General features: G+C 65.3%; 58 protein-coding genes, 3 tRNA genes and 2 pseudogenes. 26 read left to right on the top strand and 37 right to left on the bottom strand.

All coding sequences use genetic code 11. The features are described 5' to 3' along the window. Positions 1 to 114 precede the first annotated feature (114 nt). The 5 genes from rplA to DF286_RS00315 all read right to left on the bottom strand — a co-directional run bounded on the left by rplA (position 115) and on the right by DF286_RS00315 (position 5619). Positions 115 to 813 carry a 50S ribosomal protein L1 gene (rplA, locus tag DF286_RS00335; RefSeq protein WP_109269625.1) on the bottom strand — a complete coding sequence of 233 codons (699 nt, stop codon included), beginning with the start codon at positions 811 to 813 and terminating at the stop codon, positions 115 to 117. Between the two features lie 3 nt (positions 814 to 816). Continuing rightward, on the bottom strand, positions 817 to 1248 hold the full coding sequence (gene rplK, locus DF286_RS00330; protein WP_109269624.1) for a 50S ribosomal protein L11: 432 nt from the start codon (positions 1246 to 1248) through the stop codon (positions 817 to 819). A 307-nt stretch (positions 1249 to 1555) separates the two neighbouring features. Then, positions 1556 to 1819 (bottom strand): DksA/TraR family C4-type zinc finger protein, encoded by a 264-nt coding sequence (locus DF286_RS00325; protein WP_109269623.1) that lies wholly within the window; start codon positions 1817 to 1819, stop codon positions 1556 to 1558. A 93-nt stretch (positions 1820 to 1912) separates the two neighbouring features. Continuing rightward, positions 1913 to 2794, bottom strand: a complete 882-nt coding sequence (locus tag DF286_RS00320; protein ID WP_207789981.1) for a restriction endonuclease — start codon at positions 2792 to 2794, stop codon at positions 1913 to 1915. Further along, a complete protein-coding gene (locus DF286_RS00315) occupies positions 2791 to 5619 on the bottom strand; it encodes a DNA methyltransferase (protein WP_207789980.1) in 2829 nt (942 codons plus the stop codon). The genes DF286_RS00320 and DF286_RS00315 overlap by 4 nt, the downstream gene beginning before the upstream one ends. A 130-nt stretch (positions 5620 to 5749) precedes the next feature. Between DF286_RS00315 and DF286_RS00310 the strand changes: the two genes are divergently transcribed. After that, positions 5750 to 6760 (top strand): hypothetical protein, encoded by a 1011-nt coding sequence (locus DF286_RS00310; RefSeq protein WP_109269622.1) that lies wholly within the window; start codon positions 5750 to 5752, stop codon positions 6758 to 6760. 329 nt (positions 6761 to 7089) lie between these two features. Here the strand turns inward: DF286_RS00310 and nusG are convergent, their stop codons facing one another. The 4 genes from nusG to DF286_RS00290 all read right to left on the bottom strand — a co-directional run bounded on the left by nusG (position 7090) and on the right by DF286_RS00290 (position 9961). Continuing rightward, positions 7090 to 7629, bottom strand: a complete 540-nt coding sequence (gene nusG / locus DF286_RS00305; RefSeq protein ID WP_109269621.1) for a transcription termination/antitermination protein NusG — start codon at positions 7627 to 7629, stop codon at positions 7090 to 7092. Positions 7630 to 7694: 65 nt separating this feature from the next. After that, on the bottom strand, positions 7695 to 7892 hold the full coding sequence (gene secE, locus DF286_RS00300) for a preprotein translocase subunit SecE (protein WP_109269620.1): 198 nt from the start codon (positions 7890 to 7892) through the stop codon (positions 7695 to 7697). Positions 7893 to 8061: 169 nt separating this feature from the next. Further along, a tRNA-Trp gene (locus DF286_RS00295) sits at positions 8062 to 8137 on the bottom strand. Between the two features lie 48 nt (positions 8138 to 8185). Next, positions 8186 to 9961 carry a fatty acyl-AMP ligase gene (locus DF286_RS00290; protein ID WP_243444667.1) on the bottom strand — a complete coding sequence of 592 codons (1776 nt, stop codon included), beginning with the start codon at positions 9959 to 9961 and terminating at the stop codon, positions 8186 to 8188. 95 nt (positions 9962 to 10056) lie between these two features. On the opposite strand from DF286_RS00290, the gene DF286_RS00285 reads away from it, so the two are divergent. From DF286_RS00285 to DF286_RS15525, 6 genes and pseudogenes are all read left to right on the top strand, one after another. After that, entirely contained in the window at positions 10057 to 10611 is a 555-nt protein-coding gene (locus tag DF286_RS00285) for a regulatory protein RecX (protein WP_109269618.1), read from the top strand. 57 nt (positions 10612 to 10668) lie between these two features. Next, complete coding sequence (locus DF286_RS00280) at positions 10669 to 11283, top strand: cold-shock protein (RefSeq protein ID WP_279379297.1); 615 nt, start codon at positions 10669 to 10671, stop codon at positions 11281 to 11283. Beyond that, entirely contained in the window at positions 11283 to 11777 is a 495-nt protein-coding gene (locus tag DF286_RS00275; protein WP_243444666.1) for a DUF192 domain-containing protein, read from the top strand. The genes DF286_RS00280 and DF286_RS00275 overlap by 1 nt, the downstream gene beginning before the upstream one ends. A gap of 41 nt (positions 11778 to 11818) precedes the next feature. Then, positions 11819 to 12199 (top strand): NADH:ubiquinone oxidoreductase subunit NDUFA12, encoded by a 381-nt coding sequence (locus tag DF286_RS00270; protein ID WP_109269616.1) that lies wholly within the window; start codon positions 11819 to 11821, stop codon positions 12197 to 12199. A 3-nt stretch (positions 12200 to 12202) separates the two neighbouring features. Continuing rightward, entirely contained in the window at positions 12203 to 12727 is a 525-nt protein-coding gene (gene mlaD, locus DF286_RS00265) for an outer membrane lipid asymmetry maintenance protein MlaD (RefSeq protein WP_109269615.1), read from the top strand. Then, positions 12724 to 13110 (top strand): annotated as a pseudogene (locus tag DF286_RS15525) (DUF2155 domain-containing protein); the annotation flags it as partial. The gene mlaD and the pseudogene DF286_RS15525, both read left to right, overlap by 4 nt. 35 nt (positions 13111 to 13145) lie before the next feature. On the opposite strand, the gene aat reads toward DF286_RS15525, so the two are convergent. Then, positions 13146 to 13910, bottom strand: coding sequence for a leucyl/phenylalanyl-tRNA--protein transferase (aat, locus tag DF286_RS00255; protein WP_109269614.1), 765 nt, complete (start codon positions 13908 to 13910; stop codon positions 13146 to 13148). 51 nt (positions 13911 to 13961) lie between these two features. Next, the gene (arsC, locus tag DF286_RS00250) at positions 13962 to 14309 is read right to left on the bottom strand and encodes an arsenate reductase (glutaredoxin) (protein ID WP_109269613.1); all 348 of its coding nucleotides are present in this window, start codon (positions 14307 to 14309) and stop codon (positions 13962 to 13964) included. Positions 14310 to 14448: 139 nt separating this feature from the next. Here arsC and DF286_RS00245 point away from each other — a divergent pair, with 139 nt between their 5' ends. Then, entirely contained in the window at positions 14449 to 15135 is a 687-nt protein-coding gene (locus tag DF286_RS00245; protein ID WP_109269612.1) for a L,D-transpeptidase family protein, read from the top strand. Between the two features lie 141 nt (positions 15136 to 15276). On the opposite strand, the gene accC is transcribed toward DF286_RS00245, so the two are convergent. Genes accC through aroQ form a run of 3 tightly spaced genes read right to left on the bottom strand, consistent with a single transcriptional unit; the run spans position 15277 to position 17590 of the window. Next, on the bottom strand, positions 15277 to 16626 hold the full coding sequence (accC, locus tag DF286_RS00240) for an acetyl-CoA carboxylase biotin carboxylase subunit (RefSeq protein WP_109269611.1): 1350 nt from the start codon (positions 16624 to 16626) through the stop codon (positions 15277 to 15279). Positions 16627 to 16634: 8 nt separating this feature from the next. Beyond that, entirely contained in the window at positions 16635 to 17117 is a 483-nt protein-coding gene (accB, locus tag DF286_RS00235) for an acetyl-CoA carboxylase biotin carboxyl carrier protein (RefSeq protein WP_109269610.1), read from the bottom strand. Between the two features lie 32 nt (positions 17118 to 17149). Next, positions 17150 to 17590 (bottom strand): type II 3-dehydroquinate dehydratase, encoded by a 441-nt coding sequence (aroQ, locus tag DF286_RS00230; protein ID WP_109269609.1) that lies wholly within the window; start codon positions 17588 to 17590, stop codon positions 17150 to 17152. 47 nt (positions 17591 to 17637) lie between these two features. On the opposite strand from aroQ, the pseudogene thiS reads away from it, so the two are divergent. Together thiS and DF286_RS00220 are read left to right on the top strand one after the other, a co-directional pair. Then, positions 17638 to 17853: pseudogene (gene thiS, locus DF286_RS00225) on the top strand (sulfur carrier protein ThiS); the annotation flags it as partial. 100 nt (positions 17854 to 17953) lie between these two features. Next, entirely contained in the window at positions 17954 to 19936 is a 1983-nt protein-coding gene (locus tag DF286_RS00220; RefSeq protein WP_109269607.1) for a protein-L-isoaspartate(D-aspartate) O-methyltransferase, read from the top strand. A gap of 3 nt (positions 19937 to 19939) precedes the next feature. Here the strand turns inward: DF286_RS00220 and DF286_RS00215 are convergent, their stop codons facing one another. The 8 genes from DF286_RS00215 to DF286_RS00180 form a co-directional block, all read right to left on the bottom strand. Continuing rightward, complete coding sequence (locus DF286_RS00215) at positions 19940 to 20869, bottom strand: tetratricopeptide repeat protein (protein ID WP_158274578.1); 930 nt, start codon at positions 20867 to 20869, stop codon at positions 19940 to 19942. Positions 20870 to 20900: 31 nt separating this feature from the next. Continuing rightward, the gene (locus tag DF286_RS00210; protein WP_109269605.1) at positions 20901 to 22559 is read right to left on the bottom strand and encodes a thiamine pyrophosphate-binding protein; all 1659 of its coding nucleotides are present in this window, start codon (positions 22557 to 22559) and stop codon (positions 20901 to 20903) included. Positions 22560 to 22610: 51 nt separating this feature from the next. Beyond that, positions 22611 to 23612: a quinolinate synthase NadA gene (nadA, locus tag DF286_RS00205; protein WP_109269604.1), complete on the bottom strand. Its 1002-nt coding sequence runs from the start codon at positions 23610 to 23612 to the stop codon at positions 22611 to 22613. A gap of 25 nt (positions 23613 to 23637) precedes the next feature. Next, entirely contained in the window at positions 23638 to 24327 is a 690-nt protein-coding gene (locus DF286_RS00200; RefSeq protein WP_243444665.1) for a DUF4230 domain-containing protein, read from the bottom strand. Then, entirely contained in the window at positions 24324 to 25190 is an 867-nt protein-coding gene (locus DF286_RS00195; RefSeq protein ID WP_109269602.1) for an MBL fold metallo-hydrolase, read from the bottom strand. Before DF286_RS00195 ends, DF286_RS00200 begins: the two co-directional genes overlap by 4 nt. Positions 25191 to 25230: 40 nt before the next feature. Further along, complete coding sequence (locus DF286_RS00190; protein WP_109269601.1) at positions 25231 to 26934, bottom strand: M56 family metallopeptidase; 1704 nt, start codon at positions 26932 to 26934, stop codon at positions 25231 to 25233. Continuing rightward, positions 26931 to 27299 (bottom strand): BlaI/MecI/CopY family transcriptional regulator, encoded by a 369-nt coding sequence (locus DF286_RS00185; RefSeq protein ID WP_109269600.1) that lies wholly within the window; start codon positions 27297 to 27299, stop codon positions 26931 to 26933. The genes DF286_RS00190 and DF286_RS00185 overlap by 4 nt, the downstream gene beginning before the upstream one ends. Positions 27300 to 27605: 306 nt before the next feature. After that, positions 27606 to 28385, bottom strand: coding sequence for a helix-turn-helix domain-containing protein (locus tag DF286_RS00180; protein ID WP_109269599.1), 780 nt, complete (start codon positions 28383 to 28385; stop codon positions 27606 to 27608). 128 nt (positions 28386 to 28513) lie between these two features. Here DF286_RS00180 and DF286_RS00175 point away from each other — a divergent pair, with 128 nt between their 5' ends. Next, positions 28514 to 28912 (top strand): hypothetical protein, encoded by a 399-nt coding sequence (locus DF286_RS00175; RefSeq protein ID WP_109269598.1) that lies wholly within the window; start codon positions 28514 to 28516, stop codon positions 28910 to 28912. An 87-nt stretch (positions 28913 to 28999) separates the two neighbouring features. Here DF286_RS00175 and grxD read toward each other — a convergent pair whose 3' ends face one another. The 8 genes from grxD to DF286_RS00135 all read right to left on the bottom strand — a co-directional run bounded on the left by grxD (position 29000) and on the right by DF286_RS00135 (position 33807). Next, a complete protein-coding gene (grxD, locus tag DF286_RS00170) occupies positions 29000 to 29329 on the bottom strand; it encodes a Grx4 family monothiol glutaredoxin (protein WP_109269597.1) in 330 nt (109 codons plus the stop codon). Between the two features lie 10 nt (positions 29330 to 29339). Further along, the gene (locus tag DF286_RS00165; RefSeq protein WP_109269596.1) at positions 29340 to 29573 is read right to left on the bottom strand and encodes a BolA family protein; all 234 of its coding nucleotides are present in this window, start codon (positions 29571 to 29573) and stop codon (positions 29340 to 29342) included. A gap of 4 nt (positions 29574 to 29577) precedes the next feature. After that, entirely contained in the window at positions 29578 to 29904 is a 327-nt protein-coding gene (locus tag DF286_RS00160; protein ID WP_109269595.1) for a DUF1476 domain-containing protein, read from the bottom strand. Between the two features lie 124 nt (positions 29905 to 30028). Beyond that, on the bottom strand, positions 30029 to 31027 hold the full coding sequence (locus DF286_RS00155) for an NADPH:quinone oxidoreductase family protein (RefSeq protein WP_170303911.1): 999 nt from the start codon (positions 31025 to 31027) through the stop codon (positions 30029 to 30031). Between the two features lie 88 nt (positions 31028 to 31115). Continuing rightward, positions 31116 to 31934: an N-acyl homoserine lactonase family protein gene (locus DF286_RS00150; RefSeq protein WP_243444664.1), complete on the bottom strand. Its 819-nt coding sequence runs from the start codon at positions 31932 to 31934 to the stop codon at positions 31116 to 31118. 41 nt (positions 31935 to 31975) lie between these two features. After that, positions 31976 to 32611: a CoA transferase subunit B gene (locus DF286_RS00145; protein ID WP_109269594.1), complete on the bottom strand. Its 636-nt coding sequence runs from the start codon at positions 32609 to 32611 to the stop codon at positions 31976 to 31978. Continuing rightward, on the bottom strand, positions 32611 to 33318 hold the full coding sequence (locus tag DF286_RS00140; protein ID WP_109269593.1) for a CoA transferase subunit A: 708 nt from the start codon (positions 33316 to 33318) through the stop codon (positions 32611 to 32613). Before DF286_RS00140 ends, DF286_RS00145 begins: the two co-directional genes overlap by 1 nt. Before the next feature lie 186 nt (positions 33319 to 33504). Next, the gene (locus DF286_RS00135; RefSeq protein WP_109269592.1) at positions 33505 to 33807 is read right to left on the bottom strand and encodes an SCP2 sterol-binding domain-containing protein; all 303 of its coding nucleotides are present in this window, start codon (positions 33805 to 33807) and stop codon (positions 33505 to 33507) included. A 158-nt stretch (positions 33808 to 33965) separates the two neighbouring features. Between DF286_RS00135 and DF286_RS00130 the strand changes: the two genes are divergently transcribed. The 3 genes from DF286_RS00130 (at position 33966) to DF286_RS00120 (ending at position 37009) form a co-directional block, all read left to right on the top strand. Beyond that, positions 33966 to 36077 (top strand): prolyl oligopeptidase family serine peptidase, encoded by a 2112-nt coding sequence (locus DF286_RS00130; RefSeq protein WP_109269591.1) that lies wholly within the window; start codon positions 33966 to 33968, stop codon positions 36075 to 36077. Positions 36078 to 36152: 75 nt separating this feature from the next. Then, on the top strand, positions 36153 to 36458 hold the full coding sequence (locus DF286_RS00125; RefSeq protein ID WP_109269590.1) for an ArsR/SmtB family transcription factor: 306 nt from the start codon (positions 36153 to 36155) through the stop codon (positions 36456 to 36458). Then, on the top strand, positions 36455 to 37009 hold the full coding sequence (locus DF286_RS00120) for an SRPBCC family protein (protein ID WP_109269589.1): 555 nt from the start codon (positions 36455 to 36457) through the stop codon (positions 37007 to 37009). The genes DF286_RS00125 and DF286_RS00120 overlap by 4 nt, the downstream gene beginning before the upstream one ends. Before the next feature lie 33 nt (positions 37010 to 37042). Here the strand turns inward: DF286_RS00120 and DF286_RS00115 are convergent, their stop codons facing one another. Both DF286_RS00115 and DF286_RS00110 read right to left on the bottom strand, forming a co-directional pair. After that, positions 37043 to 37483: a DUF4112 domain-containing protein gene (locus tag DF286_RS00115; protein ID WP_243444663.1), complete on the bottom strand. Its 441-nt coding sequence runs from the start codon at positions 37481 to 37483 to the stop codon at positions 37043 to 37045. A gap of 36 nt (positions 37484 to 37519) precedes the next feature. Next, positions 37520 to 38983 carry an ABC transporter substrate-binding protein gene (locus DF286_RS00110; RefSeq protein ID WP_109269588.1) on the bottom strand — a complete coding sequence of 488 codons (1464 nt, stop codon included), beginning with the start codon at positions 38981 to 38983 and terminating at the stop codon, positions 37520 to 37522. A gap of 140 nt (positions 38984 to 39123) precedes the next feature. Here DF286_RS00110 and DF286_RS00105 point away from each other — a divergent pair, with 140 nt between their 5' ends. Then, on the top strand, positions 39124 to 39435 hold the full coding sequence (locus tag DF286_RS00105; protein ID WP_146193536.1) for a hypothetical protein: 312 nt from the start codon (positions 39124 to 39126) through the stop codon (positions 39433 to 39435). A gap of 4 nt (positions 39436 to 39439) precedes the next feature. Here DF286_RS00105 and DF286_RS00100 read toward each other — a convergent pair. The 3 genes from DF286_RS00100 to rpsA all read right to left on the bottom strand — a co-directional run bounded on the left by DF286_RS00100 (position 39440) and on the right by rpsA (position 41775). Further along, positions 39440 to 39526 (bottom strand) — tRNA-Leu (locus DF286_RS00100). A 60-nt stretch (positions 39527 to 39586) separates the two neighbouring features. Continuing rightward, positions 39587 to 39865, bottom strand: a complete 279-nt coding sequence (locus tag DF286_RS00095) for an integration host factor subunit beta (protein WP_109271890.1) — start codon at positions 39863 to 39865, stop codon at positions 39587 to 39589. A 206-nt stretch (positions 39866 to 40071) separates the two neighbouring features. Then, entirely contained in the window at positions 40072 to 41775 is a 1704-nt protein-coding gene (rpsA, locus tag DF286_RS00090; RefSeq protein ID WP_109269586.1) for a 30S ribosomal protein S1, read from the bottom strand. Positions 41776 to 42290: 515 nt separating this feature from the next. Between rpsA and DF286_RS00085 the strand changes: the two genes are divergently transcribed. The 7 genes from DF286_RS00085 to DF286_RS00055 all read left to right on the top strand — a co-directional run bounded on the left by DF286_RS00085 (position 42291) and on the right by DF286_RS00055 (position 47851). After that, a complete protein-coding gene (locus tag DF286_RS00085) occupies positions 42291 to 42809 on the top strand; it encodes a DUF2975 domain-containing protein (protein ID WP_158274577.1) in 519 nt (172 codons plus the stop codon). Position 42810: 1 nt separating this feature from the next. Next, the gene (locus tag DF286_RS00080) at positions 42811 to 43056 is read left to right on the top strand and encodes a helix-turn-helix domain-containing protein (protein ID WP_109269584.1); all 246 of its coding nucleotides are present in this window, start codon (positions 42811 to 42813) and stop codon (positions 43054 to 43056) included. A gap of 15 nt (positions 43057 to 43071) precedes the next feature. Next, the gene (locus DF286_RS00075) at positions 43072 to 43512 is read left to right on the top strand and encodes a hypothetical protein (protein ID WP_109269583.1); all 441 of its coding nucleotides are present in this window, start codon (positions 43072 to 43074) and stop codon (positions 43510 to 43512) included. Between the two features lie 988 nt (positions 43513 to 44500). Next, positions 44501 to 44893 carry a hypothetical protein gene (locus tag DF286_RS00070; protein ID WP_109269582.1) on the top strand — a complete coding sequence of 131 codons (393 nt, stop codon included), beginning with the start codon at positions 44501 to 44503 and terminating at the stop codon, positions 44891 to 44893. Beyond that, positions 44893 to 45165 carry a hypothetical protein gene (locus tag DF286_RS00065; protein WP_109269581.1) on the top strand — a complete coding sequence of 91 codons (273 nt, stop codon included), beginning with the start codon at positions 44893 to 44895 and terminating at the stop codon, positions 45163 to 45165. The genes DF286_RS00070 and DF286_RS00065 overlap by 1 nt, the downstream gene beginning before the upstream one ends. A gap of 350 nt (positions 45166 to 45515) precedes the next feature. Further along, a complete protein-coding gene (locus DF286_RS15005; protein ID WP_158274576.1) occupies positions 45516 to 46184 on the top strand; it encodes a hypothetical protein in 669 nt (222 codons plus the stop codon). A 329-nt stretch (positions 46185 to 46513) separates the two neighbouring features. Then, positions 46514 to 47851, top strand: coding sequence for a DNA-packaging protein (locus DF286_RS00055; protein ID WP_109269580.1), 1338 nt, complete (start codon positions 46514 to 46516; stop codon positions 47849 to 47851). Here DF286_RS00055 and cmk read toward each other — a convergent pair. Both cmk and aroA read right to left on the bottom strand, forming a co-directional pair. Next, on the bottom strand, positions 47848 to 48468 hold the full coding sequence (gene cmk / locus DF286_RS00050) for a (d)CMP kinase (protein ID WP_109269579.1): 621 nt from the start codon (positions 48466 to 48468) through the stop codon (positions 47848 to 47850). The two genes, DF286_RS00055 and cmk, sit on opposite strands and share 4 nt — an antisense overlap. Continuing rightward, positions 48465 to 49805, bottom strand: coding sequence for a 3-phosphoshikimate 1-carboxyvinyltransferase (aroA, locus tag DF286_RS00045; protein WP_109271889.1), 1341 nt, complete (start codon positions 49803 to 49805; stop codon positions 48465 to 48467). The genes cmk and aroA overlap by 4 nt, the downstream gene beginning before the upstream one ends. A gap of 110 nt (positions 49806 to 49915) precedes the next feature. Here aroA and DF286_RS00040 point away from each other — a divergent pair, with 110 nt between their 5' ends. The 4 genes from DF286_RS00040 to DF286_RS00005 all read left to right on the top strand — a co-directional run bounded on the left by DF286_RS00040 (position 49916) and on the right by DF286_RS00005 (position 54260). Further along, a complete protein-coding gene (locus tag DF286_RS00040) occupies positions 49916 to 50242 on the top strand; it encodes a TIGR02300 family protein (RefSeq protein ID WP_109269578.1) in 327 nt (108 codons plus the stop codon). A gap of 78 nt (positions 50243 to 50320) precedes the next feature. Next, a tRNA-Ala gene (locus DF286_RS00035) sits at positions 50321 to 50396 on the top strand. Positions 50397 to 51358: 962 nt separating this feature from the next. Then, positions 51359 to 51574, top strand: coding sequence for a hypothetical protein (locus tag DF286_RS00025; RefSeq protein WP_109269576.1), 216 nt, complete (start codon positions 51359 to 51361; stop codon positions 51572 to 51574). A gap of 2254 nt (positions 51575 to 53828) precedes the next feature. Beyond that, a complete protein-coding gene (locus DF286_RS00005; RefSeq protein ID WP_109269573.1) occupies positions 53829 to 54260 on the top strand; it encodes a DUF6188 family protein in 432 nt (143 codons plus the stop codon). Positions 54261 to 54406 lie beyond the last annotated feature (146 nt).

The raw sequence follows: 54406 nt of genomic DNA, 5'->3' as shown, positions 1-54406 counted from the left end.
CAGGGTTGCAGCGCCGCCAAAAGGAAAGGCCGGAGCGTCGGCCCCGGCCTCCTCGTCCACCGGCGCAAGCCGGTGTCCAGACGTGGGTCCCGGATTTCGCCGGGACACCGCATGTTACGCCGCCGCGACTTCCGCCACGTCGACCTTGATGCCCGGCCCCATCGAGGAGCTGAGCGCCACCTTCTTCACATATTTGCCCTTGGCGCCGGCCGGCTTCGCCTTGACGATCGCGTCGACGAACGCGTCGAAATTCTTGCGAAGGTCGGCTTCGGAGAAGCTCGCCTTGCCGATGCCGGAATGGATGATGCCGGCCTTCTCGACGCGGAACTCGACCTGGCCGCCCTTGGCCGCCTTGACGGCTTCGGTGACGTTCGGGGTGACGGTGCCGAGCTTCGGGTTCGGCATCAGGCCCTTGGGGCCGAGCACCTTGCCGAGGCGGCCGACGATGCCCATCATGTCCGGCGTCGCGATGACGCGGTCGAAGTCGATGGTGCCGCCCTGGATGGTCTCCATCAGGTCTTCCGCGCCGACCACGTCCGCGCCCGCCTTCTTGGCTTCCTCGGCCTTGTCGCCGCGCGCGAACACGGCGACGCGAACGTCCTTGCCGGTGCCGGCGGGCAGGGTGACGACGCCGCGGACCATCTGGTCGGCGTGGCGCGGGTCGACGCCGAGGTTCAGCGCGATCTCGACCGTCTCGTCGAACTTGGCCGTGGCGTTGGCCTTGATGACGCCGATCGCTTCGTCGACGCCGTGCAGCTTCTCGCGGTCGATCGTCTCGGCGAGCGTCTTCTGCTTCTTCGTGAGCTTAGCCATCGTTTAGCCCTCCACCACTTCGAGGCCCATCGAGAGGGCGCTGCCTTCGATGATCTTGGTCGCGGAGTCGAGATCGTTCGCGTTCAGATCCTTCATCTTAGTCTCGGCGATCTCGCGCAGCTGCGAGCGCTTGATCGTGCCGGCCGAAGCCTTGCCGGGCTCCTTGGAGCCGGACTTGAGCTTCGCGGCCTTCTTCAGGAGGAAGGTCGCCGGCGGCGTCTTCGTCTCGAACGAGAAGCTGCGGTCCGCATAGACGGTGATGATGGTCGGGATCGGCATCGCCTTTTCCATGTCGCCGGTGGCGGCATTGAAGGCCTTGCAGAATTCCATGATGTTGACGCCGCGCTGACCCAGGGCCGGGCCGATCGGCGGCGAAGGATTGGCGGCGCCCGCGGGCACCTGGAGCTTGATATAGCCCGTAATCTTCTTAGCCATTGTCTCTCACTCTGTAGGTCGGACCGAAGGGGTACTTTGGCCCGGGTTCAAGTTTAGCGGTCCAGACGGCCTGCGGAGCTCAACGAGCAAGACAGGCCTCCCGCACTTCCGTTCCCCGTTGAGGGAGCCCATCAAAGTACTACTTTGATGGGACCTGATCGCCGGGGTCCCGATTCCATGCTCATGCTTGGAAGCGCGCGCCTTTAGCGTAAGCCGCCGCGCAGCGCAAACGCTTCCCGCCCCCGTCATTGCGAGGAGCTTGCGACGAAGCAATCCAGCCCCCGCGCAACAGGGTCCGGCGAGCACCCTAGCGAAGCTGGCTGTCCTTGCTCCCGCGCCGATTGATGCCGGCGCTCACCCGCCGCCCGTCCCGTTCCGCCTGGCAGGACACGCAGGTCCGCGCTCCCGGCAGCGCCCGCCGCCGCGCTTCGGGGATGGCCTCGCCGCACACCTCGCAATATTCCGATCCGCCGCCAGCCGCCAGCGCGGCGCGCGCGGCGAGCACGGCGTCGGTGACGCTGTCGTCGATCTGCTCCTGCACCGCCCCATCCCGCGTCCACCCGCCGGCCATGGCCAACTCCTTCAAACCTTCGCGTTCTAAAGGGAATATAGGAGGGGAGGGCGCGCGGTTCCAATCGGGTGGGGAGTGGACACATTTACTCCGTCAGATTTCGTCGAAGAAGTCCTCCTCCACCGTCACTCGCTCGGTGATCACCTGCTCGACACGAACGCCCAACTTGAGTGACTTCAGGAGATCGGTCAGTGCTTCGCCGTCGATCAGATCGATCGCTGGGGCACCGTCCCGCGTGGCTTCGCGGCGCGCGTCGGGCGTGAAGGTGCCGGTGGTGATGATGAGACCCTTGTCCGCGCGTCCTTGCATCGCTCCTCGAAAGTCGCGCACGGTGCCGGCCGAAACGGAGCCCTTGTAGCGCTTGCACTGAAACAGGACCTGAAAGGAGATCAGGTTCACCCGCAACACGCCGTGTCCGTCGATCCCGCCATCCCCGGACTTGCCGGTCACTTCAACGCGCGTGAATCCGCTCTCGCGCAGGATACGTTGGGCAAGTCGCTCAAAGGCGGCGGGTTCGATCGATTGGACCTTCGCCAGCAGCTGATCGGCCCAGACATCCTCCTGTTCCGTCTCCTCCTCGACGTTGTCGATCGATGCTTCGCCCGCGCGCGCCTGTTTGCGTCTTGCCACCACCGAGGCGTGATGGGGTGCGCTCAGCTTCTTGACATGCGCCTTGAGCTGCGCCGGCGTCATGCCCGTCGCTTCGCGCCCCTGATCGGTGAGCACCCAGATGCCTTTTCCGGCTCTCTTGAGGAGACCGGCGATCTTCAGGTAGCTGCGCGCCCAGGACATCCGATCCGGCGCGATCAGCGCTCCGCTTTTCGGATAAGCGGCTTCCATCTGTTCCGGCGTCAGCCCCATGTCGGAGACGAGGCGATCTTGGATTTCCTCGATCGAAGCAGAGCCGCCGAGCGCGTGGAGCGCCTTCAGCGTCGGCAGCATGAAATCGTCATATTTGGGGAGGGATGTCGTCACGCGCGCTTCTCCGCAGCCTGCTCTTTGCGCCTTTTCAGGCGTTCGACCCGCTTCACCTGCTTCACGCCTTCGTGCCGGAGCGGGTCCACGAGGGCTTCGTAAAGCCCGAACAGATGCTCCACCCGGTCGCGGTCGCTGTCGAAAGGCTTGCGGCGGTAGAGTCGGTCCACCGCCGCATCGAGCGCGGCATGGGCCTTTCTGAGATTGGCGGGCATGGTGTCGGGATCGTAGAGGTCGGCGAGCGAACTGGTCGGCCATTCTGCCCTCGCGGCGAGCACTGCTTGGGCGAGCTTCTCGACCTCAACCTTTTGCGCATCGGCTGTTTCGGGCCAAGGGTAGGTGTTGTATACAATGCCGACGGAGTACATGTAATCGGATTTCATTCGTCCAGTAATTGCCCGCATCCATGCCATATGCATTCGGCTCGTAAGGACGCCGAATTCCCAAAGATCGGCATTGGGGAGAATACGCAGCTTCTGGTTTGCGATTACATCCGGACCAAGCCATCCGATCGGGACATATTCGCGCCGTTCAGAACTCGTGTTCGGAATAACTAGGTAGTCCGCGCCTAACCGTTCATCGACGCCAAGCTTCGTCGGAAAGGTGGCCATCGCGACCGTCGAAGCCCTCCGGCTTGCGGCACGGTATTCCCGAAGCTGCCGCATCCTTTCTGTGACCTGAGGCAGACGCCTCAGTAATGCAGGATCCGCATCGGCGAGGTAGAGGATCGAGCGCGTAAAACCGTTGATATACTCCTCGCCGCCTAGGAACTCTCGGAAGAGCGGTGCCGCCTCCGGTTCTGTCTCAAGAAATGCCCGCTTCTCAGCGTGCGTGAACGTCAGGATTCCGTTATCGATCATCTGGACGCCGGTCCTGAGCCTTGGTGAACCACTGAGCGGCCGCGCCTCTTCCTTGACCACCAGATGACGGTTGGCCACATTCTCCGCACCGAACAGATAGGCGGTGAGTGCCGGATGGCGGCTCTCGTCCGGTTCCCCGTTGATGTCGTCGTAGCTGAACAGCCTTTTCTCCCGCCGTTCGTGATCACGATGAGAAAGGCCGACGATCACGACATGGACGTGCGCCTTGCCACGGGCATCCGATCCCCACGCGAAGGTGCGGTGGGCGAAGTCGATCTCTAGGCCGTACCGGTCGAACAAAATCGGCCAGAGCTGCGCCACCTGCTCACCCTGGGTGATCGAATTGGTGGCGACAAAGCCGATCCGGGTCGGCCCCTTGGCGATGTAGGCACCGGCCTTGAGGAACCAAGCCGCCACATAATCCAATGTCCCGCCCGATTTACCGAGCGCCGCCAGCTCCCGCACCTGCGCCCGCTGCTCCGGCGACTGATATTTCGCGCCGACAAACGGCGGATTGCCCATCACCGCGAAACATTGCTGGTGTGGAAGGACATCGTCCCAATCGATCGCTAGCGCATCGCCGTGAACGATATTGGCGCTGTCCTTGAGCGGAATGTCGGCGAACACCTTTCCGAACGTCCGGCCCAGCTCGATGTTGGCGAGATGCTCGGTCATCCACATCGCGACTTCGGCGATGTGGGCGGGAAACTCCTCCAGCTCGATGCCGTGGAATTGGTCGACGCTGATGATGCTCAAGGCTTCGACCTCCAGCATCATCGGGCTGTTGGGGTCGTAAATCTGCTCCAGCGCCTCCTGCTCCATCCGGCGCAGCTCGCGATAGGTGACGACGAGGAAGTTGCCGCACCCGCAGGCCGGGTCGAAGAAGTTGAGGCTGCCGAGCTTCTCCTGAAAGGCGAGCAACGCCGCCCGCCTGCCGCCGTCGCGCCGAGCCTTCAAACGGTCCAGCTCCTCTCGAAGATCGTCGAGGAACAAGGGCCCGATCAGCTTCATGATATTGGGCTCGGTCGTGTAGTGCGCGCCCTTTTTCCGCCTTTCGTCCTTGTCCATCACCGACTGGAACAGCGAGCCGAAGATCGCCGGACTGACCTTTCCCCAGTCGAACTTCGCGGCAGTTAGCAGGTCGTCCCGCATTTGCGCGTCGAAGACGGGGGTGCGCAGCCTCCCTTTGAAGAGGTCGCCGTTGACGTAGGGAAACTTGGCGAATTCGGGGTCGTCGCCTTCTAGCCGCTCGCTGACCGGCGTATCTAGCATTTCGAACAGGTGCATCAGCACGCGGCCGACATTGCCGCCGTCCTCGTCGGTGCGCTCCTCGATCAAATAGAGGAAGTCGTCCTTGCTCTCGAATATGCCGGTATCGTCGGCGAAGAGGCAGAAGAGAAGCCGGACCATCAGCCGCTCCAGCTCGACTCCCTTGTAGCCCTTTGCCTCCAGCGCATCGTGCAGCGTGCCGAGCAACTCGGCGGCCTTGATGTTGACGGCCGTCTGCTTCCCATAATGGCGCCGCTCAACACCCAGCATGAAGGCGAAGGCCTCGACGTTCTTGTGCAGCTCCGGGAGCGTGAAGGCGACCTCCCGGCGTGTTTCCAGTTCGAGCAGGCGGAAGCGCTGGAAATCGCAGGTGAGGACGAAACGGGGCACTTCGCGATCGCGCAGGCCGAGGACGTAATCGAGCGCCTGGCCTTCCGCCTTGAACAGGTCGCGGCCGGCGCTTTTCTGCTCGACGAGCAGCACGCTGGGCCAGAAGAGATCGATGAAGCCGCGCTTGTTGGCGTCGATCATCTGGATCTTACGCTCGAAGATGGCGACCTTCTTGCGGTCGATGCCGAAGATCTGGAAGAATTCATTGTAGAAGGTCTGGGTCTCGCCCTTTTCGTAATGGGCGTCCTTCCAGCGCCGCGAAAACTCGCGCGCCCTTATCCTTATTTCGTTCCAACCGAGACGCATTGACTACTCCCCCATCGCCACCTTGGCGGCTGAACGAGCTCTAGTGAAGAGCAAAGCTGAATGGGACGATCGGATTAGCAGGGCGCGGCGCCCTCATGGGCTTGCAAAATAGGATTTCGTCTGCGTTACAATGGGGATGCCCGTCCCGAGCTCAGCCGAAGGGGCTCGCCCCTTCACCCGTCGCCAGGCGCTCCAGAACGCGTGTTTCCTCGAAGTCCTCGCCCAGACCGGCAATGCGCGACTGGCCGCGCGGCAGCTTGGCTATAATCGCTCCACTTTCACCAAGCGCCGCGCCAGGGACGCCGCATTCGCCCAGCGCTGGGAGGCCGCGCTCGCCGCCGCCCATGCCCGTTTCCACCTCGCCGGAGGGACAAGGCCGCCTGACCCCATTCTCCCCTCCCGTTCACGGGAGGGGCCGGGGGAGGGCCTGTCCCTTAAGACAGAGGGCGGCGAACCCACCATCGTCCGCACCCGATCCGGCCGCCTGCAGCTCCGCCTGGCGCCGCCCGGCCGGATGACCAAGGCGGCCGAGCAGGCCTTCCTCCGGGCGCTTGCCGCCAGCGCCAACGTCCGGCTGGCCGCCGCCGCGGCGGGGTTCGCCCATTCGAGCTTCTACGCCCGGGCCCGGGAAAGCCGCGCCTTCGCGCGCGAGATGCGGCTGGCGCTCCAGATGGGCTACGACCGGCTCGAAGCAGCGTTGCTGGCGGCCGGGCTGCCGGACAGCCATGAAGATGACGATTGGCGGGAAAGCGAGCCCCTGCCCATCCCGCCGATGACCCCGCACCAGGCGCTGCAGCTCCTCTTCCTTCACGAAAAGAGCGTGCGCCAGATGTGGGAGAAGCCGCACCGGCGGCGGCGGCGCGGCGAATCGGACGAGACGTTGCGGCTGCGCCTGATGACCATGTGGACGGCGGAGAGGAGGCGCGGCGCCGAGGACGCGGCGGTGCGGCGGGCGGCGCGCTACGAGGAGAGCGGCGACTGGCGCTTCGAGGACGAGCCGCCCGCGCCCCAGCTGCCGCCGCTGCACCTCGTCACCGGCTGGAGCCGCGCCGACCCCAACAAGCCGCCCCACGACCCCAAACGCGCCCTGTTCGGCGGCTGGCGCCTCGAACACATGCGGCGGAAGCTGGCGCGGAAATAGGGGGGAGGGCGCTGAGCGTCTGCCCCGGTCCTGCTGTAACCTTGCACGTCACCCCGGCGAAAGCCGGGGCCCAAGAACACGGGTTTTGTCGTCAGGATGAGGCGTCGACGCCCTACATATTCACCGCGGTGTTCCTGGATCCCGGCTCCCGCCGGGATGACGCCGAAATGTCTCGCTCGGCCGTTCTGCGCGTCCCTAAACGTCACCCCGGCGGACGCCGGGGCCCAAGAACACAGAGTTCGCCGTGAGGACGAGGCGTCGCCGCCCCAACTATTCACCGTGGTGTTCCCGGATCCCGGCTTCCGCCGGGACACGAGTTGCTCAAATGCCTATTTGACCAGCTCTACCTGTTCGAATTCCAGCTCGACCGGGGTGGCGCGGCCGAAGATGGAGACGCCGACCTTGACGCGGCCGCGGTCGAAATCCAGCTCCTCGACGATGCCGTTGAAGCTCGCGAACGGGCCTTCCAGCACCTTCACATTGTCGCCGATCTCATAGTCGACATTGATCTTCTGCTTCGGCGCGGCGGCGGCGGCTTCGTCCTTGGTGTGGAGGATGCGCGCGGCCTCGGCTTCGCTGATCGGCTGCGGCTTGCCCGAGGAGCCCAGGAAGCCCGTCACCTTCGGCGTGTTCTTCACCAGGTGATAGACCTGGTCGTTCATGTCGAGCTTGGCGAGCACGTAGCCCGGGAAGAATTTGCGGTCGCTCGTCACCTTCTTGCCGCGGCGGACCTCGGTCACCTTCTCGGTGGGGACCTCGACGGCCTCGACAAGCTGCTCGAGGCCGAGCCGCGTCGCTTCCGCCATGATGGCGTCGCGCACCTTGTTCTCGAAGCCCGAATAAGCGTGGATGATATACCAGCGAGACATCGTCTATCCTGTTTCCTTGGTCTCTCCCTCGCCCGTCCGCGGAGGAGGGCCGGGGGGAGGCCTGTCTAGCTCAAGAGGCCGAGCAGCGCCTGCACGATCGCGCTGAAGGCCGAATCGACGCCGAAGAAGAAGAGGGCGAGCAAGGCCGTCATGATCAGCACCATGATGGCGGTGGTGACCGTCTCCTTGCGCGAGGGCCAGACGACCTTGGCGGTCTCCGTCTTGACCTGCTTTAGAAATTCACCGGGACTGACTTTCGCCACGCGCTCCGCCCTCTTTCAAACATCATAAAGGAGGCCATGCCGCCCTTCCGTTTCCGGCGCCGGCCTGACCTTCACATAGTCCCTCGGCTCGAATTTCCCAGCTTTTTCGTCGGGAGCCCGACACGCCTTCCTGGAGAAGGGCGGCCGGGCTTCCGATACGCGGCGGGAATGGCAGGAGTGGAGGGATTCGAACCCCCGGCCCTCGGTTTTGGAGACCGATGCTCTACCAGCTGAGCTACACTCCTAGAGCCGGAGACCCGCCCCTTAACCGCGCGCAAGGGGGAGCGCAAGGGTCAGGCGGCGATGTCGTAGGGCTGGATTTCGCCGGAGAGGTAGAGGTTGCGCGCCTTGGCGCGGGAGAGCTTGCCCGAGCTGGTGCGCGGCAGGGTACGCGGCGGCACCAGCTCGACCACGCAGTGCATGCCGGTGATCGCCCGGACTCGCTCGCGGATTTCGTCCCGCAGGCGCTCGCGCTCCTCGGCGTCCGAGGTACGACACTGGACGAGCACCGCCGGTGTCTCCTCGCCGCCCGGCGTGGTGATCGAGAAGGCGGCGATGTCGCCCGCCTTGAAGCCCGGCAGCTGCTCCACCGCCCACTCAATGTCCTGCGGCCAGTGATTCTTGCCGTTGATGATGATCATGTCCTTGGCGCGGCCGACGATGTAGACATAGCCATCGGACATGTAGCCCATGTCGCCGGTGTCGAGCCAACCGTCGGCGTCGAGGCAGGCGCGGGTCGCTTCCTCGTCGCGGAAATAGCTGTGCATGATCGAGGGGCCGCAGGCGTAGACCCGGCCGATCGCCTTTTCGGGCAGGCGCTGGCCTTCCTCGTCGCGGATCGCGACTTCCATGTCGCGGACGGGCTTGCCGCAATTGACGATGGCGCGATAGCGCTGCGGCCGGTCGCGATGGGCGACGCCGCCAGACAGCTGCGTCTCCTCGACCAGCTCGACGACGATCCCCTCGCCGGGCGGCATGATCGAGACCGCCAGCGTCGCCTCGGCGAGGCCGTAGCTGGGGAGGAAGCTCGTCGCCTTGAAGCCGGCGCCGGCGAAGGCATCGACGAAGGCCTGCATTACGTCCGGGCGGATCATGTCGGCGCCGTTCCCGGCCACCCGCCAGCGCGACAGGTCGAAACGCTCGGAAACCTTGCTCTGGCTGCCGATGCGCCGGGCGCAGATGTCGTAGCCGAAGGTCGGCGAATAGCTGAGCGTCGTGCCCTCGTTGCGGCTGATAAGATCGAGCCAGGCGAGCGGGCGGCGAGCGAAATCCTCGGTCTTCAGATAGTCGGTCGAGACCTGGTTGGCGACGGGCGAGAGCAGGCAGCCGACCAGGCCCATGTCGTGGTACCAGGGGAGCCAGGACACGCAGCGGTCGGTGTCGACCACCTCCATGCCGTGGCTGTGTGCCGCGAGATTGTTGAGCAACGCGCGGTGCGTGACCGCGACGCCATGCGGGAAGCGCGTCGAGCCGCTCGAATATTGGAGATAGGCGATGTCGTCGGTGGCGGCGGAGGGCAGGGGCGCCTGCGGCGCCTCGAGCTTCGCAAACGCTTGCCAGTCGCAGGCCTGGACGGCCACCGCGGCGGCCGCGGCATCCGCCATCCCGGTGAGCTCGGCCGGATAGAGCAGCAGGGTGGGATCTGAGCTTTTGAGCTGCACCGACAACTGGTCGATATAGGAGTCCTTGCCGCCGAAGGAGGTCGGCAACGGCAGCGGCACGGGCCAGGCACCGGCATAGACGGCGCCGAAGAAGAGAGAGGCGAATTCCGGCCCGGTTTCGGCGATGAGCGCCACCCGGTCGCCCGGTTTCACGCCCCGCGCCACCAGCCGGTAGGCGGCGACGATGGCGTCCTCGCGCAACTCGCGGAACGTGAAGGCGCGGGCAAGCCGGCCCCTCGGATCGTGGAAGTTGAGGCCGCGTACGCCTTTGGCGGCATAATCCAGCGCCTCGCCCAGCGTCTCGAAGTCGGCAAGGCGGCGCGGCAGGGCGTCCGCGGTGGGAGTGGGCGACAGGGCAGCTTCTTCCAGCGTGCGCGGCCGCGTCCGGCCTTCGGCTTGGTGGAGCACTACGGGCAAAATCCTTAAACTGTGAGCACCCGCCTGGGGAGCTCTATTCGGCTCCCGCTGTACGGCATAAGGCGCGTTCATATTCTGGCTCGACTATGGCACAATCAAGGCGCGTGGAACCCCAAAGACAGAAAAAGCCCCGTCCTCCCCTTGACGAGGAAGCCCTGGAACGGATCGCCCTCTTCTATGTCGGGCGTTACGCCACGACGAGGGCCAGGCTCGCGACGTATCTCGGCCGCAAGGTGCGCGAGCGGGGCTGGGCCGGCGAAGGAGCCCCTCCGATCGACCGCCTCGTCGCTCGCCTGTCGGGCCTCGGTTATGTCGACGACCGCGCGTTCGCGGCGGCGCGGGCCGCTTCGCTGCACCAGCGAGGGTATGGCGAGCGACGAATCGCCGGGGCGCTGCAGGCGGCGGGAATCGAGGAGGCGGACGCGGCGCCGGCGAGGGAGCAGGCGCGGTCCGGCGCGCTGGAGGCTGCGCTACGTTTCGCCCGACGCAAGCGGATCGGCCCATATGCCGACGAGACGCCGGACCGACGGATGCGGGACAAGGCATTTGCGGCCATGGCGCGGGCGGGACACTCCATGGAGGTCATTCGTCGGGTGCTGGATGCAACCCCCGGTGAAATCCCAGATTGTGACAATGGCTAGAATTCGATCGGCGACAGTTCAAACGCAGCAAAAGCCGTGATACTCATAGCTAAAATCATGGTAGACTGTGCTTTAATGACTTCACGCCGTGAAATGCTTGCAAATGATGAGGCTTCGGCTGCCGATGCATCGCGCCCCAATAGCGTGGCCGATGATGGTGAGGCGCTAGTCAAGCTGACTGGGACCATGAAATGGTTCGATGCCACCCGCGGTTTCGGTTTCATGGTGAGCGAGCAGGCCAAGGGCGATGTTCTGGTGCATTTCAGCGTCCTCAAGGAGCATGACCGTCGCAGCCTTCCCGAGGGCGCTGTGATCGAATGCCTGGTTGCCGAGCAGGAGCGCGGGCTCCAGGCGCGAAAGATATTGTCTATCGACCTCAGCCACGCCGTTGCGCCGGACGTCGGCCGCGCCAAGGCCAGCGGCGACCGGATCGACCCGTCGACCCTGCTCGGGGACGCGGGCGCATTCGAGCCGGTGCGGGTCAAATGGTTCAATCGCTTGAAGGGGTATGGCTTTCTCGTGCGCGAAAGCGATGATTCGCAGGACATTTTCGTCCACATGGAGACCGTTCGCCGAGGCGGATTGTGCGATCTGACGCCGGACGAGCTCCTTCGCGCGCGTGTCGCGACAGGGAAAAAGGGGCCGCTCGCGGTCGAAGTGGAGCCGCGTTGATGTCGACCCGAAGGATGGCCGCCACGGCCCTGGTTCTGATTCTGCTCGGCTGCCGCGGCGAGCCTCCCTCCGCCGCCGAGATCGCCGCAGCGAAGCAGGAACGCCCCGCGCTCGACCAGATCGAGCTCCAGATTCAGACTGACGCCGCCACGCATCCGTTCACCGTCGAAGTGGCGCGGACGCCGGACGAGCAAGCGCGGGGACTGATGTTCCGCGAAAGCCTCGCGCCGAACGTCGGCATGCTCTTTCCCTTCCCCGAGCCGCGACCGGCAAGCTTCTGGATGAAGAATACGCTCATACCGCTCGACATGATCTTCGTCCGCCCCGACGGAACGATTGCCCGGATCGCGGTCAACACGACGCCGCTTTCGCTCGCCCCGGTCGGAGTGGGCGAGCCGGTCGCCGCCGTGCTGGAGATCGCCGGCGGGCGCTCGGTCGAGCTCGGGATTGACGAAGGCGACCGGGTGAGCTGGCCGGGCGGCCCTTCTTTCTAGGCGCTTGCGTATCATCCCCCAACGAGGCTAGGCGAGCGGCCATGGGTTTCTGGTCCAAGATATTCACCTGGTGGGACGGCGCGACCATCGGCACAGCGCTGTTCAGCCGCCGCCACGGCGAGCGCGTCGGAACCGATTCGCTCGGCAACGTCTATTTTCGGGCGAAGAAGGGCAATAAGCGTTGGGTGATCTACAACGGTCCTAACGATGCGAGCCGCATTCCGCCCGAATGGTATAGCTGGCTGCATCATCAGATCGACGGCCTGCCCGATGAGGCGCTGCCCCCGATCCGCAAGTTCGAGAAGCCGTCGACGCCGAACCTCACCGGCACGGCCCACGCCTATCTGCCCTCCGGCGCCTTGGAGCGAGGCGGGCAGCGAGCGGCGGCGAGCGGCGATTATCAGGCCTGGACGCCCGAATAGGTCATGAAGGGCCTGCTCCGGGACAACCTCGTCGAGGCCGCGGTCGGCCTGCTGGTCGTCCTGCTCGCAGGATGGTTCGTTGCCTTCGCCTGGCAGAGGACCGGCGGCGGCATCCGCGATTCGATCCAGGTCACCGCGCTGTTCCCGGCGGCGAACGGCGTGTCCGTGGGCACCGATGTTCGGATCGCCGGGCTCAAGGTCGGCAGCGTGGCCAGCCAGCGGCTGGACCCCGAAACCTACCAGGCCGAGGTGATCCTGGCGATCGACGAGGATTTCAAAGTCCCCTCCGACAGCACCGCTGCGATCACCATGGAGGGGCTGCTCGGCGGCACCTATATCACCCTCCTGCCGGGCGGATCCCCGACGCCGCTCAAAAATGGGGACGTGATTTTCGACACCCAGGGTTCGGTGGACATGATGGGTCTCATCGGCTCCTTCATCAATCGCTCCGGCGGCCGGAACTCCGCGCCGCCGCAGGACGAGGAGAATTCGGGGCTGGGCACGATGGAAGAGCTGGGGGCACAATGAGGCGCGCGTTTCCAATCGCTGCGCTCGCGCTGCTCGCGGCCTGCGGCCGGGGCGTTCCCGAGCGTGAGAAGGCGCCGGAAGGGGAGCCGGAACCGCAGACCGTCGACATTCCGCAGACGGTCACCGAAGTGGCGCCCGGCACGACGCCCATGGCCGAGCGGGTGGCGGTGCTCGGCTTTCTCAACAAGCGCAACGGCCTCTCGCGGGACCTGACGCTGAAGCCGGGGCAGGCCATCCGGGTCGACGATGTCATCGTTCGGCTGCGGGCCTGCGAGACGACGGCGCCGTGGGAGATACAGCAGCTGACGGGCGCTTTCGTCCAGGTAGACGTGCGCAATATCCAGGGGGAGTTCCAGCGAGTCTTCTCCGGCTGGCTCTACAAGGAATCGCCCTCGCTGAACGTCGTCGAGCACCCGGTTTACGACGTCTGGCCCAAAAGTTGCGCGATGACACATCCGGCCGCCGCCGCATCGACCGAGCGCGCAGGATCCGCCGCGAGCAGTCGGTCGAGCGCGCCGAATTCCGCTCCGGCCGCACCGGCAGAGGCACCGCCGGCCCCTGCAGGAGCGGAACCGGAGGCAGAGACCCGGCCGCCTGCGCCGCCGCCGCCGGAAGAGCCCGCGGACAATGCCGCGGAGAGCATCGAGACATAGCGTTTCTGGTCGACCTCGATCGCGCCGAGGCGGCCCAGATGCTCCGTCATGAACTGACAGTCGAGCAGCCGGAATCCACCGACGATCAGGCGCGCTACCAGCCAGGCCAGCGCGACCTTAGACGCATCGGGCCGAAGCGAGAACATGCTCTCGCCGAAGAAGGCGCCGCCGAGGCGCACACCGTAGAGTCCGCCGACTAGCTCCTCATCCTGCCAGCATTCGATCGAATGGGCGTGACCGAGTCGGTGCAGCAGATTGTAGCTCTGCTCGATCTGGCGGTTGATCCAGGTTTCCTCACGCTGCGCGCAATTGTGCACGACGGCGGCGAACACCTTGTCGTGCGTAACGGTGAAGCTGCCCGACCGGATCGTCTTGCGGAGCGAGCGCGACATGCGGAAGCCGTCGAGCGGAATGATCGCGCGGCGGCGCGGCTCCACCCAGAAAACCTCGTCGGCGTCGCGGCTGTCCGCCATCGGAAACACGCCGATGGAATAGGCGCGCAGCAGCAGGTCCGGGTCTAGAACCGCCATGCTTCCTGATTGATCCTCAGCGGATCGCGGGTCAAGCCGGCTCGGCGAGTTTCAGAGTATCTCGCGCACCTTGTCCTGGGGGCGGCAGAGACGAACGCCCTTTTCCGTCTCCACGATCGGTCTCTCGATGAGGATCGGGTTCTCGACCATGGCATCCAGAATCGCGTTGTCGCTGACATGGCCGCCGGCGAGGTCGAGATCCTTGGCCAGTTGCTCCTTGGCGCGCAGGCCTTCGCGCGGGCTGATACCGGCGCGGTCGTAGAGGCGGCGAAGCTCCTCCTTGGCGAGCGGCTGCTTCAGATATTCTATCACGGTGACGTCGGCGCCCGATTCATTGAGGATTTCGAGTGTCTTGCGAGACGTTCCGCACTTCGGATTGTGATAGATGGTCGCTTTCATTCTTCTTTCCTGGTTGGGCCGCTTCTCCGTTGAGGAAGCCGGCCATGAGCGTCCCGAACGGATACAACGTAAATGAGCCGGTAGCCATAAAGACGGGCTTGCGGAATAGTCCCGCGCGAAGGCGAACGGGACAGGCAGAATGACTCAGGGCAAAGCGGCGCGGCTCTACCGGAAGGGATTGGCGATTCTTCTCTGCCTCGCCGCCGGCGCCTGTTCGCAAAATGAGCCGCCGGTAGCGGCGAAAGCGACGGCTGAGCTTTCCGATTCAGCGATCGGTCCGGCCACTCCGATCGAGGCCTCGATCCCTTCGGCGCCCCTGGCCGAGACTGCGGGTCCGTCCGTCCAGTTGGCCGCTGCCCCATCGGCGAGCGCGTTCACCGTCAACACGGTGCTCAGCCTCGATCGTCCGCTGCAGCCCAACGACTATGTCTGGGACGAGGAGGGCGTGCCGGAGGGGCCGATCGGCATCGTCATCGACCTCACCGCGCAGCGCCTCTACGTCTATCGCGCCGGCGTCGAGATCGGGCGGTCGGTCATCATCTACGGCGCGGACGACAAGCCGACGCCGACGGGAACCTTCCCCATCCTGGAGAAGGACATCGACCATGTGTCGAACCTCTATGCCGGGGCGCCGATGCCCTACATGCTGCGGCTCACCTGGGACGGCATCGCCATCCACGGCAGCGGCGAGATCGGCTATGAATGGGCGACCCATGGCTGCATCGGGCTGCCGGATGAATTTGCCGCCATCCTGTTCGAAGCGGCGGGCCTGGGCGATCAGGTGCTCGTCACCCACGAGTGGATGAGCGAGCATTACACGATCTAGGTCGCGTCACACGAGATCGTCATTGCGAGCGCAGCGAAGCAATCCAGTGGGGCGCTAGCCTGGATTGCTTCGTCGCTTCGCTCCTCGCAATGACGTGAACCGGGCCAAGCGCGAAGGGCCTGGTCGCTGTCCCCGGGCGCCCTATGCGCCGTCGCGGCTCAGCCATTCCTCCAACCATTTGATCGTATAGTCGCCCGACTGGAATTCGGGATCCTCGATCAGCTTCTGGTGGAGGGGGATGGTCGTCGTGATGCCGTCGATGACGAACTCCTCCAGCGCGCGGCGGAGGCGCTTGATAGCGCCTTCGCGGCTGGTGCCGTAGACGATCAGCTTTGCGATCATGCTGTCATAATAGGGCGGCACCCGGTAGCCGGCGTAGAGACCGCTGTCGACGCGGACATTCATGCCGCCGGGCGCGTGATAGCCTTTGACGAGGCCCGGGGAGGGGGCGAAGGTCCTCGGGTCCTCGGCGTTGATCCGGCATTCGATGGCGTGGCCGCGAAAGACCACGTCCTGCTGGCGCAGGGTGAGCGGATTGCCCTCCGCGATGCGGATCTGCTCGCGGACGAGGTCGAGACCGGTGATCATCTCGGTCACCGGATGCTCGACCTGGAGGCGGGTGTTCATCTCGATGAAGTAGAATTCGCCATTCTCGTAGAGGAACTCGATCGTGCCGGCGCCGCGATAGCCCATCTCGGCCATGGCCTTGGCGACGATGCCGCCCATGCGGTCGCGCTCCTCGGCGCTGATGACGGGCGAGGGCGCTTCCTCCAGCACCTTCTGGTGGCGGCGCTGGAGCGAGCAGTCGCGCTCGCCCAGATGGATGGCGTTGCCGTTGCCGTCGCCGAAGATCTGGAACTCGATGTGGCGCGGATCGCCGAGATACTTTTCCATGTACACGGTATCGTCGCCGAACGCGTTCTTCGCCTCCGACCGCGCCTGGCTCATCAGGGTCTCGAGCTGGTCCTCCGACGGCACGACCTTCATGCCGCGTCCGCCGCCGCCAGAAGCGGCCTTGATCAGCACCGGATAGCCGATGTCGCGAGCGAGGCTCTTCGCTTCCTCGACGCTCTCGATCGCGCCGGCGGAGCCCGGCACCAGCGGCAGGCCGAGCGCACCGGCGGTGCGCTTGGCCTCCACCTTGTCGCCCATGGTGCGGATATGCTCGGGCTTGGGGCCGATCCAGATGATGTTGTGGAGCTCGACGATCTCGGCGAAGCGCGCATTCTCGGAGAGGAAGCCGTAGCCGGGATGGATCGCGTCCGCGTGGCTGATCTCGGCGGCCGAGATGATGTTCGGGACGTTGAGATAGGATTCGCCGGCCGGCGGCGGGCCGATGCAGACGGCCTCGTCGGCAAGACGAACGTGCATCGCATCGGCGTCTGCGGTGGAGTGCACCGCCACCGTCTTGATGCCCATTTCGTGGCAGGCGCGGTGGATGCGCAGCGCGATCTCGCCGCGGTTGGCGATCAGGACCTTCTTGATGGCCATGGCCGCCCTTACTCGATGATCACGAGCGGCTGATCGAATTCGACCGGCTGCGCGTCCTGGACCAGCACTTCCTTGATGGTGCCGGCGCGCGGCGCCGCGATCGGGTTCATCACTTTCATCGCTTCGACGATGAGGAGCGTATCGCCGGCACTCACCTTCTGGCCCGCCGAGACGAAGGGCTTCCCGCCCGGCTCACCGGCAAGATAGGCGGTCCCCACCATCGGCGACTTGACGGCGCCGGCATGGGCGGCGGCGAGGGACTCCTCGGCCACGGAAGCCTGGACCTGAGGGGCCGGCGCGGCGGCCAAGGGCGCGGCATGGGCCATGGGCGCGGCGGCCACCGTCATCATCTGCCTCTTGACGACAATCTTGCGGTCGCCGTCCTCGACCTCGATTTCGGAGAGATCGTTCTCGTTCAGCATTTCGGCCAGGCGGCGGACGAGATCGGTGTCGACCCGCATCGTTCCCTGGGGGTTGGTCTTATCGGTCATTGGACTCTTGGTTCCCTGTTTTGGGCGCTCTGTCAGAGACGGGCGGCGGCGTCCAGCGCGAGCTGGTAGCCGAGCGCTCCGAAGCCGGCGATGGTGCCCCTTGCGACGGGCGCGATGAAGCTGCGGCGGCGGAAAGATTCCCGCGCCGACGGATTGGACAAATGCACCTCGATCACCGGCACCGTAATGGCCTTGATCGCGTCGTGCAGTGCGACCGAGGTATGGGTGAAGGCGCCGGCGTTGAGGATCACCGTTTTGGCATCTTCCGCCTGCGCCTCGTGCAGCCAGTCTATCAGATGGCCTTCATGGTTGGACTGGCGCAGGTCGACGGCGAGGCCGAGCTCGCGCGCCCGGTCCTCGAGACGGCCGGCGATGTCGTCCAGCGTATCGGAGCCATAGATTTCGGGCTCCCGCGTCCCCAGCAGATTGAGGTTGGGGCCATTGAGGACAAAGACGGTCGGTGGTTTCGCCATGGCGGCTTCCTATATGGCCCGAAAGGCGATTGCGCAAAGGGAGCGAGATGCACGACGACGGTACCGTATCGATCAAGGTCAATGGCGACCATCGCCGGGTGGTCGCGGGAATGACGATCGCCGAGCTGGCGTCGGAGCTTGGGCTGGAGCCCACCAAGGTGGCCGTCGAGCGCAACCTGGAAATCGTGCCGCGCTCGACTCTCGCCGATGTCCGCGTCGAAGATGGCGACGATTTCGAGATCGTGACGTTCGTCGGCGGCGGTTGATTTCTCCTCCCCCGCGCGCAGAGCTCGTGGAGAGATAGGAAAACGGAACGTCCGCCGGCCGTGCCGGTTTGACTCTCGAAGCTTCCGGGAGGCCGACATGGTCGATGCACCTGTCATGGATGCCGCCGCCGCGCGCGAGCGGATGGTCGAGCGGCAGATTGCTGCACGAGGCATAACGGACCGCCGCCTGCTCGATGCGATGCGGACCGTGCCGCGCGAGGCGTTCGTGCCGGCGCATCTGCGCGAGTTCGCCTTCGAGGATTCGCCGCTGCCGATCGAAGCCGAGCAGACGATCTCGCAGCCTTATATCGTCGCCCTGATGATCGAGGCGGCGGGGCTCAAGGCGGGCGATCGCGTGCTCGAGATCGGCGCCGGCTCCGGCTATGCCGCCGCGGTGATGGGGCAGGTGGCGGACCAGGTGTTCGCCATCGAGCGCCACGCGCAGCTGGCCGAATTGGCCGCGGCGCGGATGAAGCGGCTCGGCTACGACAATGTCACCATCATCCATGGCGACGGCACCAAGGGTCTGCCGCGGGAGGCGCCCTTCGATGCGATCATCGCGGCCGCGAGCGGGCCGGACGTGCCGAAGGAGCTGCGCAACCAGCTCTCCGACGGCGGGCGACTGGTCATGCCGGTCGGCGAGCCGCATTCGATCCAGAAGCTGGTAAAGGTCACCCGGCTCGGTGATGACGATTTTCGAGCGGAAGACCTCGGCGGAGTGCGCTTTGTGCCGCTCATCGGCGCCCATGGCTTCCGGGACGAGGAAGGCGGGCGGCAGGCGCTCCGGTCGCTGCCAGAACTCATCGGAGCCGCGGCCGAGCCGTTGCCGGCGATCGACGATCCTGCCTTCGGCGCGCTCTTCGATACCTATGCCGGAGCCCGGGTCGTGCTGCTCGGCGAAGCCAGTCACGGCACATCCGAATTCTACCGCGCCCGCGCCGCCATCACGAAACGGCTGATCGAGGAGCATGGCTTTACCATCGTTGCCGTCGAGGCGGATTGGCCGGATGCGGCGGCCGTCGACCGTTATGTGCGGCATCGCCCGATACGCGAGGGCGAGGAGGCGGCCTTCCAGCGCTTCCCGACCTGGATGTGGCGCAACACGGATGTGGACGCTTTCATCCGCTGGCTGCGGCGGCACAATGAAGGTCGGGCGCCGGACGAGATGACCGGTTTCTATGGGCTCGATCTCTACAATCTTGGCGGCTCGATGCGCGCCGTCATCGATTATCTGGACGATGTCGACCCCGAAGCCGCGGCGGTGGCGCGGGAGCGGTACGGTTGCCTGATGCCCTATGCCAAGAACCCGCAGGGTTATGGCCGGATGGCCATCACGCGCGGCTTCGCCGAATGCGAGCGGCCGGTCGTCGAGATGCTGCGCGAGCTTTTGCAGAGGAAGCTCGAATATGCCGCGGAGGATGGCGACGAGTTCCTCGACGCGACCGCCAATGCCCGGCTGATCAAGAATGCCGAGGAATATTATCGCGTGATGTATCATGGGGCGGCCGAGAGCTGGAACCTGCGCGACACCCATATGTTCGAAACGCTCTGCCAGCTGCTCGATGCCAAGGGGCCTGAGTCGAAGGCGATCGTCTGGGCGCACAACAGCCATATCGGCGATGCCAGCCACACCGAAATGGGGCAGGTGCGCGAGGAGCTGAATATCGGCCAGCTCTGCCGCGAACGCTTCGGTCGGGAGGCGATGCTGATCGGCTTCGGGACCCATAGCGGCACCGTCGCCGCCGCGAGCGACTGGGATGCCCCGATGGAGGTGAAGGCAGTGCGGCCGTCGCTATCCGGTAGCTACGAGCGTGTCTCGCACGACAGCAATGTGAAGCAGTTCCTGCTCGATCTGCGCGGCGCCGAGGAGGGGCTGCGCGAGATGCTGGAGGAGCCGCGGCTGGAGCGATTCATCGGCGTCATCTATCGGCCGGAAACCGAGCGCTGGAGCCATTATTCGCAGGCGATCCTGCCGGGTCAGTTCGACGCCTGGGTGTGGTTCGACGAGACGACCGCGGTGACTCCGCTGCCGGGCAAGATCGAGGCGGCCGAAGAAGAAACCTATCCGTTCGGACTCTAGATCTTAACGGCCTTCCGGGGCCTCCTGGCTGTCGATTTTTGGCGGTTCGGGCGCCGCAGCCTCGAGGCCGAGGAGCTTCAGTGCGGCAGCCTCGCCGGACAACGCCTTCTGGGTCACCTCGGACGGCTCGGTCTTCCAGGTCTGGACGATCTCGACCGCTTGCTTCAGCTGTTCCTCGCTGAGCTCCGCCTGCATCTTGTCGCGCCATTCCTGCAGGCGCTTGGACGGCGCGTCGCCTGAGCTGCCCTGGAGCAACGCGACATAGGCGAACTGCCTGACGGGGTCCTTCGCCACCTTGCCTTCCCCGCTGTAGAGGGAGGCGAGCGCCTGGAGCGAGGGGAGATAGCCCTGCTTGGCGGAGGCGAGCAGATAGTCGAGCGCCTTGTCGGTCTCGCCCCGCTCGTAGAATTGCTGGGCGACGTCATGTTGAGCCAGCGCATGGCCGGCATCGGCGGCCGCGAGCTTGTGCTTCAGGGCCAGTTCGGCATCGGCCTCGACTGCATTCCCGCCATCACCCGCATAATAGGAACCCAGCATGTAGGCGCCGAGGGGATTGCCCGCCTCGGCGGACTGCTTGAACAGCTCGAAGGCTTTTGGGAGATCCTTCTTCGCACCGTTGGCGCCGAGATGATAGGCCATGCCGAGATGGTAAGCGGCCTCGGCATCGCCTTCTGCCGCCAGGGACGCAAGCTTGGCGATGAGGTCGTTCCCAGCTTCTCCTTCGCCGTTCGGGTCCGCGGCTTCTTCGCCCTCGATCGTCTGTTCTTGCTCGTCCGGCTGCGGATCGGCGGCAGGCTCTTCCGTCCTCTGTTCACCCGTTTCGCCGGCCGCAGCAGCGTCGAGCTCCGCCACCAGATCGTCGGAGAGCTGGGCGGCGAGAGACGGGCTCGAGATCAGAAGAGCTAGAGGGATCAGGCTTTTCGCGCGGTGCATGAGCAAGCTTTCTTCTAACGATCGGCCTATCCTACCGGCTGCGCGCCCGCTCGCGTAAGGCGGTAATCGTGGTGTTCGCCGTGATATTCTCCACATCCGTCTTGAGATGGAGGAGCTTAACGCCGGACCGTTCTTGCGCGCGCGCCAGCGCCTGTGCGAAATCTTCGGTACGCTCCACCGTTTCTGCCCAGGCGCCATAGGCCCGGGCCAGCGCGGCGAAATCGGGGTTCACCAGCTCGGTGCCGGACAGGCGCGCGGGATATTCCCGCTCCTGGTGCATGCGGATGGTGCCGTAGCTGGCATTGTCGATCACCAGGATCAGCATGTCCGCGCCATAGCGGACGGCGGTAGCCAATTCCTGGCCGTTCATCATGAAATCGCCATCGCCGGCGACGACGACCACCTGCCGATCACGGAGGCGCAGCGCCGCCGCGACGCCGGCGGGCATGCCGTAGCCCATCGAGCCGTTGGTGGGGGCGAGCTGGCTCGGCTGCTCGGCATAGCGCCAGTAGCGGTGCCACCACCCGGAGAAGTTGCCGGCGCCGTTGCAGATGATGCTGTCGGCGGGAAGCGCCTCGCGCATCTGCATGACGGCCTGGCCGAGATCGAGCGCGATGTCGCGCGGCTGCGCCGTACTCCAGTCGAGCCATTCGCGATGCGCCTCCTCGCCGGCAGTCGGGCGGGGGGAGGGCGGCTCCAGCGTTTCGAGGGCGAGGCCCACGGTCATGTCGACGCACATCGCCTGATCGGTGCGGTAGACGCGGCCGAGTTCGTTCGGATCGGGATGGATGTGGATTAGCGTCTGGCCCGGATGGTCCGGAGTGACGAGGGTGTAGCCGTCGGTCGTCGCCTCCCCGAGGCGGGCGCCGACGACGAGGATCAGGTCGGCGGCCTTGACCCGCTCCACCAGCTTGGGGTTGGGGCCGTAGCCGAGATTGCCGGCATAGACGGCGCAGTCGTTCGACACTGAATCCTGGCGCCGGAAGGCGACGGCTACGGGAAGGCCCCAAGCCTCGGCGAAGCGGGCAAAGGCGGCGCCGCCATCGCGCGTCCAGCCGGCGCCGCCGACGATCGCGACAGGCCGCTTGGCCGCCCGCAGCTTCTCGCCAATGGCGGCGATTTCCTGGGGGCAGGGGACCTGGATCGGCCGCTCGACGCGGGGACGGTCGATTGCCTCCACCTCATCGCGGAGCATGTCTTCAGGAAGCGCCAGCACGACTGGGCCGGGTCGGCCCGAGATCGCCACGGAATAGGCTCGCGCGACATATTCCGGGATACGCGCGGCGTCATCGATCCGCGCGGCCCATTTGGAGAGCGGCGCGAACATCGTCTGGAAGTCGACTTCCTGGAAACCCTCGCGGTCACGGTCGCCGCGCGCGACATCGCCGACGAAGAGGATCATCGGCGTCGAATCCTGCATCGCGACATGGACGCCGACCGAGGCATTGGTGGCGCCCGGCCCGCGCGTCACGAAAGCGATGCCGGGGCGACCGGTCATCTTGCCGTCGGCCTCGGCCATATAGGTGACGCCGCCTTCCTGGCGGCAGACGACGAGGTCGATCTGAGGCGTATCATGCAGCGCGTCGAGCGCGGCGAGATAGCTTTCGCCGGGGACGCAGAAGATGCGGTCACATCCCTGCGCCAGGAGATTGTCGACGAGGATGCGGCCACCGGTGCGGATATTGGTCATAGTCGGCCGCTAGCCGCTTCCCGGTGAGATTCCAATCCCGCCGCTCGCCGCCTAGGCGCTGGCGAAGATCGGACGGCCGACGTCGCCTTGCCCCACGGTCCGTCCGGCCATGTCGAGCATGCGATCGAGCGACTTCTTGGCGGCGAGGCGGAGCTCCTCGTCCATTTCGATCCTCGGCTGGAGGTCGCGAAGGGCGACGTAAAGCTTCTCCATCGTGTTGAGCGCCATGTAGGGGCACATGTTGCAGTTGCAGTTGCCGTCCGCGCCCGGCGCGCCAATGAAGGTCTTGTGCGGCGCGGCCTTCTCCATCTGGTGGATGATGTGCGGCTCGGTCGCGACGATCAGCGTCTCGTCGGGCGAACGCAGCGCATAATCGAGGATGCTCGAGGTGGAGCCGACATGGTCGGCATGGTCGAGGATATGCGGCGGGCATTCGGGATGTGCGAGCACCGGCGCGCCCGGATGCTGCGCCTTGAGCTTGAGTAGCTCCGTTTCCGAAAACGCCTCGTGCACGATGCAGACGCCCGGCCAGAGGAGCATGTCGCGTCCGCTCTTGCGCGAGAGATAGCCGCCGAGATGGCGGTCGGGGCCGAAGATGATCTTCTGGTCCTTCGGGATCTGGTCGAGGATGATCTGCGCGGACGAGCTGGTGACGATGATGTCGGAGAGTGCCTTCACCGCCGCCGAGCAGTTGATGTAGGTGAGGGCGATATGGTCCGGATGGGCCTCGCGGAACGCCTTGAACTGATCGGGCGGGCAGCTGTCTTCCAGGCTGCAGCCGGCGTCCATGTCGGGCAGTACGACGATCTTCTGCGGCGACAATATCTTCGCCGTCTCGGCCATGAAGCGCACGCCGCAAAAGGCGATGACGTCGGCGTCCGTCGCCTCGGCCTTGCGGCTGAGATCCAGGCTGTCACCGACGAAATCGGCTAGGTCCTGTATCTCGGGCTTCTGATAATAATGGGCCAGGATGACGGCGTTGCGCTCCTTGCGCAGCCGATCGATCTCCGTGCGGAGGTCCAGACCCTTCAAGCTCATATTGGGTGCGTTCATGCTCTTCCCGTTCCATGGGAGCGGCCTACCGCTCCTTTTGCCTTTCGCTTAGCACATCCTCTACCCGCCGCGACCTGTCCATCCAGGACGGATCCCGGCTTCCCCCTTCGTCGGCGAACCGCGTCACGACCGTCGCCTCGATCCCCGCCGCCCGCAGCGGCAAGGCGAAGCTCCGCTCCACCGCCGCCTTGGCCGCATCGCGGGCCATGCGCATCGCCACCGGCGCCTTGGCCTGCTCCAGCAAGCTCTGCTGCCCTCGGCGACGGTTGGCCATGTCGAGAGTCTTTTCGGCATCGGTGAGCGCCATCAGCACGCCGCCGCCGGAATATTCCTGCACCTGGCTTAGATCGATTTCCGGACCTGAAATTTCAATGGGCGGAAGGGTGACGGTGAGGGTGGAATTCGCGGCGTTCCAGTCGAGGTCTTGCTCGTCGATCGCTGCGAGATCGAGCTCGTAGCGCACCGTTCCGGGCATGATCAGCGTCTTTTGCGCCTGGAGGCCGAAGCGGCTCTGCGTCGATGTGACGACCGTGACGAAGCGCGCGACGAAGGGGGTGAGGCGGGCCTGTTCGCGTACCGATTGGAGGCTGGCGACGGCGATGCTCTCCGGATCGGTCCCGGGATCGAACCAGTCCGAGACCCGCGCCACGCCCACGAAGAGCGCGCCGACGACGAGGCCGATCAGCAGCGCGGCGACAATGGCTGTTCGCTTCACGCGGCGAGGCTCCAATGCTCGTCGTCATGCCGCACGATCCCGCGCGCCTCGAGGTCGATGAGGTGGGCGAGCACCGAGCGGCCCGCGGCCGGGTGGAGGCGCGGGTCCAGTCCCTTGTACATCTGCTCGACCATGGCCGATATGCGTCCTTCCCCCGCCTTCAGCCGACGCAATATCTGCCCCTCGCGCTGGCGGCGATGGCCGATGAGGCCGCGGACCAGCCGCTGCGGGCGCTCAACGGCGGGCCCGTGAGCGGGATAATAGATGACGTCCTCCCGGGCGAGCAGCTTTTCGAGGCTCTGCATATAGGCGGCCATGTCGCCGTCGGGGGGCGAGACGACCGTGGTCGACCAGCCCATCACATGATCGCCGGTGAACAGCGCCCCCGTTTCGTTGAGGGCGAGGCAGAGGTGATTGGACGTATGGCCGGGCGTCTCCACCGCCTCCAGGGTCCAGCCGTCGCCGCTCAAGGTCTCGCCGTCGGCCAGCACCCGATCGGGCGCATAGTCGAAATCGAAGGCGGCGTCGGCGCGCGGACCCTCGTCGGACAAGGCGAGCGGGGCGCAGCCGACGATGGGGGCGCCGGTGGCGGCCTTCAGGGGGCGGCTGGCGGGGCTGTGATCGCGATGGGTGTGCGTGCAGACGATCGCCGCGATCCTCTCGTCTCCCAGGGCCGAGAGCAGGGCGTCCAGATGCTCGTCCATGTCGGGGCCGGGATCGATGACGGCGACGTCGCCCCGGCCCACAATATAGGTTTGCGTCCCGCTATAGGTGAAAGGCGAGGGATTGGGCGCGAGCAGGCGCCGCACAAGCGGATCCAGCGTTTCGACAATACCGGTCGGCCACTCTTCCATGGGCGGCATGTGGCATCGCGGCGCCCGAAAGGGAAGGAGGCCGAGCGGATCAATGCCGCTCGCTCTTCTCCCGCCACGTCTCCGCCTCGTGCAACGCGCGCCGGCGCTCGTGTTCGGCCTCGCGTAGCGCCTGCCGCCGCTCCCGCTGAGCCTCGAGCAGTGCGTCCTGCCGCTCGCGATGCGCTTCGCGGAGCGCTTCCTGCCGCTCCCGGTGCGCCTCACGCAGCTCGTTCCGGGCCTCCGCGAGGGACCGGGCGATCTCGGCGCGGTCGATTTGGGCGGAGGCGATTTCCGCGCGCGCTTCGGCGATCGACGCCTCGATCTCGGCCCGGTCGGCGGCGCTGAGCTGGACATGCGGCACGTCGACCGCGACCGAGGCCATCGCCGGCGCCATCGCGGCGGCCCGGATCTTGTCGATGTCGATCGCCGCGAGGCCTGCCCGCGCTTCGGCCAGGGCTCCGTGTACATGGCCCAGGTCGACCGCCCTCACGGCTGTCTCGGCTTCGGCCACGGCTCTCGCGATCTCGGCCTCGTCGATGGCGGCCACGGCCGCTTCCGCCGCCCGTGTCGCTTCACCATCGATGGCGGCCACCACGGCGGGATCGTTCATCACCGTCTCGACCCGGGTGCGGGCCCGCTCGGTCACGCGGCCGACGATCGCCCGCGCCTCGGGATCGTCGACGACCTTGCCGTTCTCGCACACCAGCGCGCCATCACGTCCGCGGAGGGAAATGCCGTGCGAACCAGTCGCAGCCTCGCCGCATTTCTCGCGGATCGCCGCTTCCTCGGCCGGGGTGATGAGAGCGCCATCTCGCTCCATCGCCTGGACGACCACTTCGCCGACATCGTCGTCGCGCTGGGCGAAGCCGGGGCTGCTGAGCGCCAGCCCGCCCGCGGCGAGAATGCCGACGGCAGCGACGCCGCCCAGAGTGCGGGCTCGGGTCGCCCGATGGGATTTCATCAATTTCAATCTCCGCTTCAAAAATTCGGCGTGGTTCAGCGGGCAGGCTGCGACCAGGCCGGGGCGGCTCGCGGCTTTGACGAGGGCGCTTGCATAATCATGGCGCCGATCGGGGGCCTTACGGGCGATCGCGGCGTCGCAGGCGAGTTCCTGGTCGGCGCGGAAGGCGCGGAAAGCGAAATGAGCGATAGGGTTGAACCAGTTGAGCGCGAGCACGCCGAGCGCGAGCATGTTCCACCACAGATCGCCGCGGCGATGGTGGATCAGCTCATGCTCCAGCGCGAGCTGTTGCTCGGCGGCGCTGTAGCGCCAGTTGAAGAGGGGCGGCACGACGATGCGCTTGTCGAACACGCCGATTGCTACAGGCCCGTCCACCGCTTCGCTCTCGATCACGCGGATGCCGCCGAACTCCTCGGGATCGCCCTTGCGCGGGGTCGAGCCGATGCTGAGCAGGAAGGCGCTGTAGGCGGACTGGTGCCAGATCAGGAAAGCGGCCGCGCCGCCGATCCATAGCGCGAGCAATATGGATACCCACTGCCCAGGCCCGGCGTCGACCGGCAGCGGCGCGGCCGCGGCCCTCTCCACCGCAGGGAGAACCACGGTGATTGAGGGAACGGAAACCGGCGTCGTGAGCGACGGCATCTGCGGCATGACCAGCCTCAGCGCCGGCAGCAGCCACAGCGCATAGGCCCAGGTGGCGCCGAAGAGATGCGCCACCGGCCGGCGCACGGCGAGGACGAGCAGCATCAGCAGCGTGCTGCCGATCACCGCATCGAAAGCCCAGGCGATCATGACTTCAGCTCCTTCAAGAGAGCTTCGATCTCGGCAATGTCTTCGGGACTGAGGCTGTCCCGCTCGGCGAGATGGGCGATAAGCGGACTGACGCTGCCGCCGAACATGCGGTCGAGCAGCCGGCGCGACTCGCGGGTGACGAAATCGTCGCGCTCGACGACCGGCCGGTAGAGATAGCGCCGCCCTTCCTCTTCATGGACGAGCACGCCCTTGGCGAGGAGACGGGAGAGGAGGGTCTTGACGGTGCGGATGCTCCAGCCGCGTTCCGGATCGATCCGGTCGGCGACTTCCTGGGCGCCCAGCGGCGACTCGTGCCAGAGCACTTCCATCACCGCATGCTCCGCCTCCGAAATGCGCTCGCTCATCGGTGCCTCCCTTGATTACATTTGTAGTCTCACATGATTACAGATGTAGTCAATACGCAAAGCAACGAAATGCGAACTGTGTTATATATTTAATACGGCAGAAGCTGAACGACCGATTAAGCAGCCCCTGTCGGCTCAGTTTACAATCGCCGAAAAAATTAATGCGGCTTCACCATCGGAAGCCCGCGTTTCCGCGCCTTGGACGGTTTGGCACGCGGCGTGTATCCTTGTCCGCGTCCACATTGTTCCGTCGAACAAGGGGCGGACAGGCGCTTTTTCCGGTCGCGCCGTCCGCCCCGCTCAATTTCAGCTCCGGCTTCCAAGCAGTTCCGCCGTCCGCGCATTGGCGGGCAGGAACGTCTCTATGGCGAGTTCTGCCAGGGTGATGTCGATCGGCGTTCCGAACATCGACGTGATGCTGAGGAAGGAAAGCTCCCCCGCCTCGCTCTTGAGGACGAACGGCACGGCTACGCCGCCCAGCCCGCCCGTGCCGTGGGCGGCGCCGCCCGGATAGGCGCGCAGCTCTTCCAGCAGCCTGGCGAGACCGGCGTCGGCGCTGGCGTCGATCTGCGCCTCCAGCCGATGGAAGATATGGCCCCGCCACTCGGGGAGGTTGGCGATGCGGGGCGCCACGCCTTCGGGATGAAGGCTGACTCGAAGCACATTGACCGGCGGCTCCAGAAGATGCGGCGCTACGCCCGCGAGCAGCGGAGCGAGCCCGGCATTGGCGCTGACTAGCTGCCAGTGCCGGTCGACCGCGAGCGCGGGAAAGGGTTCGTGCGCTTTCAGCACCAGTTCGACCGCGTGTCGCGCATCGGCCAGCGCCGGATCGTCGAGCGAGCGTTCTGGCAAAGCGGGCGCGAAGCCGGCGGCGACGAGGATATGGTTCCGCTCGCGGGCGGGGACGGCGAGGCGCTCGGTCAGCCGCATCAATATTTCGCGGCTGGGACGGGAGCGGCCGGTTTCGACGAAGCTCAGGTGCCGCGCCGAGATTTCGGCGTCCAAGGCCAGATCGAGCTGGCTGAGGCGGCGGCGGGTGCGCCAGGCGCGAAGCTGCTCGCCGACGGCTGAAGTGCTGCTTTCCATGAGCCAAGGCTTAGCCGCTCCGGGGCCGCAATCCCATTACCTCCACGTAATCGACCCCATGACCCCGATCAGCGAATCCAGAAGGCGCCGCAGCCGACTCGCGGCGAACCAAATGGAAAGGACTGATCATGTCATCGACCCTGTTTCTGCGCCGCGTCCTGGCCCTCGATGCGCTGAGCTGCGCCGGTATGGGTGTCCTCCTCGCCGCCGCGGCCGATTCCCTGGCGCCTCTGTTCGGGCTTCCGGAAGGGCTGGTGCGCGGCGCCGGGCTGCTGCTCCTGCCTGTCGCCGCCTTCATGGGCGGGCTCGCATCGCGTCCCTCGCCGCCGGCCCTGCTTGTCTGGGTGGTGATCGTGGGCAATCTCGGCTGGGTAGTGGAGAGCTTCGTGCTTGTCGGCCACTATGGTGCGGCCGTCACCGCGATCGGCGCCGCCTTCGTCGCCGCCCAGGCGCTGATCGTGCTCGGCCTGACGGGCCTCGAATTGGTGGGCTTGCGCCGGGTGACGCCCTCTTCGGCGTCATCCTGACGAAAGTCAGGATCCATGAACACCGGCGTTCGAGCTTCGATACCCGGTGTTCATGGATGCCGGATCAAGTCCGGCATGACGATCCGTCTACTCCGCCATGGCGACCTGCTTGTCGGCCATCAGCTGCTGGAGCTCGCCGGCCTCGAACATCTCCATCATGATGTCGGAGCCGCCGACGAACTCGCCCTTCACATAGAGCTGGGGGATGGTCGGCCAGTCGCTATAGTCCTTGATGCCCTGACGGATCTCCGGGTCCTGGAGCACATCCACGGTCTCGAAGGCGACGCCGAGATGATCCAGGATCGCTACCGCGCGCGACGAGAAGCCGCATTGCGGGAAAAGGGCGGTGCCCTTCATGAAGAGGACGATATCGTTCTTGCTGACGATCTCGTCGAGGCGGGCCTTGATGTCGGTCATGTCAAAATCCTTATTCCGGAACGGCGGTGGTGAGCTGGAGGGCGTGAAGCACGCCGCCCATCCGCCCGCCCAGCGCCTCGTAAACGCGCTGGTGCTGTTTCACCCTCGGCACGCCGCGAAAGCTCTCAGCCACGACGCGCGCGGCATAATGGTCGCCGTCGCCGGCGAGATCGGTGATCTCGACCTCGGCATCGGGGATCCCCTGGCGGATCAGAGCCTCTATGTCCTCGGCGGCCATCGGCACGGCCTTACTCCTGCGCCTGGATCATCTGCCGCCGCGCCTCGACGGCCTTATGCTCCAGCGCTTCGCGGATGCGGCCCTCGTCGCAATCGACGCCGGCGGACGTCAGATCGCCCAAAATCTTGCGGACCACATCCTCGTCGCCCGCCTCCTCGAAGTCGGAGCGAATGACCTCCTTCGCATAGGCATCGGCCTCCACATCGGTCAGGCCCATCAGCTTCGCCGCCCAGTGGCCGAGCAGGCGGTTGCGCCGGGCGAGAATGCGGAACTGCATCTCCTGATCGCGGGCATATTTATTCTCGAATGCCTTTTCGCGGTCGTCGAAGGTGGTCATGTCAATCCTTTGCTACAGGGTGGCCTCACGAGATAGGCGGCGCCGGCGACGGGTGCAACATCACCATTCCCTACTTGCGCGCAGCGCGTGGAGCGATCCCCATAAGCTTGGCTGAGGCAAGGAATTAGTCCATCGTCACGACCAGTTTGCCGATAGCCTCCCGCGCGGCCATGTGGGCGATGGCTTCGCCGCCTCGCTCCAGCGGCCAGGTGCGGCTGATCCGGGGCGCGATCCGGCCTTCGTCCCACAAGCGGAAGAGCGTGCGGATATGCGCGGCGTTCGCCTCGGGATCGCGCATGGCGAAGGCGCCCCAGAAGACGCCGCACACGTCGCAGCTCTTGAGCAGGGTGAGGTTGAGCGGCAGCTTCGGAATGCCGGCCGGAAAGCCGACGACGAGATAGCGTCCTTCCCAAGCAATGGAGCGCAACGCCGGCTCGGCATAGTCGCCGCCGACGGGATCGAGGATCACGTCGGCACCGTTCGGCCCCACGGCCTCCTTGAACATCTGTGCCAGCGCCCTCGACTGGTCCTTGTCGAAGGGTCCGCGCGGGTAGACGAGGACCTCGTTCGCGCCCGCCTGCCGCGCCGCTTCCGCTTTCTCTTCCGACGACACGGCGGCGATCACCCGCGCCCCGAACGCCTCGCCGAGCTCCACCGCCGCAAGACCCACGCCGCCGGCGGCGCCGAGCACCAGCAAGGTCTGCCCGGCCTCGAGCCGACCGCGGTCGAGGAGCGCGTGGATGGCAGTGGCATAGGTCAGCAGCAGCGCCGAGCCTTCCTCGAAGCTCCGCTCGTGCGGGAGCGGCAGCGCCGTGGCCGCATCGATGACGATCTTCTCCGACAGGCCTCCCTGGCGGACGACAGCGATCAGGCGATCCCCTTCGGACCAGCCCCTCACCCCTTCGCCCACGGCCTCGACGACGCCAGCGATCTCGCCGCCCGGCGCGAACGGCCGCTCCGGCTTGAACTGGTATTTGTCCTCGATCACCAGCACGTCGGGATAGTTGATGGCGCAGGCCTTGACCCGCACGAGCAGCTGGCCCCTGGCGGGTGCGGGATCGGGAAGTTCGGCGAGTTCGAGAGTCTCCGGTCCGCCGGGAGCGCGCGAGAGCAATGCGCGCATCATGGCCTCCCTGTCATTGCGAGGAGCGCAGCGACGCGGCAATCCATCGGCGCCGGCCTGGATTGCTTCGCTACGCTCGCAATGACGTTCACCGCGCCGCCTCGGGAAAGGCCGGGAGCTTGGCGATGTCGTCCGGCTCGTGCTGGATGATGACCTTGGCACCGACATTCTTCGCCAGCTTTTCAAAGCGATCGTGCGAGGCAAGGGTGTCGGCGCGATCGACGTTGAAGCTGGGGACGCCGCCCACCTCGCGATTCTCGGTGAAGTGATACTGGTCGCCCGAGATCAGCACGGGGCCGCTGGCGAGGTGGACGAGCAGGACCTGATGCCCTTCGGTATGGCCGGGCATCTGCAGAATCGTGACGCGGCCGTCGCCGAACACGTCCTTGTCGCGTTCGAGCGGCTCGACCTTGCCGCCGCCGCTCAGCCAATGGGCGAAGCGCTCCTTCGCGGGCGGCCAGACATTGATGACGTCCCAGTCGCCCTTGCCGGTGAGTAGGGTGGCATTGGGGAAATCCGCCACCTGGCCGGTGTGGTCAAAATGATAGTGGCTGATGCCCACATAAGTCACATCCGCCGGGCTCACCCCGATCCGTTCGAGCTGCGTGACCAGCTTTTCCTTGAGGAAGGTGCCTTCCGCGTCCTTCGGCTTGCCCGCCAGCGCGCCGTCCACGCCTGTATCCCACAGCAGCAGGCGGTCGCCGTTGCGGATCAGGTAGCAGCTCGCCACCAGGGTCTTCTTCTGACCCGAATAGAGGCCGGTGTCGGAAAAGACGCCGAGGTCATCGATGTCGAGCGTGCCGCAATCGAGGCGCCAGAGGGAGAGGGGAGGCTTTTCGGCCGGAGGGGCCTGCATCCCGGTAAAGGCCAGAAAGGCCGCGGTCGCTACGATGGCTCGCTTCATCATCAACACCCCACATTAGCGTTCGCCCCCGACGAACGAAACGTCTACGGCTCGTAGCGCGCGGTCGTCTTCGCCGCCACTTCCTCGACGGTCACGTCCGGCGCCAGCTCGATCAGCCTGAAGGGGCTGTCATGGTCCGGCCGCTGGAAGACGCAGAGGTCGGTGACGATCATGTCGACGACATTCTGGCCGGTGAGCGGCAGGGTGCATTCCGGGATGAACTTGGGATCGCCGTTCTTGGACGTATGTTCCATGACGACGATGATCTTCTTGACGCCGGCGACGAGGTCCATCGCGCCGCCCATGCCCTTGATCATCTTGCCCGGGATCATCCAGTTGGCGATGTCGCCATTCTCGGCCACCTCCATCGCGCCGAGCACGGCGAGATCGATATGCCCGCCGCGGATCATGGCGAAGCTCTGCTCGGACCCGAAATAGGCCGTCTGCGGCAGCTCGCTCACCGTCTGCTTGCCGGCGTTGATGAGATCGGGATCGACCTCGTCGTCGTAGGGGAAGGGGCCGATGCCCAGCATCCCGTTCTCGGACTGGAGCGTCACCGTCATCCCCTCCGGGATGTTGTTGGCGACGAGCGTCGGAATCCCGATGCCGAGATTGACGTAATAGCCGTCGCGAAGCTCCTTCGCCGCCCGCGCGGCCATCTGATTGCGATCCCAGGGCATCAGGCGGCCTCCCTTTCACGAACGGTCCGGAACTCGATTTTCTTGTCGTAGGGCGCACCGAGAACGAGGCGCTTCACATAGATGCTCGGCAGGTGGATGCAGTCCGGATCGAGGCTCCCGACTGGTACGATCTCCTCCACCTCGGCGACGCAGATCTTGCCGGCGGTGGCCATCGGCTGGTTGAAGTTGCGGGCGGTCTTGCGGAAGACGAGGTTGCCCATCTCGTCGGCCTTCCAGCCCTTCACAATCGAAAGGTCGGCGCGGATGCCGCGTTCGAGGATGTAGGTCTCCCCGTCGAACTCCTTATGCTCCTTGCCCTCGGCGACGATCGTGCCGACGCCGGTCTTGGTGTAGAAGCCCGGGATGCCCGCGCCGCCGGCCCGGCAGCGCTCGGCGAGCGTCCCCTGGGGGCAGAATTCCACCTCCAGCTCGCCCGCCAGATATTGGCGCTCGAACTCCTTGTTCTCGCCGACGTAGGAGGAGATCATCTTCTTCACCTGGCGGGAGCGGAGCAGCTTGCCGAGGCCCTCATTGTCGATGCCGGCATTGTTGGAGGCGATGGTAAGGTCCTTGACGCCGCTCTTCTGGATGGCGTCGATCAGCCGCTCCGGAATGCCGCAAAGGCCGAAGCCCCCGGCGCAAATGGTCATGCCGTCGAACAGCAGCCCTTCGAGCGCCCCATCGGCATCCGGATAGATTTTCTGCATGAACCGCGCCTCCCTTGGTCTCGGGCCGCGCATAACGGCCCGGACCGGTGCGGGTCAAGCGAACCTGAATGAGGTTTCAACTTTGCCGCTGTTCGTCATTGCGAGGAGCGGATGCGACGAAGCAATCCAGTGCTAGCCGAACCGCCGCACTGGATTGCTTCGCTCCGCTCGCAATGACGGTAGCGCTTACGCCTTCAGCTTCGTCAGCACGCCCTGGAGCTGCATGGCGTTGGACATGTCGCCTTCTACCTTGAGCTTGCCCTGCATGAAGGCGGTCATGGCGTCGAGCTGGCCCTTGGTGAGCGCTTCCCAATCGGCCCAGCTGATCTTGATGGTGGTGTCGGCCGCGCCGTCTTCCTCCGTCACCGCATTGGCGACGCCGTCAAGCATGATCGCGCCCTCGCTGCCGCCGAAGTCGAGCTTGATGCGCTTGCCGGGAACGAAGGCGTTGTGCTCGCCCATCTTGGCGACGAGGTCGGTCTTGGTCATGCAAAGGCTCCTGTTTCTGGCTTTTCAGCCTCTCTAGTTTACGTAAACGTCAAGTCAAGATTGCTTGCCAAAGGGGCGGATGCTGCGTGTTCCCCGGTAGTGACAGCCGCGTCGCCACCCTTTAGCTTTCCGCGGCACCGAAACATCGGAGATCCGCCTTGTATCGTCCCATCCTGTCCGTTGCCGCCCTGCTTGTCACCGTCGCAGCCACGCCGCCTGCGGCCGAGGATCCCTATCTCTGGCTCGAGGAGATACAGGGGGAGCGGGCGCTGACCCAGGTGAAGGAGTGGAACGCCGAGACCGAAGGGGTCCTCGCCAAGATGCCGCGCTACGAGGATTATCGCCAGCGGGCGAAGGCCATCCTCGACGACGAGCAGCAGATCGCGGCCCCGGAAGACGTGCTCGGCGACAGGGTCACCAATCTCTGGCGCGACGCGAAGAATCCGCGCGGGCTGTGGCGGATCGCTTCGCTCGATACCTATGTCGGGGGCAAGCCCGAATGGCGGGTGCTGATCGACGTCGACGCGCTCGGCAAGAAGGAGGGCAAGAGCTGGGTCTGGCACGGCGCCGACTGCCTCGCGCCCGATTATACGCGCTGCCTCGTCTCGCTGAGTCCCGGCGGCACCGACGCGGACGTGGTGCGCGAGTTCGACATCACCACCGGCCAGTTCGTGGACGGCGGCTTCACGATCCCGGAGGCGAAGACCAATGTCGACTGGGTGGATGAGAACAGCCTGCTCGTCGTCACCGACTATGGTCCGGAGAGTCTCACCACCTCCGGTTACGGCCGCATCGCCAAGCTCTGGAAGCGCGGCACGCCGCTGAGCGAGGCTGTGACGGTGATGGAAGGCGCCAAGACCGATGTCAGCGTCTCGCCATTCTCGGTGATGGGCGACGACAAGCGCTGGACCTTCCTCAACAAGGGCGAGACCTTCTGGACCGGCGAGCTGTGGCTCTACCAGGGGCCGGGCAAGCTCATCCAGACGCCGCTGCCCGAGGACGCCGACTTTCGCGACGTCTTCGACGGGCGGCTGATCGCCAGCCTCAACTCGCCGCTGACGGCAGGCAGCGAGACGCTGCCCGCCGGCGCCATCGTCGCGTATTCGCTCGCCGACATCGCCGCCGGACGCCCGGCCGCGCCCGAGCTGGTCATGGCGCCGAGCGAGAGCCAGGCGATCGAGGAGGTCGCGGCTTCCGACAATGTGCTGTGGGTGAAGGCGCTGGACGACGTGTCCGGCAAGCTCTTTGCCCTGACGCTTGGCGAAGACGGATCGTGGAACCGAGCCCCCGTCTCGCTCGAGCCCAACATGACTGTGCACCTGCTCGACGCGGCCGGCGAAGCTGATCTCGCCTTCGCGACGGTCGAGGGCATGCTGAACCCGCCCGCGCTCTACGCGGTCAAGGCAGGGGCCACGCCGCGGGTCGTGCAGGCGCTGCCGGCCAAGTTCGACGCCAGCCAGTTCACGGTGGAGCAGCGCTTCGCAACGTCGAAGGACGGTACGCGCATTCCTTATTTCCTGGTCCGCAAGAAGGGCGTGGACGGGGCGGTGCCGGCGCTGATCCACGCCTATGGCGGCTTCCGCGCCGCGCAGACGCCGACCTATCTCACCCAGCAACCCTACCGCGCCGGGCCGCTCGGCTTGTTCTGGGTTGAGGAAGGCAATGCCTATGTGCTCGCCAACATCCGGGGCGGCGGCGAATATGGACCGCGCTGGCACGAGGCGGCGCTGCTCGAGAACAGGCAGAGGAGCTTCGACGACCTTCACGCCGTCGCCGAACATCTCGTCAGCACCGGCGTCAGCCCTAAGGGCAAGATCGCCATTTCCGGGCGCTCGAACGGCGGCGTGCTGGTCGGCGCGGCGGTGAACCAGCGGCCGGACCTCTATGGCGCGGTCATCTCCGGCTCGCCGCTCGGCGACATGAAACGCTACCACAAGCTGCTCGCCGGGGCGTCGTGGGTCGGCGAATATGGCGATCCGGACAATCCCGAGCAGTGGGCCTTCATCTCGAAATATTCGCCCTATCAGAATATCGAGAAGGGCGTGGGTTACCCGCCGGTGTTCTTCTACTCCTCGACCCTCGACGACCGCGTCCATCCGGGCCACGCCCGCAAGATGGCCGCGCGGCTCGAGGAATATGGCAACCCGGTCTACTTCCACGAATATATGGAAGGCGGCCACTCGGTGGGCGCCGATCATGCCGAAGACGCCAAGCGCGCCGCTTTGCTGACGGCGTTCCTCAACCGGGTGCTGGTGGAGGGCGAGAAGTAGGACCGGCTTGCCCTTCGTGAGGGTGTTGCTTAGTTCGTCGTTGACTTAATTAAGTCATGGCGTAATAAGAGGCGCATGGACCTGTTCGCCGCCCTTGCCGAGCCCAATCGCCGCCGGATGATCGAGCTGCTGAGCCGCGGCCCTCGTGCCGCTGGCGATCTGGCCCAGGCCTTCCCGCTGAGTGCGCCCGCTGTTTCGCAGCATCTGAAGGCGCTGCGGGAGGCCGGGCTGGTGCGGGTGGAGGTCGACGGCCAACGGCGTATCTACAGCCTGGACCTCGAAGGTCTCGCCGCCGTCGATGCCTGGCTGGATCGCATCCGCGGCTTCTGGGGCGGTCGCCTCGACGCGCTGGAAACGGCACTCAGGGAGGAGACGGAATGAGCGACTATGGCATCGTCATGGAGTCGGGGGCAGTCCGCTTCGAGCGGCTGCTTTCGGCGCCGATCGAGCGGGTATGGGATTATCTCACCCAGTCCGAGCTTCGCCGTAAATGGTTCGCGGGCGGCGAGATGGAACTGCGCCCGGGCGGCTCCGTCACGCTCATCTTCCGCAACTCCGAGCTCGCGCCGGACGACGAGGAGGTGCCCGAGAAATATCGCCAATATGAAGGCATGGTGTCGAAGGGCGAGATCGTCACGGTCGAACCGCCACGGCTCCTCGTCTTCGACTGGTTCGAGGAGGAGGGGCCGCCGAACCGGGTCTCCTGGGCGCTGGAGCCGCGCGGGGAGGGGACGCTGATCACCCTCACGCACAGCCGCCTCCCGAGCCGGGCGATGATGGTGAACGTCTCCGGCGGATGGCACCTCCATCTGGATGTGCTGGAGGATGTCCTCGCCCAGCGGCCGCCGCGCCCCTTCTGGGCCCGCAACGCTCAGTTCGAGCAGGATTATGAAGACCGCATCCCCGCCGACGCGGAGGGCGCCTCCGCCTAGGGTTCAAGAGAAGTCCGAGAGTTGGCGATCGCCCTATCGATCGATCGCCACCGCTTCCCCTTCCACCATAATGGTGCCGGGATGGTGCTTGTCGAGATAGCGCTTGATGATGCGAAGGTTCCGGCTGTTCGAGCGGAAGGCGAAGTCGAACAGGTCGCCGACAATCGGCACTGCGCCCAGCACCGCGTCGATGCCGACGTTGCCCGCCATGCGCGCCAGCTGGAACTTGGACATGCCAAGGTTCCGCGCCTCCCAGACGAGCCAAGCGCCCATGGAGGCGGTGACGATGTCGCCCACCACCGGCACGAGTCCGAGGATGGAATCGAGGCCGACCGGCCGGTTGATCCCCGGGACGACGAACAAGCGTTCGAGCACCGCCTCCATCGCCTCCAGCCGGCGGCGAACCGATGCCGGATCGCGGCCGATCGGCAGTTGATCGGCCAAGGTTTCGAACGGTTTGTGCGGCGTCGGCACGGGCGAGTGTCCTTTCCTCTGCCTCAATTGGGGCGTCTAGGGCGCCGGTGCAACCAGCGTCTCCGGCAGATGCCGGCTGAAGGCGTTGAGCTGGAAACCGGTGAGGCGCGGCGATACCAGCGACCAACGCACCGGCGCGGTAATCGGAATGAAGGGCGTGGCGTCGGTCAGGCGGCGGTCGGCGGCCGCCATCAGCGTTTGCCGGCCGGCCGTCCACATCTCGATCCTCGCCGCTGCCAGGAGTCGGTCCGCCTCGGGGTCGCAGATGGCGCTTCTGTCGCAGGTGAAGCGGCGCAGATACCAGCCCGCGAGCGCGGCGGGAGCGACGCGGTCGATGAGACGAAGGTCCGCCGCCTCCCCCGCGGCGACCCGCTCCACCCGCAGGCCAATGGCGCGCCAGTCGCGCCGCAGATGGGCGAAGACCAGGCGATAACCAGGCCCCTCCGGCACCGCGACGCGCAGGGGAGGGGGCTCCTCGCCTTCCAAGGCGGTTTCGACCAGCTGCCTCGCCTGTTCCCGCCGCATGGGCAATGGATCGGCCGCCCATGCGGGCTGGCCGGGCTGGGGTAGATCCTCGATCCCGTCAGGCACCAGCGATGTGCGGGGCTGAAGCTCCGGCACGCCAAGCGCCGTCACCAGTTCGGTTCGGTCGATGGCCATGCTGAGCGCCCGCCGGACTTCCGGGGCGGCGAGCCACCCCTCATCGCTCGTGAAAATGAGGCCGAACAAGCCGGCGACCGGATCGAAGCGGAGCGCGGCCGCATCCGGCTCGGCTGCGCGCGCTATCGGCAGATTGCCCGCCGTGCCGCCGATGACGAGATCGGCAAGGCCGCGGCTGAAGCGGGCAACGGCCAGAGCCGCCGGCTCGCCCCTGAGAAGGATCCGCGGCCCCTCCGGTTCGGCCGCACCGTCGTCTTCGTCCCCTTCGGGCGGTTCCAACCGGACCGCGCCGTCCGCCGCCCCCGCTATGCGGAGCGGACCCGTGCCTTGCCCGTCGAGCAGGATGCCCATTTCGGGCTGGGCAAGCAGCTGGAGAAAATTCGGGCGCGGCGATTTGAGGCTGATCTCGAGCACATCATCGGTCATCGCCTCGATGTCTTCGATGACGCCGAGCTGCGACTTCAGCGCGTTGCTGCTCGCCCGGCTCATCACGGCCTGCAATCTCTCCGTCACCTGCTCGGCGGTAATGGGCTCGCCGTCGGGCCCGCGAAGGCGGGCGAGGCGAAAAGTGTAACGCAGGCCATCGTCCGACACGATCCAGCTCTGCGCCAGAGCTGGCTGAACCTGGCCGGTGGCGTCGAACTGGACCAGCCCCTGGCCGACCGCCTCGATCAGGAAGGCCGAGGCCGCATCCAGTCGCTTCAGGTTCGGATTGACGAGTTCCGGCGGTCCGCCGATCGCGCTGACCACGATGGGGCCAGTCTCCGGTTCCGAGCAGCCCGCGATCCAGAGCAAGGCGCCGGCGACAAGGGCGCGTGTCCTATGTGACCGAATCGCCATCGGCCCGATCGATAGCCCAGTGCCGGAACGATTATTAGGGCTTTTGCGCGAGCCGGTGCCTACCCGTTAACGAATTCTTTATGGCGGGTGGATAGCTCAGGGGTCTTGGTGGGGGTGGAAGGATGGAATCCGATCGGGAAATGCCTGGCCACTTTCGTGAGCGCCGGGTCGGGCGGACCAAGGTGTCGGCCATCGCCCAACTTCGTCCGACGGCCTGCTACAGCGTCGAAGTCCGCATCCGTGATGTGTCGCAGTGCGGCTTCATGGCCGAGTGCTGCGAGCCGATCGCCATCGGCAGTTCGGTCGCCCTCGACGTCCCCGGGATCGGCGAGGTTCAAGCGCAGGTGCGTTGGCAGATCGGCGGTCGGATGGGCGGCATGTTCCTGAATCCGATCAGTCTCGACCGCTGCGAATGGATCGCGGTGAGGACGGAGCCGTCCGAAGTCGCCTGAGCGCTGGTGCGGACGGCGGGACTCGAACCCGCACGCCCAGAAGGGCAGAAGATTTTAAGTCTCCAGCGTCTACCGATTCCGCCACGTCCGCACAGTGGGCCGCATAGCCTTAGTCGGCCCTGGCGCAAAGGTCAGGCGGCGATGAGCGCCCTCAGACGTTCAGGCGCTCGCGCATTTCCTTGCCGGGTTTGAAATAGGGGACGCGCTTGGCGGCGACGTCCACGGCATCCCCCGTCCGCGGGTTGCGGCCCTTGCGCGCGTCACGCTCGCGCGTCGAAAAGGCGCCGAAGCCCCTCAGCTCGACGCGGCCGCCATTCTGCAGTTGGGCGATGATCGAATCAAAGAAGGCACTCACTACCCGCTCGATTTCCTTCACGGTGAGATCGGGGTGATCTTGGCACAGCTGTTGGACCAGTTCGGATCGTATCAAGGCCAAGGCCTCCTGCAGGCGGGCATCCAAAGAGTTGCGCAAAATGAACGCGCCGCTGCCCCCGCCGCGGCGCTTGATCGAGATCAATCGCACCGAATCCGGCAAAACGCAACAACTGACCGGACGATGCTTTTCCCAAAAAAGCCTCGCCTCAACGCGAAGGTCGAAGCGAGGCTTTCCAGTCCGCCGCAGCGGTGAGGGTTGGGTTAGGTGTTTTTTTGCTTGAGGGCTTCGCCGAGGATGTCGCCGAGGCTGGCGCCGGAGTCGGACGAGCCGTATTGGGCGACGGCCTGCTTCTCCTCGGCGATCTGCATCGCCTTGACGGAGAAGTTGGGCTTCTTCGAGCGATCGAAGCCGGTCACCATCGCGTCGAGCTTCTGGCCGACCTGGAAACGCTCCGGACGCTGCTCGTCGCGGTCGCGGCCCAAGTCGGTGCGCTTGATGAAGCCGGTGGCCCCGTCGTCGCCGACCTGGACCTCGAGCCCGCCGTCGCGAACCTCGAGCACGGTGACGGTGACGACGTCGTTCTTCTTGACGCCGCCGCCGGTCGCGGTCGCCGCCGACACGCCGCCGCGCTCAAGCTGCTTCATGCCGAGCGAGATGCGCTCCTTCTCCACGTCCACGTCGAGCACCACGGCCTTCACGACCTCGCCCTTGTGGTGGAGGTTGAGCGCGTCCTCGCCCGAAATGCCCCAGGCGATGTCCGACATGTGGACCATGCCGTCGACGTCGCCCTCGAGACCGATGAACAGGCCGAACTCGGTCGCGTTCTTGACCTCGCCCTCGACCTCGGTGCCGACCGGATGCTTCTCGGCGAAGGCCGCCCACGGATTGGCCTGGGCCTGCTTGAGGCCGAGGCTGATGCGGCGCTTGTCCTCGTCGACCTCGAGGATCGACACGTCGACCTCCTGGCTGGTCGAGACGATCTTGCCCGGATGGACGTTCTTCTTGGTCCAGCTCATCTCGGAGACGTGGACCAGGCCCTCGATGCCCGGCTCCAGCTCCACGAAGGCGCCATATTCGGTGATGTTGGTGACGCGGCCCGTGAACACGCCGTCGACCGGATATTTGGCCGACGCGCCTTCCCACGGATCGCTCTCGAGCTGCTTCATGCCGAGCGAGATGCGCTGCGTCTCGCGGTTGATGCGGATGATCTGCACCTTCACCGTGTCGCCGATGTTGATCATCTCCGACGGGTGGCCGACGCGCTTGTAGCTCAAATCGGTGACGTGGAGCAGGCCGTCGATGCCGCCCAGATCGACGAAGGCGCCGTAATCGGTGATGTTCTTGACGACGCCGTCGATCACCTGGCCTTCGGTCAGCGACTGGATTAGGCCCGAACGCTGCTCGGCGCGGGTTTCCTCGAGGATGGCGCGGCGCGAGACGACGATATTGCCGCGGCGGCGGTCCATCTTCAGGATCTGGAAGGGCTGCGGAATGTCCATCAGCGGGGTCACGTCGCGGACCGGGCGGATGTCGACCTGGCTGCCCGGCAGGAAGGCGACGGCGCCATTGAGGTCGACCGTGAAGCCGCCCTTGACGCGGCCGAAGATCACGCCCTCGACGCGGGCGGTGTCGTTGAATTCCTTTTCGAGCGCGTCCCAGGCGGCCTCGCGGCGGGCGCGATCGCGCGACAGCATCGCTTCGCCCTGGTGGTTCTCGACGCGGTCGACATAGACTTCGACTTCGTCGCCGACGTTTATGTCGGCCTTCTGGCCCGGCGCGGCGAATTCGCGCAGCGCAACGCGGCCTTCGGATTTGAGGCCGACGTCGATGACGGCCATGTCGTTCTCGATGCCGGTGACGGTGCCCTTGACGACCTTGCCTTCAAAGCCTTCGTCTTCGCCGCCGAGAGTCTGGTTGAGGAGCGCCGCGAAATCCTCGCGGGTGGGATTTGCCGAAGTGGCCATAAATAAGAGTGTCCTTCTGGTGTCTTTTGCCGGCCAGAGGTTGTCTCCCCTGGTCTTTTGAACCCGACTGCCGCGGCGGCCCCATGCCGATCGCGGCTGTCCCGGCGGGCGGAGGCGTGGAAGCCCGACAAGCAAAAAGGCGCGTCAAAGGCGGGCCTTCCGAGGATTTCCACTGTGTGGAACTGCTCGGCGGTTTCCAGACCGCGATTTCCGAGGGTCTTTGACCCGGCTGGAAATCGCTCAGCCGCCCCTTACGCGCTGTCTCGTCGCAACTCCCACGGGCGCAGCGCCCGCTGGACGGGGCGGCGTATAGTGGAAGGGAGCGTTTGTCCGCAAGGGGTGTTTGCTGCGGCCATAGGGCGGCCTTTGACCAAGAGCGGACCTCTTGAGCTGTCCAGGGCGAAAGCGGCCATACGCTCCCGGCGCCTTTAGCTGCATTCCATCCAATGCATTTGTATTGCCGAAATTCGATAAGAGAGATATCGTTTATCAATATCTCGAGTCGGAGATTTCAAGTGGCATACTCATCCGCGCTGCCCATTGCCTGGATCACACTACGCGTCCTTATCCTCCTCAACTGGCTGTACGGCGCGGCCATCCTCGCCCTGCTGATCGCCACCATTGTTGCCGAGGAATGGACGTTCACCGCGCTCGGCATCACCCCCTCCTCCGGAATCCCCTCGATGATCATGGGGTTGCGGGCGATCGCGGTGTTCGGCCTCGTCGCCGTCCCCCTCAACGCCGTCGTTCTCAGGCGGCTGCTCGTGATCGTGGAAACGGTGCGCAGGGGCGATCCGTTCGTCGCCGCAAATGCCTCCCATCTGCATGCCATCGCCTGGGCGTTGCTCGGACTCCAGGTTCTCAGCCTCGTCATCGGCGGCATCGGCGAGGCGATTTCGACCCCGGCCCATCCGCTTCATCTCGATGCCGGCTTCTCGCCCAGCGGCTGGCTGGCCGTGCTCCTGACCTTCATCCTCGCGCGCGTTTTCGCCGAAGGCACGCTGATGCGCGAAGACCTGGAAGGGACGGTGTGACATGGCGATCGCCGTCAAGCTCGACGACCTGCTCCACGAACGTCGGATGACCCTGACCGAACTCGCCGACCGCATCGGCATTACGCTCGCCAATCTATCGATCCTGAAGACCGGCAAGGCGAGGGCGATCCGTTTCTCGACGCTCGAGGCGATCTGCGAGGTGCTCGATTGCCAGCCCGGCGACCTGCTCAAGTTTCAACCGGATTCCACACAGCTACCAACCGGAGTTTTCCGCTCCGCTTCCTGACCAAGGAGAAAGCAAATGGCTTTAACGGCAACACGCGTCCTCGAAGCGTCCGCATCCGGCGCCGATGAGGTCTCCCTCACCCGCCTATACGTGCTGCGGGCCACTTATCTCCTGCTCATCGTCGGTCTAGGCGGGATGATTGTTCCTGAAATCGTCGCTCACCCGATCACCGAACGCGGAATCATTCCTGCCTTGCTCGGCGGAGTCTGGGCGCTCGCCTTTTTGGGTCTTCGTTACCCGCTGCAGATGCTGCCGCTCCTGATGTTCGAATTCCTGTGGAAGGTGATCTGGGTGGTCGCTTACGGGCTCCCGCAATGGTCGTCCGGGCAATTGACGCCCGTGACCACGGAAGATCTTAAGGCCACCCTCTTCGGTGTCATTCTAATGCCGCTAGTGATCCCGTGGGGCTATGTCTGGCGCCGCTATGTGAAGCAGGCGGGCGACCGCTGGCAGTGATCGTTCGACGCCTGCTCTCCGCCCATAGCTGCCGCTCAGCGGCGGTGATATCCGGCGAATGGGCGCTCAGCGGAGTGACAGGAACTGGCCGCAAGCGGGCCGACAGCATTCGGACCGTGAGGAAGCAATTCGGACCCATTCCCGAGGACTGCGACGAACGAGCGAACTAGCTCGCGGTGAGCTCCTGGATTGACAGAAACCCAAATGGACGGGCAATCCATCGGGGAGGGGGGCGCGATGTCGTATGCATTGTTCGTTGTCGCCATGGTCGTGCAGGTGATTGTCGGCCGCACACAGCTTCTGGCAGTTAGGGGGGTGTTCCCGATACAAGTGGGATCAGCTCAAGCCTAATCGGTATTGCCGCCGGTCTTTCCTTCTTCGCCATTCTCGTGTGGGGCTTTGCGACCTTCCGCTGGTATTTTGCATTGCCCACTATTGTGGTGATTGGGACGATGTCCGGCATGATCGTCACTTTGAGGTCATGGGCCTTTTGGTATGCCATTAAAACTGTAGTCGACTTGCTGGCGTTCGCGCTGACGGTGTTCTTGTGGTGGTGGTACTGGCCCTTCTAGGCAGGAACGATTGCGCTGCTCCTCCAGTGGATGACCCGCCCGGTCGACTTGTTCATATGGGACGTAGCTACCAAGGCTTCTCTGTGTAAACGAGATGCTCCACAGCGTGGGACCGTGCTTGGCCGGTTCAATACCGGCAGGTTCCCAGTAACAAGCCGTGTGACGCGGACATTCTGCAGCTACTCAAGGCGCGACGACGAAGAACCAGAAGCGGACGACGGCGGCCACCACGGCGGAGAGCGGCAACACCCACCCGTCGACGACTTCAGCGCCGATCACCCGATCCAGGCAGCTATCGATCCAAACAGGCCTACGTCTCCGACGCGGAGTGTCGCGGGTTACAGCCAGTCCGTGCAAACGTCAGCCAGTTGCCTACCAGTTGGTCCCGGCTATGCTGCCATCCAGAGGAGAGATGGATGGCGGGGAATCACAGTCAGGCGTTTGAGTTCTTCAGGGTCAAGCCAAAGAACATCAGGTGGAGCTGGTCGGGTCGCAGCGTCGATGGTTCAACCGTTGCCGTGCGGCTGTGGCAGGACAGGTTCGAAAACGGCACGAAGATCTACCGCAGCTGGAGCAGCGACAAGCCCGGGGAGTGGAAATCGCGCCCAGGCTTCGTCGAGTTGATCGAGAACCTAGTGCACGCGCGCGATCATCTCAACGGCATCGTCAGCGTCATCATTTTGATAGCCAAGGACAAGAAGGCGGCGCCTAGGTCGATCGACCGCAGCTTCCCCCACCCGGACCTGAAGATGCGTGTGGTCGAACTCGATGAGAACGAGGGCACGTTCGTGCTCGAGCGGATCGACTGATGGCGAAGGACAATCCATACGTCACGATCATCGCCGAGAGCTTCGTCCCCTCGGGCATGTCGGGTCGCCATGGCAAGGTGCACATGCGTCCGGCACCCGGTCAGCCGTTCGGCCAAGATTTGTCGATCGAGTGCTCGAAAGCGCTGACAACCAAGCACCCGGTCGGCACGCGCTTTCGCATGCGGGTGAAGCTCACCGACCGGGAGAGCAGCGGCGAGTTCCTCTACAGCTATCACGGCTGGAAGGTCGACGTGCTCGGCCTCCCTAAGTGACAGGGCGTGATCAGCTACGGCAGCTTTCTGGATCGTTGAAGCTGCCGTGGAATGACCGGCATGGGCGCATATTGAACAGGGTGCCGAGAACTAATAGAACCAGATAGGTGAAATGGACTTGACATCGTGACGCTAATATGGCACATGCCAGCCAAGCTGAAGAAGTGTAGGTGGACCCCGAATTCCTGATCTCCATCAGGGCAGGCAAGTTCGGGGCGTCCTTCGACCCCAGATCGGCGTCTGGGGCTGGCAAGCTCAGGATGATCGGAACAGAAGAGGTCGCGCGGCGGCGCCGGTGCGGCCTTTTTTCATGTGCACTTCGACAGGCTCGGCGCAGGCGGGAGGTGGGGATGGATAAAAAGTCGGAGAGGGCGGAAGAGCGCCCCTCGACTTCGCTCGGGACGAACGACGAGGAAGGGCGCCTCTCGACCCTTCGACAGGCTCAGGATGATCGGGACTCGGAAGAGGTTGGATGGCCGCGCGGCTCTGCGGCTCGCAATGACGATGAGGGGGAGCGGGTGGTGCCGGGGAAGAACCGACCTTTGCAGGTCGCGCGGACGGGCGGGCGGAAGTTGTTCGACGAGGCGCGGCGGAGCCTGTTTCTCGAATGGTTCGCGGCGACGTGCAACGTGAAGCTGTCGGCCGAGCGGGCGGGGGTCAATTACAAGACCGTGTTCAAGCACCGGATGAACGACGAGCGCTTTGCCGAAGCGTGGGACCGGGCGCTGGAGCAGGGGGTGGCGCGGCTGAAGGCGAAGCTGCTGGAGACGCGGGCGCGGGAGACGCCGATCGGGATCGACGGCGATCTCGACGCGCCGGAGCTGGAGGCGGTCGATCCGGCGCTGGCGATCCAGCTGCTCCGCGAGCATGAGCGGCGGCTGGCGGGCTATCCCAAGCGGGGGGCGACGCCGCGCGTGGCGACGAACGCCGAGGTGCGCGAGGCGCTGGTAAAAAGGCTGGCGGCGTTCGGGGTGCGGGTGAGCGAGCCGCCTTCGGCGAGTGAGGGTTCCAAAGCCTAGCAAGCCGTCTCACGTCTGGCGCGTCCGTACACCGTTATTTCACGCCCTTCGTCTGCCTGCAGGCGCTCAGGATAAACTTGGCCTCTGGCCAAGACGCAGAGGCGCAGAGAGCCCAGCGCTCGCCTCAAGGCGGCGCAGCCAATCTTATCCTCAATGCCGGCAGGGCGACGACAAGTTCACGCTTCGCGTGGCGCGAGAATGACCTCCGCGTCTCTGCGTCTCTGCGCGCGAATTCGACAGCCTTGGAGGCGAGCGATGAGATTGGACGATCACGCCGATTTCGACCTTCGACACGCCGTCTTCGGCGACTGCTCAGGATGATCGGGGCCATGACGGATTACGCGGACTTTGGGGATCTGCTCCTGCTGGCGGGCAAGATGGCGGCGGGGGACGTCGAGACTTGGGAGCGGTTCGTGAAGGGGCTGTCGGAGCCGGTGAAGCGGCGGATCGGGGAGGAATTCTTCGCCTGGCAGGCGCATGGGGGGCAGGGGGAGCCACCGGGGGACGGCTGGCGGGTGTGGCTGTTGATGGCGGGGCGGGGGTTCGGCAAGACGCGGGCGGGGGCGGAGTGGATCTCGGCGCGGGCGCGGGAAAATCCGGGGGCCGCGATCGCTCTCGTCGGCGGGAGCCGGGACGAGGTCGTCAAGGTGATGATCGAGGGACCGAGCGGGCTCATCGCCGTGGCGCGGACGGGGGAGGCGCCGCGCTGGCGGCCGACGCGGGGCGTGCTCAGCTTTTCCTCGGGCGCGGAGGCGTTCGTCTATTCGGCGGCGGCGCCGGAGAAACTGCGCGGGCCGGAGCATCATTTCGCCTGGGCGGACGAGCTGGCGAAATGGAGGCAGGCGGACGCGGCGTGGGACAATCTGATGATGGGGATGCGGCTGGGGGAGCGACCGCGGATGGTGGTGACGACGACGCCGCGGTCGGTGGCGATATTGCACCGGGTGCGGGCGCTGAAGGACACGGTCGAGACGTGCGGGCGGACGGAGGAGAATGCGCATCTCTCCGGCGCGGTGCGCGCGTGGCTGGCGGAGACCTATGGCGGCACGCGGCTCGGGCGGCAGGAGCTGGACGGGGTGCTGTTCGACACGCCCAAGGGAGCGCTGTGGACGCGGGCGATGATAGAACGATCGAGGCAAAGTGGTACTTTGCCTCGGGGGGAGCTGAGGCGGGTCGTGGTCGGCGTCGATCCGCCCGTCAGCGCGGAGGGTGATGCCTGCGGGATCGTCGTGTGCGGCCTTGGCAGGGACGATAGCGTCTATGTGCTCGCCGATTGCAGCGTCTCGGGGATGCGGCCCGAAGGGTGGGCGCGGGCGGTGGCGCGGGCGGCGGAGGCCTGGGGCGCCGACCGGGTCGTGGCGGAGAAGAACCAGGGCGGCGACATGGTGGAGAGCGTGCTGAGGCAGGTGGACGGGGCGCTGCCGGTGAAGCTGGTCAGCGCGAGCCGGGGCAAGGCGGCGCGGGCCGAGCCGGTGGCGACGCGGTTCGAAGGCGGGCGGGCGAAGCTGGCGGGCTGCTTTCCCGAGCTGGAGGACGAGCTGGCGGGGCTGATCCAGGCGGGCGGCTATGAGGGGCCGGGCCGGAGCCCCGATCGCGCCGATGCGATGGTGTGGGCGATGACCGAGCTGATGCGGCCGGCGGTGGAGCCTCGAATCAGGGTGTTCTAGGCGCGGGCGCGCTCCACCAGCGCGATGGCGGCGGCGATGGCGGCCTCGCGGTCGAGGTCGCTGGTGTCGAGGAGGTGGGCGTCCTCGGCCCGGCGCAGCGGCGCGGCGGCGCGGTGGCTGTCGCGATCGTCGCGGGCGCGGATGTCGATGAGGACGTCCTCATAATGGGTGGTGACGCCGCGCTGGCGGAGCTCGTCGAAGCGGCGCCGGGCGCGGACCTCGGGACGGGCGGTGACGAAGAGCTTGGCCTCGGCATGGGGCGCGATGACGGTGCCGATGTCGCGGCCGTCGAGGACGGCGCCGCCCGCCTGGCCGGCGAAGTCGCGCTGGCGCTGGGCGAGCGCGGCGCGGACGGCGGGATAGACCGAGATGCGCGAGGCGATGCCGCCGGCCGTCTCGCTCTTCAATTCGGGATCGGCGAAATCGATCTGGCTGAAATCGCAGGCGCGGAGGGCCTGGAACTCGCTCTCCGGATCGCCGCCCCAGCGCAGCAGGTTCAAGGCCACCGCGCGGTAGAGGAGGCCCGTGTCCATGTGCGGCAGCCGGTAGTGGGCGGCAAGCGCGCGGGCGATGGTGCCCTTGCCGCTGGCGGCCGGTCCGTCGACGGCGATGATCATGCCGCGGCGAGCGCCCGGAGGGTGGCGGTGAAGCCGGGAAAGCTGGTTTCGACTGGGGTCATGTCGTCGACCGTTAGCGGCTGGCGGCAGTGGAGGCCAGCCACCGCGAAGCTCATCGCGATGCGGTGGTCGAGCTCGGAGGCGACGGTGGCGCCGCCGGGGAGCGGGTCGCCGCCGCTGCCCTCGATGGCGAGCCCGTCCTCCGCCTCCTCGACCTTGGCGCCGATCGCCCGGAGGCCGCGGGCCATGGCGGCGATGCGGTCCGATTCCTTGACGCGAAGCTCGGCGAGGCCGCGCGCGCGGCTCTCACCCCGGGCGAAAGCGGCGGCGACGAAGAAGATCGGGAACTCGTCGATCATGGCGGGGACGACTTCCGGAGGCACGTCGACGGCTTCGAGGGGCGAGTGGCGGACGATGATGTCGGCAACGGGCTCGCCGCCGAGGTCGCGGGGATTCTCGAAGGTGAGGTCTGCGCCCATCGCGCGCAGCGTCTCGAACAGGCCGATCCGAGTCGGATTGACGCCGACGCCGTCGAGACGGATTTCCGAGCCGGGCACGATCAGCGCCGCCACGATCAGGAAGGCGGCGGAAGAGGGGTCGGCGGGCACCGCGACGATGCGCGGGGTCAATTCGGCTTCGCCCTTCAGCGATACCAGGCGTTCGCCGTCCTCCATCGCCCCGGTCTCTATGTCGGCGCCGAAGGCCTTCAGCATCCGCTCGGTATGATCGCGGGTCGGCACCGGCTCGATCACGCGGGTTGTGCCGGAGGCGTTGAGGCCGGCGAGCAGCAGGGCGGATTTGACCTGGGCCGAAGCGACCGCGAGCCTGAACTCCGTCGCGACGGCGCCGGAGAGGCCGCGGAGGGTGAGGGGGAGCCGCCCGCCGGCGCTCGCGGCGACGTCGGCGCCGAGGCGGCTCAAGGGCGCGATCACCCGGTCCATGGGACGGCGGCAGAGCGATTCGTCGCCGATGAAGGTGGCGGCGATCGGATGGGTGGCGACAAGGCCCATCAGCAGCCGCGTCGACGTGCCGCTATTGCCCATGTCCAGCGCCCGCGCGGGCTGAAGCAGGGCGCCGGCGCCGACTCCGTCCACGTCCCAGCCGCCCAGGCGCCGCGCGATGCCGACGCCCATCGCCCCCAGCGCCTCGGCCGTGGCGCGGACGTCGCCGCCCTCCGACAGCCCCTCGATCCGGCTCCGGCCGGCGGCCATGGCGGCGAACATCAGCGCCCGATGCGAGATGGATTTATCGCCGGGAACGGCCGCTCGCCCCTTGAGCGGCCCGCCCGGCCCGAAAGTCGCTGGCTGAGCCGCGTCGCCCCGCTCCGACTGCTTCATGGGCTTGGCTTTTGACAGCGGCCCACCCATGTGGCAAGGCGCGCCGCGAAAGCCGCCGGGCCATTCGGCCGGGGCGCCGATTTTCAATTTCTTTTGGAGACACTTCACCCATGGTGAAAGCGGAATGGGGGACCAAGCGGACCTGCCCGAAATGTGGCACCCGCTTCTACGATCTCGGCAAGGAAGACCCGGTGACGTGCATCGAATGCGGCGTCGCGTGGGAGCCGGAGCCGGTGCTCAAATCGAAGCAGCCCTTGCCCTTCGACGAGCCGAAGAAGAAGGCCGACGCGCCCGAGAAGGAAGATGCGGACCTCGCCGACGAGGACGATCTCGACATCGACGAGGATGCCGAGGAGAATCCGGACGACGAGGTCGATCTCGGCGGTGACGACGATATCGGCGTCGCCAAAGGCGGCGACGACGACGAAGACAGCTAAAACCCTCTTGGCAAGCGCTGCCTCCTATCCTAGAGGCAGCGCCCACAGCCCGCCGAGGCACCAGCCGGCGGAGATATCGGGGCCGTAGCTCAGCTGGGAGAGCGCTACACTGGCAGTGTAGAGGTCAGGGGTTCGATCCCCCTCGGCTCCACCATCCTTCGCTAAAGCTACGGCGGCAAGCCAGCCGGGCGGAGGTTTAGCTCAGGCTGCCCGCCTTAGCCCCGCGCAGCAGCCCGACGGCGCGCTCGTGAGGGAAGAAGCGCTCAGATGCGCGACGCATAGCCTTATTGCGTGGCGCGGGCTTTCTTCGAGGCTTTCTGTTTGAGTCACATGGTCAGGATCGGGGAGACCTGGTCAACGTCAAGGCGGAGCCGCTCGCTATTGGGAGCGGCCCGTCAGGCACGGCGAACTCAAATACGTCTCCTTCAGCGAGTTTGACGCGCTTCCGAGATAGTTTTTTGTCCGTTTTCATCGACTACGCTAGCTTTCGGAATGTCTGAAATCGATCCAATCCGGACATTAGCCCGAGGCGAGAAGCTCCGCCAAAGTTCCCTCGATGCAGGGGACGCCATCCTTCGAACATTTTGCTGCCCGCACTATGCCTTTGCGGACGTCGCTCAACTCGCCGCAGGTATGACCCTCGGCGAAACTGAATAACAGGAGGGGCTGCGGGCTGAGCTCAGTCGCGGTCGCTATCTCCGTGAGGAGTCTCTGGTAGTCTCCGCTGGTGGGTTGCGATTGGCGGAACCGATTGAAATACATCACCCATTGCCAACTGCCTTGCTCCGTCTCCTGAGCGTAGAGGATGGGCTTATATGAGCCGGGCATCGGCATCGGCTCCATAGAACTTGCTATAACCCACTCTTTCGACGGCGAGCAATCTCCAGAAGCGCACGACAATGCGGTAACGAGAGCAACGGGCATAAGGAATTTGGGCAGGGCAATCACCTTCGCAGGATGACGTATTGTATGTCCGCGTTCCACCCCGTTCGGCCGCTTATCGCCGAGTCAGTGGCGCCACAAAGCCGACTGTCGCCTATCGGTCCCCCGAACTGCGGAACGGTCGATCCGCTCCCGACCCGTTGCGGACACTCGTCAGGTGGGCGACAAAGCGCCATGTTCACGTATGGCGACATCGTGTGCATCAGGAGCGATGCACCCATAGAATTGCGTCCCGGCTCGAAGGCTTGGGTGATCGGTGTCACCGCCGAGCAGGACCCGCGCGGAAGCCACTTTGCCCAATTCCCCGACGGCACCGTGTACCTCGTGGAGTTTGAAGGTGGGGATGCCATCGACGTTCATGAAAGTATGCTGGAACCCGCCCTGAGCTAAGCGTCTGCTTCCCACCCATAGCGGACGTTCGTGCGAGGGATCTTTCTTCCGGAAAACGCACGTTGGACAGCTCGCGTCGGCTATGTCGGAAATCGACGCATTGCGAACCTTCGAGAGCCGTGAGACGATCGGCAGATGCTTTTAGTCCTCGCAGCCTTTCTACTTGCAGGCGGGCCCGCACCATCTTCAAACCCGGTCGATCTCGGCGGGACCGCGTGGATCGTCTCGACCATCGGTCATTCGGAATTTTGCCCGGCCGGAAACGTGAGAATAGACCTGCGAACCGGTCAATATACCTTCACAACTACAGCGCCGCGAAAGGTCTGTAATGACACAGGACTGGAGCGGCCTGTGAGCGCGGGAAAGCTCAATGGGGAGCGTCTGGCGGCGGCCCGGGCAGGCTATGCGCGCGCCGTGGCCGAAGGATTGATCCACCAAGCCTGTCGAGAAGGCAGGCAGCCGGAGACGCTTATTGTCAGCAACGGCGGTACTCCGGTTCTCGTGCTGACTACCGGAAGGCAGACGGGGTCGGCGCCGGATGACCTTAGCTGTTGGAGCCAGGCTGCGAGCGCGTTGCACCAGGTACTCGACGACCTCTTCAACTCGACGCATCAGCCTTAGCAATGCGACGGGCTGTATCGTCTGTGTCCGAGCCATTGCGGACCTGCGTTGTGACCCAATAAAATGGGTGACATGGGTGCTGTAAGAGGTCGATCTGGCGTGGCGGTGTTCGTCCTGCTGACATTAGTAGGATTGGCCCTAGCTTTCCTCGTTTTCTTGGGGTTGGCCATGGGCGAATGCCTTCCTCGCGACGAAAGTTCAGCGATGCATGCTTGTGACGCCGCAAAACAAAGAGAATTTTGGCTTTACCCGTTGCTCGTGCTGCTTTCGGTCGCGGCCGCTATATGGCTCGAGGTACGAGGCTCGCCCTTTGGGCGGATCGTCGCAGCTTTGAGCGGTATCATTGCATTCTGTGCACTATACTTGGTCGAGATGTTCTGAATGACCTGCGGCCCACAATCGTAGGTCTGTTTCCCGCCATTGGGAACGTATGCTGCGTATTAGTTTGCATCTTTGTCGCCTCGGCTTTGAACCCGGGAGATAGTCACTCGGATGGCCACAAAGACTGCGACTGCTATCAAAAATATGGCAAGAGCCCGCATGCTGCGCTCAGCACCCGAGGGACAGGTATCGCCAGGCAGGCAATCGCCAGCAATATTCCCAAAGACTGCCATGGCGACGACGCCCCAGTAGAGGAGGCCGGCGAGGCAGCCAAGGCCAGTTCGATTGTCCGGTTTCACGCCAGCGTCAATATGTCAGGAGCAATGGCAGCTTTCCATCCTTAGTCGATACTAGTGCAACAACGGCTGGAACGACAGGCTGAGATCAAATAGCACGCCAGTACCGATAGAAACCAAGCGCACCAATCGTGAGTATCGTCACGCCGATCACAACCCGAGCGACGACCCAACCACTTCCGGCGAGGGCGCTAAGCGCTAGCAAAGCGCCGCCTATCACCGCTCCCCCCGCCAATGAGCAAGCGGTCTTATGTGCCATCAAGTCCTTGTCGCCATGATAGGCCATAACAACAGGCTACCCGAAGCAATGTCGGCTAACCACCCCGTTCGGCCGCTTGTCGCCGAATCAGTGGCGCCACAAAGCCGACTGTCGCCTATCGGTCCCCCGAACTGCGGAACGGTCGATCCGCTCCCGACCCATTGCAGACAGTCAGGGCGCCTGACATCATTGCTGCGTGCCCGTAGCTCGTTCACTCCCGTTGCTCCTGATCGCTGGCCTACTGGCGTGCTCCGAGGAGCCATCGTCCACCGTCTGCGGCGAGAGCTTCTGCTTTCCGACGGGAACCAAGCTCCTCAGTCGCGAGGCCCCGGTGGAGGACTTCAACCTTTATCGTGTCGAGGTAAACGGCCAGCGGTTTGTCGTCTATGAGGGCAACGCTCCCCAACGCCGCGACGGGAGCATCGTCATTCCGTGGACTGAAGAGTGGCCGACCTATCTTGAGGTGAGCGGCCCGTGCACGTCGTCCTCCAATTGCGAAGCTAAGTCGTTCGCAGCCGAGATAACACGCCCATGATCGAGCGCGGTCGAATGTCCGCTAACCACCCCGTTCGGCCGCTTGTCGCCGAATCAGTGGCGCCACAAAGCCGACTGTCGCCTATCGGTCCCCCGAACTGCGGAACGGTCGATCCGCTCCCGACCCGTTGCGGACATTCGTAGCAGGTGCCAAACCGACGGAATGGAGCCGGACTACTTCGCTGATTTTGAACAAGCGTTCGTCGGGCGGACCTGCTCGATAGTGCGCGAAGCGCCTGTGTGGCGGGCGAACTTCGGCGATGGCTTCACCATCGGGTTGGAGGTGCCTTGGCGGATCGTCGCCAATGGGCGGGTAGCATTCGGTGACGAAGATGACGGGCAGTGGTTCGGACTGCCGTCGCCGATAGATGGCGAGGAGCGGGCCGCTTCGCTGTTGCAGGGGCGGGTCGTTCAAGCGATGCAGCTGGACCACGAGACAGGCGATCTCCACATCGTCTTCGACGGGAACACGCGCATCGATGTTTTCAATCAGTCGTGCGGCTATGAAGGGTGGGCCGCTTATTACTCGGTTGGCGGCTCACAGTGGGGGGTGATCGCAATGGGCGGGGGCGAAATAGCAGTTGTGCCCGGGTGACCGTAAGCGTCCGCTTTCCACCGATGCCGTTGAAAAACTCCGGTCAGGGATCGGAGCGGCCTCGCGCTGATTGAGAGTGTGATCCTCCTCAGGTGGTTGCGGGTGCCGGCATCGGGATCAGCTTGGCGAGCTTCCTGAGGTTCTGG

Origin of the sequence: Sphingosinicella humi (genome assembly GCF_003129465.1) — a bacterium.
In the GTDB taxonomy this organism is placed as follows: Bacteria; Pseudomonadota; Alphaproteobacteria; order Sphingomonadales; family Sphingomonadaceae; genus Allosphingosinicella; species Allosphingosinicella humi.
The sequence above is the reverse complement of the archived record's forward strand: the minus strand, read 5'-3'. Positions and strand labels throughout refer to the sequence as shown.

Coding starts and splice junctions, on each gene's coding strand:
- DF286_RS00080 (WP_109269584.1), top strand. CDS start 42,811: ATGGCGATCGCCGTCAAGCTCGACGACCTGCTCCACGAACGTCGGATG.
- arsC (WP_109269613.1), bottom strand. CDS start 14,309: ATGAAAGCGACCATCTATCACAATCCGAAGTGCGGAACGTCTCGCAAG.
- DF286_RS00135 (WP_109269592.1), bottom strand. CDS start 33,807: ATGACCAAGACCGACCTCGTCGCCAAGATGGGCGAGCACAACGCCTTC.
- DF286_RS00185 (WP_109269600.1), bottom strand. CDS start 27,299: ATGAGCGAGCGCATTTCGGAGGCGGAGCATGCGGTGATGGAAGTGCTC.
- DF286_RS00325 (WP_109269623.1), bottom strand. CDS start 1,819: ATGGCCGGCGGGTGGACGCGGGATGGGGCGGTGCAGGAGCAGATCGAC.
- nadA (WP_109269604.1), bottom strand. CDS start 23,612: ATGAACGCACCCAATATGAGCTTGAAGGGTCTGGACCTCCGCACGGAG.
- DF286_RS00110 (WP_109269588.1), bottom strand. CDS start 38,983: ATGGCGATTCGGTCACATAGGACACGCGCCCTTGTCGCCGGCGCCTTG.
- aroQ (WP_109269609.1), bottom strand. CDS start 17,590: ATGGCGAAACCACCGACCGTCTTTGTCCTCAATGGCCCCAACCTCAAT.
- DF286_RS00315 (WP_207789980.1), bottom strand. CDS start 5,619: ATGCGTCTCGGTTGGAACGAAATAAGGATAAGGGCGCGCGAGTTTTCG.
- accC (WP_109269611.1), bottom strand. CDS start 16,626: ATGGCCATCAAGAAGGTCCTGATCGCCAACCGCGGCGAGATCGCGCTG.
- DF286_RS00025 (WP_109269576.1), top strand. CDS start 51,359: ATGTTCACGTATGGCGACATCGTGTGCATCAGGAGCGATGCACCCATA.
- DF286_RS00070 (WP_109269582.1), top strand. CDS start 44,501: ATGGCGGGGAATCACAGTCAGGCGTTTGAGTTCTTCAGGGTCAAGCCA.
- DF286_RS00075 (WP_109269583.1), top strand. CDS start 43,072: ATGGCTTTAACGGCAACACGCGTCCTCGAAGCGTCCGCATCCGGCGCC.
- DF286_RS00120 (WP_109269589.1), top strand. CDS start 36,455: ATGAGCGACTATGGCATCGTCATGGAGTCGGGGGCAGTCCGCTTCGAG.
- DF286_RS00005 (WP_109269573.1), top strand. CDS start 53,829: ATGGAGCCGGACTACTTCGCTGATTTTGAACAAGCGTTCGTCGGGCGG.
- DF286_RS00105 (WP_146193536.1), top strand. CDS start 39,124: ATGCCTGGCCACTTTCGTGAGCGCCGGGTCGGGCGGACCAAGGTGTCG.
- DF286_RS15005 (WP_158274576.1), top strand. CDS start 45,516: ATGGATAAAAAGTCGGAGAGGGCGGAAGAGCGCCCCTCGACTTCGCTC.
- rpsA (WP_109269586.1), bottom strand. CDS start 41,775: ATGGCCACTTCGGCAAATCCCACCCGCGAGGATTTCGCGGCGCTCCTC.
- DF286_RS00125 (WP_109269590.1), top strand. CDS start 36,153: ATGGACCTGTTCGCCGCCCTTGCCGAGCCCAATCGCCGCCGGATGATC.
- DF286_RS00140 (WP_109269593.1), bottom strand. CDS start 33,318: ATGCAGAAAATCTATCCGGATGCCGATGGGGCGCTCGAAGGGCTGCTG.
- mlaD (WP_109269615.1), top strand. CDS start 12,203: ATGAAGGGCCTGCTCCGGGACAACCTCGTCGAGGCCGCGGTCGGCCTG.
- nusG (WP_109269621.1), bottom strand. CDS start 7,629: ATGTCTCGCTGGTATATCATCCACGCTTATTCGGGCTTCGAGAACAAG.
- DF286_RS00145 (WP_109269594.1), bottom strand. CDS start 32,611: ATGCCCTGGGATCGCAATCAGATGGCCGCGCGGGCGGCGAAGGAGCTT.
- DF286_RS00055 (WP_109269580.1), top strand. CDS start 46,514: ATGACGGATTACGCGGACTTTGGGGATCTGCTCCTGCTGGCGGGCAAG.
- DF286_RS00195 (WP_109269602.1), bottom strand. CDS start 25,190: ATGCCGCCCATGGAAGAGTGGCCGACCGGTATTGTCGAAACGCTGGAT.
- cmk (WP_109269579.1), bottom strand. CDS start 48,468: ATGATCATCGCCGTCGACGGACCGGCCGCCAGCGGCAAGGGCACCATC.
- DF286_RS00215 (WP_158274578.1), bottom strand. CDS start 20,869: ATGCACCGCGCGAAAAGCCTGATCCCTCTAGCTCTTCTGATCTCGAGC.
- DF286_RS00275 (WP_243444666.1), top strand. CDS start 11,283: ATGTCGACCCGAAGGATGGCCGCCACGGCCCTGGTTCTGATTCTGCTC.
- grxD (WP_109269597.1), bottom strand. CDS start 29,329: ATGACCGACATCAAGGCCCGCCTCGACGAGATCGTCAGCAAGAACGAT.
- rplA (WP_109269625.1), bottom strand. CDS start 813: ATGGCTAAGCTCACGAAGAAGCAGAAGACGCTCGCCGAGACGATCGAC.
- accB (WP_109269610.1), bottom strand. CDS start 17,117: ATGACCGATAAGACCAACCCCCAGGGAACGATGCGGGTCGACACCGAT.
- DF286_RS00285 (WP_109269618.1), top strand. CDS start 10,057: ATGGCACAATCAAGGCGCGTGGAACCCCAAAGACAGAAAAAGCCCCGT.
- DF286_RS00210 (WP_109269605.1), bottom strand. CDS start 22,559: ATGACCAATATCCGCACCGGTGGCCGCATCCTCGTCGACAATCTCCTG.
- DF286_RS00065 (WP_109269581.1), top strand. CDS start 44,893: ATGGCGAAGGACAATCCATACGTCACGATCATCGCCGAGAGCTTCGTC.
- DF286_RS00270 (WP_109269616.1), top strand. CDS start 11,819: ATGGGTTTCTGGTCCAAGATATTCACCTGGTGGGACGGCGCGACCATC.
- DF286_RS00160 (WP_109269595.1), bottom strand. CDS start 29,904: ATGACCACCTTCGACGACCGCGAAAAGGCATTCGAGAATAAATATGCC.
- DF286_RS00175 (WP_109269598.1), top strand. CDS start 28,514: ATGTCATCGACCCTGTTTCTGCGCCGCGTCCTGGCCCTCGATGCGCTG.
- DF286_RS00150 (WP_243444664.1), bottom strand. CDS start 31,934: ATGATGAAGCGAGCCATCGTAGCGACCGCGGCCTTTCTGGCCTTTACC.
- DF286_RS00220 (WP_109269607.1), top strand. CDS start 17,954: ATGGTCGATGCACCTGTCATGGATGCCGCCGCCGCGCGCGAGCGGATG.
- aat (WP_109269614.1), bottom strand. CDS start 13,910: ATGGCGGTTCTAGACCCGGACCTGCTGCTGCGCGCCTATTCCATCGGC.
- DF286_RS00310 (WP_109269622.1), top strand. CDS start 5,750: ATGGGGATGCCCGTCCCGAGCTCAGCCGAAGGGGCTCGCCCCTTCACC.
- DF286_RS00040 (WP_109269578.1), top strand. CDS start 49,916: ATGGTGAAAGCGGAATGGGGGACCAAGCGGACCTGCCCGAAATGTGGC.
- DF286_RS00190 (WP_109269601.1), bottom strand. CDS start 26,934: ATGATCGCCTGGGCTTTCGATGCGGTGATCGGCAGCACGCTGCTGATG.
- DF286_RS00155 (WP_170303911.1), bottom strand. CDS start 31,027: ATGCGCGCATTGCTCTCGCGCGCTCCCGGCGGACCGGAGACTCTCGAA.
- aroA (WP_109271889.1), bottom strand. CDS start 49,805: ATGAAGCAGTCGGAGCGGGGCGACGCGGCTCAGCCAGCGACTTTCGGG.
- rplK (WP_109269624.1), bottom strand. CDS start 1,248: ATGGCTAAGAAGATTACGGGCTATATCAAGCTCCAGGTGCCCGCGGGC.
- DF286_RS00180 (WP_109269599.1), bottom strand. CDS start 28,385: ATGGAAAGCAGCACTTCAGCCGTCGGCGAGCAGCTTCGCGCCTGGCGC.
- DF286_RS00245 (WP_109269612.1), top strand. CDS start 14,449: ATGACTCAGGGCAAAGCGGCGCGGCTCTACCGGAAGGGATTGGCGATT.
- DF286_RS00280 (WP_279379297.1), top strand. CDS start 10,669: ATGGTAGACTGTGCTTTAATGACTTCACGCCGTGAAATGCTTGCAAAT.